The 56,472-nt window shown below is 72.8% G+C and carries 53 protein-coding genes, 2 tRNA genes and 1 pseudogene (2 of these 56 cut by a window edge); 36 read left to right on the top strand and 20 right to left on the bottom strand.

What is annotated here, in order from left to right; genetic code table 11:
* The 4 genes from otsB to J3R08_RS24990 form a co-directional block, all read right to left on the bottom strand.
* Positions 1–2,559: the 5' portion of a trehalose-phosphatase gene (gene otsB, locus J3R08_RS25005; protein ID WP_043328885.1), read on the bottom strand. 42 nt of this gene lie to the left of the window's left edge; the window shows 2,559 of its 2,601 coding nt (coding positions 1–2,559); it begins with the start codon at positions 2,557–2,559; its stop codon lies beyond the left edge, outside the window.
* Positions 2,556–3,956 carry a trehalose-6-phosphate synthase gene (locus J3R08_RS25000; RefSeq protein ID WP_043328887.1) on the bottom strand — a complete coding sequence of 467 codons (1,401 nt, stop codon included), beginning with the start codon at positions 3,954–3,956 and terminating at the stop codon, positions 2,556–2,558. Before J3R08_RS25000 ends, otsB begins: the two co-directional genes overlap by 4 nt.
* A gap of 141 nt (positions 3,957–4,097) precedes the next feature.
* Positions 4,098–4,490: a hypothetical protein gene (locus J3R08_RS24995; RefSeq protein ID WP_051611384.1), complete on the bottom strand. Its 393-nt coding sequence runs from the start codon at positions 4,488–4,490 to the stop codon at positions 4,098–4,100.
* Positions 4,487–4,771 carry a hypothetical protein gene (locus tag J3R08_RS24990; RefSeq protein WP_113974807.1) on the bottom strand — a complete coding sequence of 95 codons (285 nt, stop codon included), beginning with the start codon at positions 4,769–4,771 and terminating at the stop codon, positions 4,487–4,489. The genes J3R08_RS24995 and J3R08_RS24990 overlap by 4 nt, the downstream gene beginning before the upstream one ends.
* Before the next feature lie 213 nt (positions 4,772–4,984).
* Here J3R08_RS24990 and ettA point away from each other — a divergent pair, with 213 nt between their 5' ends.
* From ettA to J3R08_RS24970, 4 genes are all read left to right on the top strand, one after another.
* Entirely contained in the window at positions 4,985–6,661 is a 1,677-nt protein-coding gene (ettA, locus tag J3R08_RS24985; RefSeq protein WP_043328893.1) for an energy-dependent translational throttle protein EttA, read from the top strand.
* Complete coding sequence (locus J3R08_RS24980) at positions 6,654–7,097, top strand: thioesterase family protein (RefSeq protein WP_043328894.1); 444 nt, start codon at positions 6,654–6,656, stop codon at positions 7,095–7,097. Before ettA ends, J3R08_RS24980 begins: the two co-directional genes overlap by 8 nt.
* Positions 7,094–7,759: a hypothetical protein gene (locus J3R08_RS24975; protein WP_043328896.1), complete on the top strand. Its 666-nt coding sequence runs from the start codon at positions 7,094–7,096 to the stop codon at positions 7,757–7,759. The genes J3R08_RS24980 and J3R08_RS24975 overlap by 4 nt, the downstream gene beginning before the upstream one ends.
* Positions 7,760–7,890: 131 nt before the next feature.
* Complete coding sequence (locus J3R08_RS24970) at positions 7,891–8,475, top strand: YbjN domain-containing protein (RefSeq protein WP_043328898.1); 585 nt, start codon at positions 7,891–7,893, stop codon at positions 8,473–8,475.
* Positions 8,476–8,487: 12 nt separating this feature from the next.
* Here the strand turns inward: J3R08_RS24970 and J3R08_RS24965 are convergent, their stop codons facing one another.
* From J3R08_RS24965 to J3R08_RS24955, 3 genes are all read right to left on the bottom strand, one after another.
* Positions 8,488–8,874: a globin gene (locus J3R08_RS24965; protein WP_051611386.1), complete on the bottom strand. Its 387-nt coding sequence runs from the start codon at positions 8,872–8,874 to the stop codon at positions 8,488–8,490.
* A 78-nt stretch (positions 8,875–8,952) separates the two neighbouring features.
* Complete coding sequence (locus J3R08_RS24960; protein WP_064448651.1) at positions 8,953–10,326, bottom strand: MFS transporter; 1,374 nt, start codon at positions 10,324–10,326, stop codon at positions 8,953–8,955.
* Positions 10,327–10,562: 236 nt separating this feature from the next.
* Entirely contained in the window at positions 10,563–11,618 is a 1,056-nt protein-coding gene (locus tag J3R08_RS24955) for a mechanosensitive ion channel family protein (RefSeq protein ID WP_231915658.1), read from the bottom strand.
* 162 nt (positions 11,619–11,780) lie between these two features.
* Between J3R08_RS24955 and J3R08_RS24950 the strand changes: the two genes are divergently transcribed.
* Entirely contained in the window at positions 11,781–13,238 is a 1,458-nt protein-coding gene (locus J3R08_RS24950; protein WP_209962962.1) for a D-glucuronyl C5-epimerase family protein, read from the top strand.
* Between the two features lie 200 nt (positions 13,239–13,438).
* On the top strand, positions 13,439–13,978 hold the full coding sequence (locus tag J3R08_RS24945) for an HNH endonuclease (RefSeq protein WP_030502198.1): 540 nt from the start codon (positions 13,439–13,441) through the stop codon (positions 13,976–13,978).
* 9 nt (positions 13,979–13,987) lie between these two features.
* Here J3R08_RS24945 and J3R08_RS24940 read toward each other — a convergent pair whose 3' ends face one another.
* The 3 genes from J3R08_RS24940 to J3R08_RS24930 form a co-directional block, all read right to left on the bottom strand.
* The gene (locus J3R08_RS24940) at positions 13,988–14,845 is read right to left on the bottom strand and encodes a class F sortase (RefSeq protein WP_043328904.1); all 858 of its coding nucleotides are present in this window, start codon (positions 14,843–14,845) and stop codon (positions 13,988–13,990) included.
* A 12-nt stretch (positions 14,846–14,857) separates the two neighbouring features.
* Entirely contained in the window at positions 14,858–15,367 is a 510-nt protein-coding gene (locus J3R08_RS24935; RefSeq protein WP_209962960.1) for a hypothetical protein, read from the bottom strand.
* A 79-nt stretch (positions 15,368–15,446) separates the two neighbouring features.
* A complete protein-coding gene (locus tag J3R08_RS24930) occupies positions 15,447–15,887 on the bottom strand; it encodes an Lrp/AsnC family transcriptional regulator (protein WP_030502195.1) in 441 nt (146 codons plus the stop codon).
* 148 nt (positions 15,888–16,035) lie between these two features.
* Here J3R08_RS24930 and J3R08_RS24925 point away from each other — a divergent pair, with 148 nt between their 5' ends.
* The 14 genes from J3R08_RS24925 to J3R08_RS24860 all read left to right on the top strand — a co-directional run bounded on the left by J3R08_RS24925 (position 16,036) and on the right by J3R08_RS24860 (position 28,945).
* Positions 16,036–16,914, top strand: a complete 879-nt coding sequence (locus J3R08_RS24925) for a tryptophan 2,3-dioxygenase (RefSeq protein ID WP_043328908.1) — start codon at positions 16,036–16,038, stop codon at positions 16,912–16,914.
* 14 nt (positions 16,915–16,928) lie between these two features.
* Positions 16,929–18,209, top strand: a complete 1,281-nt coding sequence (kynU, locus tag J3R08_RS24920) for a kynureninase (RefSeq protein WP_209962958.1) — start codon at positions 16,929–16,931, stop codon at positions 18,207–18,209.
* Positions 18,206–19,534 carry an NAD(P)/FAD-dependent oxidoreductase gene (locus J3R08_RS24915; protein ID WP_209962956.1) on the top strand — a complete coding sequence of 443 codons (1,329 nt, stop codon included), beginning with the start codon at positions 18,206–18,208 and terminating at the stop codon, positions 19,532–19,534. Before kynU ends, J3R08_RS24915 begins: the two co-directional genes overlap by 4 nt.
* Before the next feature lie 20 nt (positions 19,535–19,554).
* The gene (locus J3R08_RS24910) at positions 19,555–21,036 is read left to right on the top strand and encodes a 2-hydroxymuconic semialdehyde dehydrogenase (RefSeq protein ID WP_209964411.1); all 1,482 of its coding nucleotides are present in this window, start codon (positions 19,555–19,557) and stop codon (positions 21,034–21,036) included.
* Positions 21,037–21,092: 56 nt separating this feature from the next.
* Entirely contained in the window at positions 21,093–21,890 is a 798-nt protein-coding gene (locus J3R08_RS24905; protein WP_043328913.1) for a 2-keto-4-pentenoate hydratase, read from the top strand.
* A complete protein-coding gene (locus J3R08_RS24900; protein ID WP_209962954.1) occupies positions 21,887–22,825 on the top strand; it encodes an acetaldehyde dehydrogenase (acetylating) in 939 nt (312 codons plus the stop codon). The genes J3R08_RS24905 and J3R08_RS24900 overlap by 4 nt, the downstream gene beginning before the upstream one ends.
* Entirely contained in the window at positions 22,822–23,877 is a 1,056-nt protein-coding gene (dmpG, locus tag J3R08_RS24895; protein WP_166457057.1) for a 4-hydroxy-2-oxovalerate aldolase, read from the top strand. The genes J3R08_RS24900 and dmpG overlap by 4 nt, the downstream gene beginning before the upstream one ends.
* Positions 23,874–24,647, top strand: coding sequence for a 2-keto-4-pentenoate hydratase (locus J3R08_RS24890; RefSeq protein ID WP_209962952.1), 774 nt, complete (start codon positions 23,874–23,876; stop codon positions 24,645–24,647). The genes dmpG and J3R08_RS24890 overlap by 4 nt, the downstream gene beginning before the upstream one ends.
* Positions 24,644–25,069, top strand: coding sequence for a RidA family protein (locus J3R08_RS24885; RefSeq protein ID WP_069087300.1), 426 nt, complete (start codon positions 24,644–24,646; stop codon positions 25,067–25,069). The genes J3R08_RS24890 and J3R08_RS24885 overlap by 4 nt, the downstream gene beginning before the upstream one ends.
* Positions 25,062–25,586 carry a 3-hydroxyanthranilate 3,4-dioxygenase gene (locus J3R08_RS24880; protein WP_030502185.1) on the top strand — a complete coding sequence of 175 codons (525 nt, stop codon included), beginning with the start codon at positions 25,062–25,064 and terminating at the stop codon, positions 25,584–25,586. The genes J3R08_RS24885 and J3R08_RS24880 overlap by 8 nt, the downstream gene beginning before the upstream one ends.
* Before the next feature lie 5 nt (positions 25,587–25,591).
* Positions 25,592–26,593: an amidohydrolase family protein gene (locus tag J3R08_RS24875; RefSeq protein ID WP_176722732.1), complete on the top strand. Its 1,002-nt coding sequence runs from the start codon at positions 25,592–25,594 to the stop codon at positions 26,591–26,593.
* Between the two features lie 117 nt (positions 26,594–26,710).
* Positions 26,711–28,183 carry an amidase gene (locus tag J3R08_RS24870; RefSeq protein ID WP_209962950.1) on the top strand — a complete coding sequence of 491 codons (1,473 nt, stop codon included), beginning with the start codon at positions 26,711–26,713 and terminating at the stop codon, positions 28,181–28,183.
* 74 nt (positions 28,184–28,257) lie between these two features.
* Positions 28,258–28,545: a hypothetical protein gene (locus J3R08_RS24865; RefSeq protein ID WP_043328923.1), complete on the top strand. Its 288-nt coding sequence runs from the start codon at positions 28,258–28,260 to the stop codon at positions 28,543–28,545.
* Positions 28,532–28,945: a DUF5130 family protein gene (locus J3R08_RS24860; protein ID WP_030502180.1), complete on the top strand. Its 414-nt coding sequence runs from the start codon at positions 28,532–28,534 to the stop codon at positions 28,943–28,945. Before J3R08_RS24865 ends, J3R08_RS24860 begins: the two co-directional genes overlap by 14 nt.
* Before the next feature lie 61 nt (positions 28,946–29,006).
* Here J3R08_RS24860 and J3R08_RS24855 read toward each other — a convergent pair whose 3' ends face one another.
* Together J3R08_RS24855 and pepN are read right to left on the bottom strand one after the other, a co-directional pair.
* The gene (locus J3R08_RS24855) at positions 29,007–29,570 is read right to left on the bottom strand and encodes a Uma2 family endonuclease (protein ID WP_064448676.1); all 564 of its coding nucleotides are present in this window, start codon (positions 29,568–29,570) and stop codon (positions 29,007–29,009) included.
* An 87-nt stretch (positions 29,571–29,657) separates the two neighbouring features.
* On the bottom strand, positions 29,658–32,204 hold the full coding sequence (gene pepN / locus J3R08_RS24850) for an aminopeptidase N (protein ID WP_209964409.1): 2,547 nt from the start codon (positions 32,202–32,204) through the stop codon (positions 29,658–29,660).
* Between the two features lie 229 nt (positions 32,205–32,433).
* Here pepN and J3R08_RS24845 point away from each other — a divergent pair, with 229 nt between their 5' ends.
* From J3R08_RS24845 to J3R08_RS24830, 4 genes are all read left to right on the top strand, one after another.
* Complete coding sequence (locus J3R08_RS24845) at positions 32,434–33,057, top strand: DSBA oxidoreductase (RefSeq protein WP_043328926.1); 624 nt, start codon at positions 32,434–32,436, stop codon at positions 33,055–33,057.
* Between the two features lie 181 nt (positions 33,058–33,238).
* A complete protein-coding gene (locus tag J3R08_RS24840) occupies positions 33,239–33,568 on the top strand; it encodes a hypothetical protein (RefSeq protein ID WP_069087302.1) in 330 nt (109 codons plus the stop codon).
* 132 nt (positions 33,569–33,700) lie between these two features.
* A complete protein-coding gene (locus J3R08_RS24835; protein ID WP_030502176.1) occupies positions 33,701–34,900 on the top strand; it encodes a DUF1015 family protein in 1,200 nt (399 codons plus the stop codon).
* A gap of 71 nt (positions 34,901–34,971) precedes the next feature.
* Complete coding sequence (locus tag J3R08_RS24830; protein WP_043328932.1) at positions 34,972–35,442, top strand: ribose-5-phosphate isomerase; 471 nt, start codon at positions 34,972–34,974, stop codon at positions 35,440–35,442.
* A 16-nt stretch (positions 35,443–35,458) separates the two neighbouring features.
* Here J3R08_RS24830 and J3R08_RS24825 read toward each other — a convergent pair whose 3' ends face one another.
* Both J3R08_RS24825 and J3R08_RS24820 read right to left on the bottom strand, forming a co-directional pair.
* The gene (locus J3R08_RS24825; protein WP_043328934.1) at positions 35,459–35,833 is read right to left on the bottom strand and encodes a hypothetical protein; all 375 of its coding nucleotides are present in this window, start codon (positions 35,831–35,833) and stop codon (positions 35,459–35,461) included.
* Positions 35,834–35,972: 139 nt separating this feature from the next.
* Positions 35,973–37,193 (bottom strand): GNAT family N-acetyltransferase, encoded by a 1,221-nt coding sequence (locus tag J3R08_RS24820; protein WP_280841906.1) that lies wholly within the window; start codon positions 37,191–37,193, stop codon positions 35,973–35,975.
* A 98-nt stretch (positions 37,194–37,291) separates the two neighbouring features.
* Between J3R08_RS24820 and J3R08_RS24815 the strand changes: the two genes are divergently transcribed.
* Positions 37,292–37,834 carry a hypothetical protein gene (locus J3R08_RS24815; RefSeq protein ID WP_209962947.1) on the top strand — a complete coding sequence of 181 codons (543 nt, stop codon included), beginning with the start codon at positions 37,292–37,294 and terminating at the stop codon, positions 37,832–37,834.
* A 51-nt stretch (positions 37,835–37,885) separates the two neighbouring features.
* Here the strand turns inward: J3R08_RS24815 and J3R08_RS24810 are convergent, their stop codons facing one another.
* Complete coding sequence (locus tag J3R08_RS24810; protein WP_113974819.1) at positions 37,886–38,368, bottom strand: hypothetical protein; 483 nt, start codon at positions 38,366–38,368, stop codon at positions 37,886–37,888.
* Positions 38,369–38,603: 235 nt separating this feature from the next.
* Here J3R08_RS24810 and J3R08_RS24805 point away from each other — a divergent pair.
* A pseudogene (locus J3R08_RS24805) lies at positions 38,604–40,565 on the top strand (propionyl-CoA synthetase); the annotation flags it as partial.
* Positions 40,566–40,608: 43 nt separating this feature from the next.
* On the opposite strand, the gene J3R08_RS24800 reads toward J3R08_RS24805, so the two are convergent.
* Together J3R08_RS24800 and J3R08_RS24795 are read right to left on the bottom strand one after the other, a co-directional pair.
* Entirely contained in the window at positions 40,609–42,729 is a 2,121-nt protein-coding gene (locus tag J3R08_RS24800; RefSeq protein WP_209962945.1) for a M14 family zinc carboxypeptidase, read from the bottom strand.
* 77 nt (positions 42,730–42,806) lie between these two features.
* On the bottom strand, positions 42,807–45,770 hold the full coding sequence (locus J3R08_RS24795) for an Hsp70 family protein (protein ID WP_209962943.1): 2,964 nt from the start codon (positions 45,768–45,770) through the stop codon (positions 42,807–42,809).
* 130 nt (positions 45,771–45,900) lie between these two features.
* Between J3R08_RS24795 and J3R08_RS24790 the strand changes: the two genes are divergently transcribed.
* The gene (locus J3R08_RS24790; RefSeq protein WP_069087309.1) at positions 45,901–46,548 is read left to right on the top strand and encodes an MOSC domain-containing protein; all 648 of its coding nucleotides are present in this window, start codon (positions 45,901–45,903) and stop codon (positions 46,546–46,548) included.
* A gap of 7 nt (positions 46,549–46,555) precedes the next feature.
* Here the strand turns inward: J3R08_RS24790 and J3R08_RS24785 are convergent, their stop codons facing one another.
* Positions 46,556–47,065 (bottom strand): hypothetical protein, encoded by a 510-nt coding sequence (locus J3R08_RS24785; RefSeq protein ID WP_064448634.1) that lies wholly within the window; start codon positions 47,063–47,065, stop codon positions 46,556–46,558.
* 83 nt (positions 47,066–47,148) lie between these two features.
* Between J3R08_RS24785 and J3R08_RS24780 the strand changes: the two genes are divergently transcribed.
* From J3R08_RS24780 to J3R08_RS24770, 3 genes are all read left to right on the top strand, one after another.
* On the top strand, positions 47,149–48,177 hold the full coding sequence (locus J3R08_RS24780; protein ID WP_245255632.1) for a questin oxidase family protein: 1,029 nt from the start codon (positions 47,149–47,151) through the stop codon (positions 48,175–48,177).
* Positions 48,178–48,192: 15 nt separating this feature from the next.
* Entirely contained in the window at positions 48,193–48,618 is a 426-nt protein-coding gene (locus J3R08_RS24775) for a nucleoside deaminase (RefSeq protein ID WP_166457068.1), read from the top strand.
* A 228-nt stretch (positions 48,619–48,846) separates the two neighbouring features.
* A complete protein-coding gene (locus J3R08_RS24770) occupies positions 48,847–49,821 on the top strand; it encodes a S9 family peptidase (RefSeq protein WP_166457069.1) in 975 nt (324 codons plus the stop codon).
* A 383-nt stretch (positions 49,822–50,204) separates the two neighbouring features.
* Here the strand turns inward: J3R08_RS24770 and J3R08_RS24760 are convergent.
* A tRNA-Gly gene (locus tag J3R08_RS24760) sits at positions 50,205–50,278 on the bottom strand.
* 265 nt (positions 50,279–50,543) lie between these two features.
* On the opposite strand from J3R08_RS24760, the gene J3R08_RS24755 reads away from it, so the two are divergent.
* From J3R08_RS24755 to clpX, 5 genes are all read left to right on the top strand, one after another.
* Positions 50,544–50,617 (top strand) — tRNA-Pro (locus J3R08_RS24755).
* A 149-nt stretch (positions 50,618–50,766) separates the two neighbouring features.
* Entirely contained in the window at positions 50,767–52,113 is a 1,347-nt protein-coding gene (gene tig / locus J3R08_RS24750; RefSeq protein WP_043328957.1) for a trigger factor, read from the top strand.
* A gap of 175 nt (positions 52,114–52,288) precedes the next feature.
* Positions 52,289–52,930, top strand: coding sequence for an ATP-dependent Clp protease proteolytic subunit (locus J3R08_RS24745; RefSeq protein ID WP_018786886.1), 642 nt, complete (start codon positions 52,289–52,291; stop codon positions 52,928–52,930).
* Positions 52,931–52,944: 14 nt separating this feature from the next.
* Positions 52,945–53,607, top strand: coding sequence for an ATP-dependent Clp protease proteolytic subunit (locus tag J3R08_RS24740; protein WP_013288034.1), 663 nt, complete (start codon positions 52,945–52,947; stop codon positions 53,605–53,607).
* A gap of 226 nt (positions 53,608–53,833) precedes the next feature.
* Entirely contained in the window at positions 53,834–55,126 is a 1,293-nt protein-coding gene (gene clpX, locus J3R08_RS24735) for an ATP-dependent Clp protease ATP-binding subunit ClpX (protein ID WP_018786885.1), read from the top strand.
* Between the two features lie 22 nt (positions 55,127–55,148).
* Here the strand turns inward: clpX and J3R08_RS24730 are convergent, their stop codons facing one another.
* On the bottom strand, positions 55,149–55,772 hold the full coding sequence (locus tag J3R08_RS24730) for a helix-turn-helix domain-containing protein (protein ID WP_069087324.1): 624 nt from the start codon (positions 55,770–55,772) through the stop codon (positions 55,149–55,151).
* 41 nt (positions 55,773–55,813) lie between these two features.
* Here J3R08_RS24730 and J3R08_RS32760 point away from each other — a divergent pair, with 41 nt between their 5' ends.
* Positions 55,814–56,472, top strand: the 5' portion of a protein-coding gene (locus J3R08_RS32760; protein ID WP_069087313.1) for an EamA family transporter. It continues 175 nt past the right edge of the window; 659 of the gene's 834 nt are visible here — the first part of the coding sequence; it begins with the start codon at positions 55,814–55,816; the stop codon falls past the right edge of the window.

Here is a 56,472-nt window from a genome sequence, read left to right as displayed (position 1 = left end):
CAGGCCCAGGTGGCTGTACGCCTGCGGGTGGTTGCCCAGCCCGCGCTCGGCCAGCGGGTCGTACTGCTCCGGCAGCAGCCCGGTCGGCCCGGCCGTGTCGACCATCTGGGTGAACAGCTCCTCCGCGTCGCTCCGGCGGCCGGTGCGCAGGTACGCCTCGATCAGCCATGACGTGCAGATGTGGAAGCCGCCCTCCCGGCCGGGCAGGCCGTCGTCCCAGTGGTACCGGTAGACGACCGGCCCGCTGCGCAGCTCCGCCTCGATCTTGAGCACGGTGGAGAGGAAGCGCGGGTCGTCACCGGCGAGCAGCCCGGAGATGCCGATCCACAGCGACGAGGCGTCCATCTCCTCGTAGCCGTAGGCGACGCTGTACGCCTCGGCCTCCGGGTGCCAGCCGTGCTCCAGCACGTTCGAGGCGATCCGGTCGCGCAGCTCGACCCACTCGGGCCGGTCCTCGCCGCCGTGCCGCCGTACGACGTGCAGCGCCCGGTCCACGGTCATCCAGAGCATGACCTTGGAGAAGACGTGGTGCCGCGGGGGGAGGCGGGCCTCCCAGATGCCGTGGTCGGGCTCGTGCCAGCGGCGGCGTACCGCCTCGACCATGTTCTCCAGCACCCGCCACTCGTCGTCCCGGATCGAGCCCCGGGCGTCGGCGACTGCCGCGATCAGGTCCGCGACCGGGCCGAACACGTCGAGCTGGAGCTGGTGGTTGGCGAGGTTGCCGACCCGTACCGGCCGGGAGCCGGCGTAGCCGGGCAGCGTGTCGATGACCGCCTCGGCGCCCAGCTCGAAGCCGTCCACCGTGTAGAGCGGGTGCAGCCGCTCCGGGTGCCCGCCGGTGCGCTCGACCACGCCGTCGATCCAGCGCAGCAGACCTTCGGCCTCCTCGGTGGAGCCGAGGTCGACCAGCGCGCGGGCGGTCATCGCGGCGTCCCGGAGCCAGCAGTAGCGGTAGTCCCAGTTGCGGACACCGCCCAGCTCCTCGGGCAGCGACGTGGTGGCCGCGGCGAGGATCGAGCCGGTGGGCTCGTGGCAGAGCCCGCGCAGCGTCAGCGCGCTGCGGGCGACCAGGTCCCGGGCGGTGGCGGGCAGCCGCAGCGAGGCCACCCAGTCCTTCCAGGGCTGCTCGGCGGCGGCCTGCCGTTCGTGCACCGGCAGCCGGTGCGGCTCCAGGCTCTGGGTGCCGAAGCGCAGCTCCAGCACCACCTGGCCGCCGGCCGCCGACAGGTCGACCACCGCCTTCGCGGTCTCGTACCCGGCGTCGTTGGTGACCTCCCACTCGACGCCGGGGGAGTGCAGCGCGACCGGCTCGTTGGAGCCGAGCACCAGCAGGCCGTCGTCGAGCGGCTGGAGCTGCACCGCGACCTGGCCGAACTCGGGCCGTGGCGCGAACTCGACCCGGGCCCGCCCGGTGCCGCTGAGCACCCGGACCAGTGTGGAGTCGCCGCTGACCACGGCCGGGTCGTCCGGCGTGGTCTGCCGTACCGGTAGGTCGAGCCAGTCGGTCACGGTCAGGCCGGACCAGCGGGTCTCGACGGTCATCGTGTTGCTGCGGTAGCGCTGGCCGAGCGGGATGCCGCCGCGCTCCGGGCCGACCGTGAAGTGCCCGGCCGGGCTGCCGCCGACCAGGTCGGCGAAGATCGCCGCCGAGTCCGGCTTCGGGTGACACAGCCAGGTGATCTTCGCTTCCGGCGTGACGAGCGCGACGGTACGGCCGTTGGCGAGCATCGAGTGCCGCTCGATCGGCACCGCCCGCTCGCCGAACAGCCAGTGCCGCCGCGTCTCCAGCAGCAGCCCCAGCGCGCGGGCCGCCTCGATCGGCTCGGACACCCGGTAGTCGGCGCGGGTCTCGCCGGGGCCGATCTTGATGCCGACGTCCGGCCCGGTCAGGTTGCCGAACGCGTTCTCGTCGGTGACGTCGTCGCCGATGAACAGCACCGCGCTGGCGGCGAGCTGGGTCCGGAGCTGGTCGATCGCGGTGCCCTTGTTGGTGACCACCACCGACAGCTCGATGACTTCCTTGCCCTGGGTGACCGTCACGCCGTCCCAGGTCGCCGGCCCGTTGCGGACCGCCTCGACGGCCCGGGCGGCGGTGTGCGGGTCGACGCCGCGGGTGTGCACGGCGACGCTGGCGGGCTTGCGTTCCAGGCGGATGCCCGGATGTTCGGCGGCGATCTCCCGCAGCGCCTCGCGGAGCCGGTGCCGGACCGCGATCAGCTCGGGGGTGAGGCGCTCGACGAAGCCGATGTCGAACTCCGAGCCGTGGCTGCCGACGAGGTGCACCTCGCTGGGCAGCCGGGAGAGCGTGGCCAGGTCGCGCAGCGCGCGGCCGGAGACCACCGCGACGCTGGTCTGCGGCAGCGAGGCCAGAGCGCGTACCGCGGCCACCGACTCCGGCAGCGGAACGGCCTTGCTCGGGTCCTCGACGATCGGCGCGAGCGTGCCGTCGTAGTCGCAGGCGACCAGAAGCTGCGGAACCCGGGCGATGCGGCCGATCGCGGCACGCAGTTCGGGATCCAGCACGCCGCCGTGTGCGGCGGCGAGGGCGGGCGAGGTCACGCAGCCTCCGTATCTCCGACGCCGAGCTCGCTGAGGAACGACTTGGCCCAGTGGCCCACGTCGTGGCTGCGCAGATGGCGTTGCATGACGCGCATCCGGCGGCGGGCTTCGGGCTTTTCGACATGCACGGCCCGCAGCAACGCGTCCTTCACCGCGTCCGGGTCGTGGGGATTACACAGGAACGCCTGGCGCAGCTCGGTGGCAGCGCCGGCGAACTCACTGAGCACGAGCGCGCCGCCCTGGTCGGCGCGCGATGCGACGTACTCCTTGGCCACCAGATTCATTCCGTCTCGCAGCGGGGTCACCATCATGACGTCGGCCGCGACGTACATCGCGGCCAGTTCGGAGCGACTGTACGACTGATGCAGATAATGCACTGCAGGCACGCCGACCCGGCCGAATTCACCATTGATCCGGCCAACCTCGCGTTCCACCTTCACCCGAAGTGCCTGGTAGTGCTCCACACGCTCGCGGCTGGGCGTGGCGACCTGCACCATAACCGCGTCCGGAACTGTCAACTTTCCGTCAGCGAGGAGTTCGCGGAAGGCCTTCAGGCGGAGTTCGATGCCCTTGGTGTAGTCGAGCCGGTCGACGCCCAGGATGATGGTCTTCGGGTTGCCCAGCTCCTCGCGGATCTGCTTGGCCCGGGCCTGGATCGCCGGGTCCTCGGCCAGCCGCTCCATCTCCTTGGTGTCGATCGAGATGGGGAACGCGCCCGCCTTCACCTGCCGGCCGTCGACCTGGATCATCTGGCCCTCGTAGCGCAGGCCGAGCAGGTGCCGGGCCAGCCGGACGAAGTTCTGCGCCGCCAGCCGCTGCTGGAAACCGACAAGGTCCGCGCCGAGCAGGCCGCGCAGGATCTCGGTGCGGAACGGCATCTGCATGAACAGCTCGATCGGCGGGAACGGGATGTGCAGGAAGAAGCCGATCCGCAGGTCCGGCCGCAGCTCGCGGAGCATCGCCGGCACCAGCTGGAGCTGGTAGTCCTGGACCCAGACCGTGGCGCCCTCGGCCGCCACGTCGGCCGCGGCCTCCGCGAACCGGGCGTTCACCAACCGGTACGCCTCGCGCCAGCGGCGCTTGTACGCGGGTGTCTCCACGGCGTCGTGGTAGAGCGGCCAGATCGTCGCGTTCGACTGGCCCTCGTAGTAGCGCTCCAGCTCCTCGGCGCTCAACGGCACCGGGTGCAGGCGGATGCCCTCCAGGTCGAACGGCTCGGGCGCGGCGCCGGTGCCGCCGGCCCACCCCACCCAGGTGCCCTGGTGCTCGGCGAGCACCGGGTGCAGCGCGGTCACCAGCCCGCCCGGGCTGCGCCGCCACTGCCGCCCCTCGGGTGTGCTCACCTCGTCGACCGGCAGGCGGTTGGCCACTACGACAAAGGAGCTACGGACGGTCACGATCGGCCACCTCCGGGTACTGACGGGTCCACCGCGATGAGCGTACTGAGCGTAGCTGCGGCCTCTGTTCCCCCGTGCCGGAGTTACCTACCCGTCCCAGAACCGCCGAACCCACCGCGTGATCTTGTCGACACCGGTGGCTCAGAGGTCGATGATCGGCCACTCCTTCGGCAGCACCTCACCGAGCAGCTCCCGCCGGTCCGTCACGATCGGCACGAGCGGATTGGCGGCGGCCTCCATGGCCAGCTGCGCGAGATCCATCCGCCCGGTCATCCGCCGCGACCAGCCTCCGAGGTAGGCGCACATGTCAGGTTCCACGGGGGTGATCTGCACCTGCGGCAGGGCGGCCAGCAGTTCCAGAAGCTCCCACTGCGGAGCCGTGGCCTGCTGATGGGCATGCGCCAGGCAGAGGGCGGGCACCAGCACGTCACGCGCGTAGTCGGCGGCCTCGGCGATCCTCGCACCGACGTCCTTGGCGCCCGAGGCATAGGCCAGCAGCGCGGCCGTGTCGAGCGCCAGGCCGAACTGCGTCACCGCCGCGCCTTCGCCCTGGCCGCAAGGACCTCCGACTGGAGCCGGGTGGCCCGCTCACGAAGCTCGGGCGTGATACTCGCGGTGAGCTGCTGCATCTCCGCGTGGGCCCGGGCCACGTCCTCGTCGGTGATCGTGACACCGGCGCGAGCGAGCAGCACCCGCGTCTGCTCGCCGGCCATCTGCCGACGCACGGCGCGCGCTACGAAGGCGGACACGTTCGGCTCCTTGGCCAGCCGCTCCGCGACGTCGTCCGGCAGGCTCACGGCGATCTTCTTGGTCATACGCCAAGGCTATTCAGTCATACCCGCGCCGGCAAGGAGGCGCGCCACCGTACCCCTGGGGTGGGGTGATGTGGGCGTGGCGGTCCGTACCTGTCAGGATTGACGGCGGCGTGCGTGCGGCCGGCTCCCGGCCGGCGGCGGCGGGCGGAGATCGACGCCCGCGCCCCGCACCCGACAAGCCCGCGAACGCAACCGACGGAGGTAGCCCGCACCGTGGCCCAGTTCATCTACGTCCTGGACAAGGCGCGCAAGGCGCACGGCGACAAGGTCGTGCTCGACAACGTGACGCTGAACTTCCTGCCGGGTGTCAAGATCGGGGTGGTCGGTCCGAACGGCGCCGGTAAGTCCAGCCTCCTCAAAATCATGGCAGGGCTGGACCGGCCGAGCAACGGCGAGGCCCGGCTCATGCCCGGCTACTCCGTCGGCATGCTCGCGCAGGAGCCGCCGCTCAACGAGGAGAAGACGGTCCTCGGCAACGTCGAGGAGGCGGTCGCCGAGACCAAGGCCAAGCTGGAGCGGTTCAACGCCATCGCCGAGCAGATGGCCACCGACTACTCCGACGAGCTGATGGAGGAGATGGGCAAGCTCCAGGAGGAGCTGGACGCCGCCGACGCGTGGGACATCGACTCCAAGCTCGAACTCGCGATGGACGCGCTGCGCTGCCCGCCGCCGGACGCCGACGTCACCAAGCTCTCCGGTGGAGAGCGCCGCCGGGTCGCGCTGTGCAAGCTGCTGCTGGAGGCGCCGGACCTGCTGCTGCTCGACGAGCCCACCAACCACCTGGACGCGGAGAGCGTGCAGTGGCTGGAGCAGCACCTGGCCAAGTACGCCGGCACCGTCCTGGCGATCACCCACGACCGGTACTTCCTGGACAACGTGGCCAACTGGATCCTGGAGCTGGACCGCGGCCGGGCCTACCCGTACGAGGGCAACTACTCCACCTACCTGGAGAAGAAGGCCGCCCGGCTCTCCGTCGAGGGACGCCGCGACGCCAAGATGAAGAAGCGGCTGTCCGAGGAACTGGAGTGGGTCCGCTCGAACGCCAAGGCTCGGCAGACCAAGTCCAAGGCCCGCCTGGACCGCTACGACGAGATGGCCGCCGAGGCGGAGAAGACCCGGAAGCTGGACTTCGAGGAGATCCAGATCCCGCCGGGCCCGCGACTGGGCAACACGGTCATCGAGGCGCAGAACCTCACAAAGGCGTTCGGCGACCGGGTGCTGATCGACGACCTGTCGTTCTCGCTGCCCCGCAACGGCATCGTCGGCATCATCGGCCCGAACGGCGTCGGCAAGACCACGCTGTTCAAGACCATCGTCGGGCTGGAGCAGCCGACCAGCGGCTCGGTCCGGGTCGGCGAGACGGTCTCGCTGTCGTACGTCGACCAGAACCGGCAGGGCCTGGACGGCGACAAGACGGTCTGGGAGGTCGTCTCCGACGGGCTGGACCACCTCATGGTGGGCAAGGTCGAGATGCCGTCCCGGGCGTACATCGCGGCGTTCGGCTTCAAGGGGCCGGACCAGCAGAAGCCGACGAAGGTGCTCTCCGGCGGCGAGCGCAACCGGCTCAACCTGGCGCTGACGCTGAAGATCGGCGGCAACGTGATCCTGCTCGACGAGCCGACGAACGACCTGGACGTGGAGACGCTGTCCAGCCTGGAGAACGCGCTGCTGGAGTTCCCCGGCTGCGCCGTGGTCATCTCCCACGACCGGATGTTCCTGGACCGGGTCGCCACGCACATCCTGGCCTGGGAGGGCGACGACCAGAACCCGGCAAAGTGGTTCTGGTTCGAGGGCAACTTCGAGGCGTACGAGAAGAACAAGATCGACCGGCTCGGCGCCGAGGCGGCCCGGCCGCACCGGGTGACCTACCGCAAGCTCACCCGTGACTGACCGCTTCGTCTACCACTGCGCGTTGCGCTGGTCCGACCTGGACGCGTACGGCCACGTCAACAACGCCCGCTTCCTCACGCTCTACGAGGAGGCCCGGGTGGCGATGATGTTCGCCGGTGGCCGGGCGTGGGGAGTGGGCTCGTTCGCCGACGGGGTGGTCATCCGCCGGCACGAGGTCGACTACCTGCGCCCGGTCGACTACGCGCTCGGCCGGGCCAGCGCGGAGGCGGCCCCGACCGTGCGGATCGAGCTGTGGGTGGACCAGATCCGCAACGCCTCGTTCTCGGTCGCCTACGAGCTGTACGACGGCGACACGCTGGCCAGCACCGCCCGGTCGGTGCTGGTGCCGTTCGACCTCGCCGCCCAGCGGCCACGCCGGATCTCGCCGGACGAGCGCGCGTTCCTGCTCCGCTACGCGCCGGGGCTGAGCGGATGACGACCGGGCACGGGCTGACCGGGGTGGCCGACGCGGGGGCCTTCCTGGCCCGGCTGGTCCGGTTCGACCCGGCCACGGTGGTCCGCCTGCGGCCGGTGCCCGGCGCCGGGCGTACGGCGCTCTGGGCGCGGCTGCCCTGGGGGGTGCTCGTGGTCCGTACCGTGCCCGGCGCCGCCCCCGGTGACGTCACGGTGGCCGCGGGGGAGCTGCTGGCCGAACTCTCCGCCGGGGGCGCGGCGCTGCCGGTACGGCGGGACGACGGCTGGCGCTGGCAGCTCCCACCGGCTGCCAGCCGCGTGGTGGAGACGCTGCCCGGCGCGGAGTTGCGCCGGATCGCGGAGGCGGCGGCCGGGACGCTGCGCGAGGCGGCCACGCACGGGGTGGCCGGCCGCGCGGTGGGTCAGCGGGTGCTGCGGGACGCGTTGCTGGACCACGTCGCCGTGGTGGTGACGCCGGACGAGGACCCGCGCACGCCGGTGGAGGTGTCGCAGCGGCTGGTGCAGGGTCTGGTCCGGATGGGCTTCGCCGGTAGCGGCGAGGACGACGTTCAGGTGCGGGTCGCCGGCCGGTGGGTCGGGCTCGTCGGTCCGTTCGGGGCGGTGTGGTCGCGTACCGTCGCCGATCTTGCACTCAGGCCGATGCCGGGTCAGCCGAAAGTATGACCCATCATCGGCCTTCCGGTTTGGGGCGGCCGTTGGGGGGATGCCTCATGCCGCCTGTCCGGGTACCGTCCTTCCTCGGATCCAACGCACCGTAGGCGATTGGATCCGCTGGGGAGTGAGGTGCGCGAGCGATGCCGTGGTGGTCATGGCGCCCTGGTCCCGCCGCTGGCGGCGAACCGGAGACTCGAAGCGGAGTCACAGTGGATGACACCATCCGGGTGGGGCCACCTACCCCGCGTCAGCCGGGAGACGACGCGCCGGCACCCGAGCGCCCGGCCCTGGCGGACATGCCGGCCACTGTCGCCCCGGTCACCCTGAGCCGGGTCTGCGACGCGCTCGACCTGCTGGACGTGCGCTACCTGGCCGACGGCGGCGGCAACCTGCTGGCCATGTGGGAGCGGCACGCCGTGCTCGTCGCGCTGGAGGGCCCGGAGGACGAGATCCTGGTGATGCGGGCCCGCCCGCACGCCACCGTCCCGCCGGACTGGGCCGACCGGGCGTACCGGGTGGTCAACGAGTGGAACCACACCCGCCGCTTCTGCAAGGCGTACATCGGCGACCCGACCGAGCGCGGCCAGCTCCCGATCTACGCCGAACTCCAGGTCCCGCTCGGCGCCGGGGCCCACGACGCGCTGCTCGTCGAGATGCTCGACTGCGGCGCCGCGGTCGCCACCACGTTCGTCGACTGGCTGCACGACGAGGGCGCGCTGCTCTGAGAGCCGGGCGGCTCAGCCGGCCGCCGGGTCCTCCATCACGTTCACCATGAAGTAGGCGGCCCGCTCCAGGTAGTCCCAGAGCGCGCCGGCGAGCTGCGGCGGCAGGTCCAGCGCGTCCACCGCCCGGCGCATGTGCAGCAACCAGGCGTCGCGCTCCGCGGCGCCGATCCGGAACGGGGCGTGCCGCATCCGCAGCCGGGGGTGCCCGCGCTGCTCGGAGTAGGTGTGCGGCCCACCCCAGTACTGGATGAGGAAGAGGGTCAGCCGGTCCGCCGCCGGGCCCAGATCCTCCTCCGGGTACATCGGCCGCAGCAGCGGGTCCTCGGCGACGCCGGCGTAGAACTCGTCCACCAGCTTGCGGAAGGCCGGTTCACCGCCGATCGCCTCGAAGAGGGTCATCGACTCGCCTGGGGAAGTCACGCTTCCATCCTGCCAGGTGCGCCCCCGCGGTCGCGCCCGCCCGCGGGGCGGCGCGGATCACGTCACCGCGTGCCGGCGCCGGCCGTGCTCCCGGCCCCGGTCGCCCGCAGCCGGGCCACGCGCGGCGTGCGTGGGCGCGGCGGCGTCCGGGGCCGACTCGGCGCGGGCAGCCGCGATCGCCGCGTCGATGGTGCGCGGCCGAGGCCAGGCGAACGCCGCGACGAGCATCAGCAGCACGCCCGCCGCACTCCACGCGCCGACCACCGACGGGACGGAGAACCGCTCGGCGAGGGCGCCGGTGGCGAGCACCGCGGCGCCCTGGATGACCTGGGTGCCGGTGGCCATCACCCCGAACGCCCGGGCCCGGTAGCCGTCCGGCAGGGCCTGCACGAACAGCCCGTTGGCGACCGGCACCAGCCCGGCGACGGCGAAGCCGCACGCCGCGGCGAGCAACGCCACCACGGACGGGGCCGGGTCGAGGAGCGCGGGCACGAGCACCGCCGGCGCGATCACCATCAGCGGCCGCATCAGCGCCAACCGGCGCGCCGGGGCGATCAGCCGCCCGATGATCACCCCGCCGAGGACGTATCCGACCGGACCGGCGGCCATGATGACCGCCTGGGCGGTGCCGGCGTCCATCGTGCCGTCGGTGCGCTCGGCGGCCCAGCCGGCGGCCAGCCCTTCGGGGACGATCGAGAACAGCATCGCGCTGAACACCAGCATCGCGATGGCCCGCAGCACCGGCCGTTCGAAGACGATGCGGAAGCCCTGGCCGGTCTCCCGCAGCAGGTGGCTGCGGTGCTTCGCGGTCATCGTCGACGGCCGGTCGCGTACGCCGACGCGGACCAGCAGGGCCGACAGGGCGAAGGTCGCCGCGTTGACGAGCAGCGCGGCGTTCGGGTTCAGCGCGGCGATGGTCGCGCCGATCAGGTAGCCGACGACCTGGGCGGCCTGGGACGCGCTGGTGAACGCGGACAGGCCCACCACCAGCCGGTCGCCGGTGAGGATCTGCGGCATCACCGCCGAGCGCGCCGCCTGGCTCGGCGGATTCGCGAGCGTGGCCAGGAAGATCAGCGCGAGGACCGACCAGGCCGGCATGAACGGCATGGCGACGAGCACCATCAGCGCCATCCGGATCAGGTCGCAGATCACCATGACCCGGCGGTAGCGGTGCCGCTCGGCGAGCGCGGAGAGCAACGGGCCACCGAGCAGCCAGGGCAGATAGCTGACCGCGAACGCGGCGGCGGAGAGCGCGACCGATTCGGTCTCGCGCAGCACGAGCACGGTGACCGCGGCCTTGGCGAGATAGTCGCCGACCCAGGAGAGGATGTTGGCGGCGAAGAGCGCCCGGAACTCCGGCTGACCGAACACGTCGCGGAAGGTGGCCGGGCCCTCCTGGGCGGGTCGCTCGTCGGACACCGTCGCCTCCATCGTTCCTGGTCGACCACTTGTGATGGCCCGACCGGGAACCGTCGTCAGATCAACCGATCAGCGAGGACACGAGCACGCTCCCCGGTGGAGCGTGTTCACCGGATTCTGCCCGATCGTCTGACAACTGGCTAGGGTGAACGGATTGATCGTCGCATCTCCGACTGAACCGAACGGACGATACCCGAGGGGCCGCGCGGAGCGCGACCCCCGGAAAATAGTCCGGCTTGTCCGGCGACTCAGGTGGGTCCGCTGGTCCCCGTGCCCTCGGCCGTGGGCGTCGCCGGCGTCTGGGGCGGCAGCCCGGGGAAGAGCCGGGCCGCCGCGATCTGCGCCGTGATCCCGGAGTTCTCCAGCGCCTCGGCGAGGCGGCGGCGCAGCTCCCGGCCCACCGCGAACTGCCCGTCCGCGGTGGTCTTGACGACGGTACGGATCACCGTGCCGTCCACGGTGATCTGCTCGACGCCGAGGACCTCCGGCGCCTCGACGATCTTCGGCGCCAGCTCCGGGTCCAGCGCCACCGACGCCGCCGCGGTACGCAGCACCGCCGTGGCCTCCTCGGTGCCGGCGAAGCCGATCGGCAGGTCGACCACGACCAGGGCCCAACCCTGACTCTTGTTGCCGACGCGGACGATCTCCCCGTTGCGGATGTACCAGAGCACCCCGCGGCCGTCACGGACCGTGGTCACCCGCAGGCCCACCGCCTCCACCACGCCCGTCGCCTCGCCGAGGTCGACCGTGTCACCGACGCCGTACTGGTCCTCGATCAACATGAACAGGCCGGCGATCAGGTCCTTGACCAGGCTCTGCGCGCCGAAACCGAGCGCCACGCCGGCGATGCCCGCGCTGGCCAGCAGCGGGGCCAGGTCGAAGCTGAACTCCTTGAGCACCATCAGCAACGCGATGCCGAACACGAACGCGGTGACCATGCTGCGCAGCACCGACCCGATCGCCTCGGCCCGCTGCCGCCGCCGCTCCGGCACGAACTGGTCCGGGTCGAGCGTGGCGCTGGGAATCCGTTCCCGCAGCGGGCGGAGCATGGTCGGCACCGCGCCGTCGGTGGTGGTCCGCACCAGCCGGTTGATGGTCCGGTGCAGCGCCCAGCGGGCGGCCACCGCGAGCAGCAGGATCAGCGCCACCCGCAGCGGCTTGAACAGGATCCAGTAGCTGCTCTCGGCGAACCAGGCGGAGTCGGTGACCCGGTACACCCACTCGCAGGAGCTGCTGCCCTGGCAGTCCGGCCGCCGGTCGGAGACGGCGGACAGCAGGGCGGAGATCAGGTCGGAGAGATTCACAGTGCTTTCGTACCGCACCCGCGTCGCCCGTCCGGCGCGGACCCACCGCCGGCCGGGCAACCCGCCCTGCTTCCTGCTCCGTTGTACCGGGGGGCGGCAAAAACGGGGGCCCCGCGACTGGCCGTCCAGCGCGCAGATGGGCGGAGCAAGGGGAAAAGCGACATGACGGAGGAACTCTTAGGCGCGCGCCGATCCTGGTCCCGTCGTCAGGTGCTGACGGTGGTGGCGGCGGCGGCCGGCGCCGCGCCGCTGGTGGCGACCGGGGCGGCGAAACTGTCCGCCGAATCGCCGGTCAAGTTCCGCAGCGACCCGTTCGAGATCCGCGATCTGCCGCAGGGGCAGCGGCCCTACTACAGCGGCGTGCGGCTCCCGCTCGTCGACACGGGCACGCACGACGAGCACGGCGTACGCATGGCGCTGCTCACCGGGAAGCTCTACGACCATCCGGTGGCCCAGGCCCAGTACGGCATCAACCTGCTGGAGAGTTACCGGGTCACCGGCGATCAGGTGTACCTCAAGCGGGCGATGGCGCAGGCGCAGCGCCTGATCGACAGGCGGGTCGTGCGGCGGGACGCCTGGTTCTACCCGTACCGGTTCCGGCACGCCATGCACCGCGGCACCGACGTCTACGAGACGCCGTGGTACTCGATGATGGCCCAGGGGCAGGCGATGAGCCTCTTCGTCCGGCTGGCGCAGATCGTCGGCGAGCGCACCCACTGGCGGCAGGCGGCCGACTCGACGTTCGCGTCCTACCTGCTCCCGCCGGTGGGCGGCCTGCCGTGGGGGGTGTACGTCAAGGACGGGCTGCTCTGGCTTGAGGAGTACGCCCACCCGACGCGGGTGCGCGGCGACCAGACCTACAACGGGCACGTCTTCTCGGCCTTCGGGCTCTGGGACTACTGGAGCCTGAGCCGCGACGCCCGGGCCCGCCAGATGCTCCAGGGCGCGATCACCACCGCCCGGGACGCCCACCACCTCGTCCGCACCCGCCAGTGGCGGAGCCGGTACTGCCTCACCCACCGCAAGGACGCGGGCATGTACCACTCGACGCACATCATCCAGCACGCCGTGCTGCACGCGATCACCGGCGACCCGACATTCGCCGGGATCATGGACCTGTTCTACTCCGACCACCCCACCTACGGGGTGTCCGGAACGATCCGGCTCGCCCCGGGGGACCACGTCGGCTACAAGTTCGACGCGGCCGGCACGGTCCTGGACCGCAAGCGGATCTCCCTGACCAGGCCGACCGAGGCGGCCTCCACGGAACGGCACAAGGTGATGCGGCAGACCGGCATCTGGTACGACATCAGCGAGGGGAGCCTGAGCGGCTACCTGGTCCAGGAGATCCCCGGCCGGTCGTACCAGATCGGGAGAGCGGCGCCGATCGGCTACCGCATCCCGCGCTCGGCGGTGGTCGTCGCCGCGCCCGGCAGGGCGTACTCCCTGGACGACGCCGGGAAGGTGACGGCGGTGACCGCCGGCCTCGCCGTCGGTGACACCGTGACAGTGGATCTGCGCGCCGCCATCGACGGCGTCCAGCACTACCGCCTGGCCGCCGGCCCGCACGAGGGCCAGTGGGTCCGGCTGGGCACCCTGCGTAGCGTGGGCACGGCGTAGCGCGAGCGCGCCGGACCGCCCCGGTGCGGGTGATCCGGTGGGCCGCTTGCAGATTCGTGCGTGCAATCGAGGGCGCGATCAGGGACTATTGGCGCAACGGACGTCGGTGATCCGGCCGGCGTCGGAATTCGTTCCGCGCTGTTCGCGGGCGGTTCCGGCGCGCAGACGGCGGGAGCGGCTGGACCGGGAGGGTGAGCGCGATGCCTGACATACGACCCACGGCGGGCTCCGGTGCGCTCGTTCTCAACGCCACCTACGAACCCCTGTGCGTCGTGTCGGTGCGTCGTGCCGCGATCCTCGTGCTCTCCGCCAAGGCGATCTGCGTCGCCGACGGTGAGGGCATCCTGCACAGCGCGCGCAACGCGTTACCGGTGCCCTCAGTGGTACGCCTGACCCGCTACGTCCGGGTGCCCTACCGCACCCACGTCGGGCTGTCCCGGCGGGCCGTGTTCGCCCGCGACGGGTGGCGGTGCGCGTACTGCCGGGGGCCGGCGGAGACCATCGACCACGTGTTCCCGCGCAGCCGGGGTGGCCGGCACGCCTGGGAGAACGTGGTCGCCGCGTGCGCGCGGTGCAACCACACCAAAGGCGACAAGACGCCGGCCGAGCTGGGCTGGCGGCTGCACCACCTGCCGGCCGCCCCGAAAGGGGCGGCCTGGCGGGTTCTCGGGCACCGCGCGCCCGACCCGCGCTGGGCGGACTGGCTCGACCTGCGCGAGCCCGAGTCCGAGGCGGCCTGACCGGAGCGCTCAGCGCGCCTTGACCAGCGAGGCGTAGACGACCAGGTTGTCCGCGTACCCGGTCTCGCCGCCCACCCAGCGCCCACCGCAGGTGATCAGCCGCAGGTTGGGCCGGCTGAAGTCGCCGTAGACGTCCTCCACCGGCAGCTTCTCCTTGCCGTACCGCTCGATCGAGGTCACCTCGAACACCGCCACCGAGCGGTCCTCGCGGGTCACCTCGATCCGGTCGCCGTCGTCGAGGTTCTTCAGCCCGTGGAAGACGGCCGGCCCGGTGGTGGTGTCGACGTGCCCGACGAGCACCGCCGGGCCGTACTGGCCGGGGGTGGGGCCCTGGTCGTACCAGCCGACCTCGCCGGCCCGGTCCACGTCCGGCACGTCGATGCTGCCGTCCGGCGCGATTCCGACGCGGTGCACCGGCGCGCGCAGGTCGAGCTTGCCGATGCTCAGGTCGGTCGGCGGGCTGGCCGGCAGCACCGGGAACTTCTTCGGCGGCGGGCGCAGGCCGGCGACGATCCGGTCCGGCAGCACGCTGACCCCGGTCACCCGTTCCAGCCCGAGCATGGCCACGATCAGCGCCATCACGCTCGCCACCACGAGCACCGGGACACCCGGGTTGCGGCTCGGGGCGTACCGGCGGGTGGTGGCCGGTGCGGCGCGGGCCGGGACCGGCCGCGGGTCGGCGGTGGTGACGCTGGCCGTGAAGGCGTGCCCGGCGACATGGGCGAACCGGCGCGCGGCCCGGGACGTCAGCCGCAGCGCGGCCCGGAGCCGTTTCGCGCGCTCCGGCGGCCGGCGGCCCGCGGCGCGACGGCGGGTGCGGTCCGCCGCCGGGCCGGCGCGGTCCCGGCGGCGCGATTTGCGGGCCATGTCGGCGCCTCGTCAGACGCGGTTACCGGTCTTGCGGCGGGCGCTCACGCCGGCCGCCACTGCCACCGCCACCAGGCCGCCGACCAGCAGCAGCGAGCCGGTGCCCCGGCCGCCCGCGGCGCCCCCACCGCCGGTCGCCGGTCCCTTGCTCGGCTGCGCCATGTTCAACACGGTGAGCATGGTCGAGGCGGTGTTGCCGTTGGAGCAGTCCAGGTTCACCGGGTAGTCGCCGGGCGCCTTGTTGCCGGGCACGGTGACCGAGCCGGTGAGGAAGCCGTTGTCGGGCCGCAGCGTCACCCGCCCGAAGGCGTCCGAGGTGACCTGGGCCTGACGGTTGTTGCTGTTGTCGCAGCCGGCCCGCAGGCTCACCCGGGAACCGGCCTGGACGCTGTTCGGCGTCACCTCGATGAACACGCTCTCGCCGGCCCGCGCCGGTGGCGCGGTCGCCAGGACGAACGTCGCGACCAGGCCGAACAGGCCCAGTACGGACGACAGCACGCGGTGTGACAGGAGCCCTCGCATGGTTCCCCCCTCCCGGCGCGACGGTGCGCCGGACCCACTGACGGGCAGCGGCGGCTGCTTTCCCGGCGGGCAGGGGAAGCTAACGAGGCGCCTTCACCACGGGATGCCAGGCCAGCGGCGTGGAGAGCACCATCGTGCTGGACGGCTGGCCGTACGGGGCGAGCCGGTCGATGACCTCCTCGAACTCGCCCATGTTGGTGGCGGCGACCTTGAGCATGCTGCAGGCGTCCCCGGTGATCCGGTGGATCTCCATGATCTCCGGCCAGCCGGCCACCTCGGGGTCGTTGAGGATGCAGCGCGCGCCGTAGCAGGACATCCGGATCAGGGCGAGCACCGTGCGTCCGGCCCGGGTGAGGTCGACGTGGGCGTGGTAGCCGGTGATCACGCCGGACTCCTCCAGCCGCCGCACCCGTTCGGCCACCGCGGGCGGGGACAGGTGGACCCGGCGGGACAACTCGCTGTACGAGAGCCGGGCGTCGGCCTGGAGCTCACGCAGCAACGCCCAGTCCATGTCGTCCACGCGGGGACCTTCCTTCCGTAAAGGGAGCGACGCGAGATGGTTTCGGTTCGCGAGGTGAGACCACCATACCGCCGTTGAACAGGCATTCCATTCGGCCGCCCACCAGCGGGATCATGACGTCTACCCCGCGCACGGACGGAGAACGACTGTGGAACAGACGACGGCGGTGCGCCCGGTAACCCCCCAGGAACGGGCGGCTCGGGCGGCACGCAACGGCGGCGAGCCGACGCTGGAATTCGCCGAGCGCGTGCCGTACGACGCCTACGTACGGGCCAGCACCCTGCACCGGCTCCAGGAGCCGCTCAGCGACGACCCGGGCGAGATGTCCTTCCTGATGGTCAGCCAGATCATGGAGCTGTACTTCGGGCTGACCTGCCACGAGCTGCGGCACGCCAAGCGTGAGCTGCGCGAGGACCGGATCTGGGAGGCGCTGGCCCCGCTGCGCCGGGCCGCCCTGCACCTGGAGGGCCTCAACGCGGCCTGGCACGGCCTGCGCTGGATGAGCCCGGCCGACTTCAACCGCTTCCGCGACCGGCTCGGCGAGGGCTCCGGCTTCCAGTCCGCGATGTACCGGCAGCTGGAGTTCCTGCTCGGCCTGCGCGACCGGGCGCTGATCCGCCCGTTCCGCCGGCAGACCGACGTGTACGACGAGCTGACCGCCGCGCTGGCCACGCCGAGCCTCTGGGACGAGGTGGTGGCGCTGCTGGCCCGCAAGGGCTTCGACGTGCCGGCCGAGCTGCTGTCCCGGGACGTCAACACCGAGCACGAGGCGCACCCGGCGATCGAGGCGGCCTGGGTCCGGATCTACGGCGACAGCGGCCCGGACAACCACCTGCGCCTGCTCGGCGACGCGCTGACCGAGATCGCCGAGGAGTTCGGCGACTGGCGCTGGAACCACGTCAAGGCCGTGCAGCGCACCATGGGCGCCAAGGTCGGCAGCGGCGGTTCCGCCGGACTGGCATGGTTGCAGCGCAGCATGGCCCGGGTGGTCTTCCCGGAGCTGTGGTCGGCCCGCACCGCGATGTGACGAGAGAGAACAGCATGCACACCCCCGAGAACGAAGCCCTCCGCCGCGACGCCGACGACCCCGGTCACCGGCACCTGTTCCACATCCCGCCGGCTGACGGCGGTCGCTACCCGGACACCGCGTACCTGGCCGGCAACTCGCTCGGCCTGCAGCCCCGCGCCACCCGGGACGAGCTCCTCGCCGACCTGGACGCCTGGCAGCGCCTGGGCGTGGAGGGGCACCTGGAGTCGGAGCGGCCCTGGCTGCCGTACCACGAGCTGCTGACCGCGCCGGCCGCCCGCCTGGTCGGCGCGCTGCCCGCGGAGACGGTGGTGATGAACTCCCTCACCGTCAACCTGCACCTGCTGATGGTGAGCTTCTACCGGCCGGCCGGCGAGCGCACCCGCATCGTGATCGAGGACAGCGCGTTCCCGTCGGACAGCTACGCGGTGCGCAGCCAGGCCCGCTTCCACGGCCTGGACCCGGACACCACCGTCGTCCGCCTCAAGCCGCGCCCCGGCTCCGACACGCTCGGCACGCAGGACGTGCTGGACTTCCTGGCCCGCGAGGGCCACACCGTGGCGCTGCTGATGCTCGGCGGCGTGAACTACCTGACCGGCGAGCTGATGGACATCCCCGCCATCACGGCCGCCGGGCGGGCCGCGGGCGCGGTCGTCGGCTGGGACCTGGCGCACGCCGCCGGCAACGTGCCGCTGGCGCTGCACGACTGGGACGTCGACTTCGCGGCCTGGTGCTCCTACAAGTACCTCAACTCCGGCCCGGGCGCGCTGGGCGGCGTCTTCGTCCACGAACGGCACCTCGGCGACCCGTCGATCCAGCGCTTCGAGGGCTGGTGGAGCACCGAGGCGGCCACCCGGTTCGAGATGACCCCGGTGTCCCGGCCGCCGGCCACCGTCGAGGCGTGGCAGATCTCCAACCCGCCGATCTTCGCGATGGGCCCGGTGCGTACCTCGCTGGAGCTGTTCGACTCCGTCGGCATGCCGGCGCTGCGCGAGCGCAGCCTGCGGCTCACCGCCTGGCTGGAGCAGCTGCTCGACGAGGTCACGCCGGGCCGCCCGCTGAGCGTGGTCACCCCGCGCGACCCGGCCCGGCGCGGCTGCCAGCTCTCGGTGCGGATCGGGGTGGGCAGCGCGAACGAGCTGACCAAGCGGCTGCGGCACGAGCACGGCGTCGTCGCCGACGCCCGGGAGCCGGACATCGTCCGGTTCGCCCCGGTGCCGCTCTACTCGACGTACCACGACTGCTGGCGGGTCGCCGAGGCCCTGGCGGCAACGGTTGAGAAGGAGGGGTCATGACGGAGCGCGACGAGATCGCTGTCGTCGGCGCCGGGCTGGCCGGCTGCCTGCTGGCCTGCTACCTGGCCCGGCGCGGCTACCCGGTGGCCCTCTACGAGCGGCGGCCCGACCCGCGTACCGGCACCGTCGAGCGGGGCCGCTCGATCAACCTGGCGCTGTCCGAGCGCGGCCTGGACGCGCTGCGCCGCATCGGCCTGGAGGACGAGGTGATGGCGGACGCGCTGCCGATGCGCGGCCGCATGATCCACCCGGTCGAGGGTGAGCCGGAGTTCCAGTCCTACAGCGGCACCGGCGACCTGGCGATCAACTCGATCAGCCGGGGCGCGCTGAACAACGCGCTGCTGGACGCCGCCGCCGCGCTGCCGAACGTGCGCGTCGCGTTCGACCACCGGCTGGTCGGCCTCGACCCGCTCGGCGGCGAGATGACGTTCGAGACCCCGCAGGGCAAGGTCACCGCCACCGCCTCGGTCATCCTCGGCGCCGACGGCGCCGGCTCCGCGGTGCGCGGGCAACTGCTCGCGTACGGGGGCCTGACCGAGAGCCTCGACTTCCTCGACTACGGCTACAAGGAGCTGACCATCCCGCCGCTGGGCGGGGAGTTCGCGCTCGACCCGGGCGCGCTGCACATCTGGCCGCGCGGCACCTCGATGATGATCGCGCTGCCGAACCCGGACCGCTCCTTCACCTGCACGCTGTTCTGGCCGACCCACGGCACGCGCAGCTTCGCGTCGCTGAGCAGCCCGGCCGCGATCGAGCGGTTCTTCGCCACCCACTACCCGGACCTGGTCCCGCTGGCCCCGAACCTGGTCGACGACTACCAGCACAACCCGGTCGGCGTGCTCGGCACGGTGCGCTGCACGCCGTGGCAGGTGGCCGGGAAGGTCGGCCTGATCGGCGACGCCGCGCACGCCATCGTGCCGTTCTACGGCCAGGGCGCGAACTGCGCGTTCGAGGACGTGGTCGAGCTGGACCGCTGCCTCGACGAGTGCGACGACGAGTGGGCCGCCGCGCTGCCGCTGTTCCAGCACCGCCGCCAGGACAACGCGGAGGCGATCGCCCGGATGGCGCTGGCGAACTTCGTGGAGATGCGGGACAAGGTCGCCTCGCCGGTGTTCCGGACCCGCAAGCAGGTCGAGCACGCGCTGGAGCGCGCGCTGCCCGGCCGCTACGTCTCCCAGTACGAGCTGGTCTCGTTCTCGACCACCCCGTACGCGCAGGTGCGCCGCCGGGTGCGCGCGCAGTACGCGGTGGTCGGCGCGGTGGCGGCCGGCGCGGTGGCGCTGCTGGCCGGTGGGGTCCGCGCGGCGCTGGGGCGGCGGCGATGACGCTCTGGGATCCCCGGCTGATGGCCGGGCACGCGCCGGACGGCCCCGGCCTGCTGCGCAACTTCGTCGGCGGCGAGTTCGTCGACGCCGGCGCCCGGTTCACCAAGCGCAGCCCGGTCACCGGCGAGCCGGTGTTCGAGGTGGTCGAGGCGTCGCAGTCCACGGTGGACGACGCGGTGGCCGCGGCCCGGGCGGCGCTGCGCGGCCCGTGGGGCCGGATGGGGGAGCGGGAACGCGCCGAGGTGCTGCGCCGGGTCGCCGACGAGCTGGAGCGGCGCTTCGACGACCTGGTTGCCGCCGAGGTGGCGGACACCGGCAAGGCCATCTCGCAGGCCCGGACGCTCGACATCCCGCGCGGCGCGGCCAACTTCCGCGCGTTCGCCGAGATCGTCGCGACCGCGCCCACCGAGTCGTTCACCACTGTCACCCCGACCGGCGGCCGGGCGCTGAACTACGCGGTCCGCAAGCCGGTCGGCGTGGTCGCGGTGATCGTGCCGTGGAACCTGCCGCTGCTGCTGCTCACCTGGAAGGTCGCGCCGGCCCTGGCCTGCGGCAACGCCGTGGTGGTCAAGCCCAGCGAGGAGACCCCGGCCTCCGCCACGCTGCTGGCCGAGGTGATGGCCGCGGCGGGCGTGCCGGACGGCGTGTTCAACCTGGTGCACGGCTTCGGCCCGGGCTCGGCCGGCGAGCACCTGACCCGCCACCCGGGTGTGGACGCGATCACGTTCACCGGCGAGTCGGCCACCGGCAGCGCGATCATGCGCGCCGCCGCCGACGGGGTGAAGGCGGTCAGCTTCGAGCTGGGCGGCAAGAACGCCGGCCTGGTGTTCGCCGACGCCGACCTGGACGCGGCGATCGCCGGTTCGGTGCGGTCCAGCTTCACAAACGGCGGCCAGGTGTGCCTGTGCACCGAGCGCATTTACGTGCAGCGGCCGGTGTTCGAGGAGTTCACCGCGCGGCTGGCCAAGCGCGCCGACGAACTGGCGTACGGCTGGCCGGACGACGAGGCGACGGCGAACATGCCGCTGATCTCGCACGGGCACCGGGACAAGGTGCTCGGCCACTACGCGCTGGCCCGCACCGAGGGTGCCGAGGTCCGCGCGGGCGGCGGCACGCCGCGCTTCGGCGACGGCCGCGACGGCGGGGCGTACGTGCAGCCGACGGTGCTCACCGGCCTCGGCGCGGACGCCCGCACCAACCAGGAGGAGATCTTCGGCCCGGTGGTGCACGTCGCGCCGTTCGACGACGAGGACGAGGCGTTCGCGCTGGCCAACGGCACCGACTACGGCCTGGCCGCGACGGTGTGGACGCGGGACGTGGGCCGGGCGCACCGGGCCGGCGCCCGGCTCGACGCCGGCATCGTCTGGGTGAACACCTGGTTCCTGCGCGACCTGCGCACCCCGTTCGGCGGGGTGAAGGCGTCGGGTGTCGGCCGCGAGGGCGGCGTGCACTCGCTCGACTTCTATTCGGAACTGACAAACGTGTGTGTGGACCTGTCATGAGCGCGCGTGGTGGGCAGAATGGCCGGAATCCCCAGCGACGTAAGCGAGGAACCGCCATGACCGTGGACATCGAGGCCGCCAACCGGGAACTCGCGGTGGCCCGGCAGGAGGGCAAACCCTGCCCGCCGCTGCGCGGCCGGCTGCTGCCCGAGGGCGACGTCGAGGCCGCGTACCAGGTGCAGCAGGTCTACACCCGGCAACGGCTGGGCAAGGGGCACCGCCGCGTCGGCGCGAAGATCGGCCTGACGTCGCGGACCGTGCAGGAGAGCTTCGGCGTCTTCCAGCCCGACTTCGGGGTGCTCTTCGACGACATGGCCGTCGGCGACGGCGTCGAGGTGCCGATCGACCGGCTGCTCCAGCCGCGGGTGGAGGCGGAGATCGCCTTCGTGCTCGGCGCGGACCTGCCGGACGAGCGGGTCACCACTGTCGACCTGATCCGGGCGGTGGACCACGTGCTGCCGGCCATCGAGATCGTCGACTCGCGGGTCGCCGACTGGGACATCTCCATCGTGGACACGGTGGCGGACAACGCCTCCAGCGGGCTGTTCGTGCTCGGCACCGCGCCCCGGCGGCTCGCCGACGTGGACCTGCGGTTGTGCGGCATGGTGCTGGAGCACGCCGGTGAGCCGGTCTCGGTCGGCGCGGGCGCGGCCTGCCTCGGCAACCCGCTGCACGCGCTGCAGTGGCTGGCCGCGACCATGGCCCGGGCGGGCGATCCGCTCAAGGCCGGTGACGTGGTGCTCTCCGGCGCGCTCGGCCCGATGGTGCCGGTCACGCCCGGCGCCGCGTACGAGGCGCGCATCTCCGGGCTCGGCTCGGTGCGTACCTGTTTCTCGACGGAGGGAACGTCATGAGCGGCGTCGGAGTGGCGGTGCTCGGGTCGGGCAACATCGGCACCGACCTGATGATCAAGGTGCTGCGGCTCAGTGAGAGCCTGCGCATGGTGGCGATGGCCGGCATCGACCCGGCCTCGGACGGTCTGGCCCGGGCCCGCCGGCTCGGCGTGACCACCACCGCCGAGGGCGTCGACGGCCTGGTCGCGCTGCCCGAGTTCGCCGACGTCCAGCTCGTCTTCGACGCCACCTCGGCCGGCGCGCACAAGCGGCACGACGAGGTGCTGCGGGCACACGGGCGCACGGTCGTCGACCTGACCCCGGCCGCGATCGGCCCGTACGTGGTGCCGCCGGTGAACCTCGACGAGCACCTGGCCGAGCCGAACGTCAACATGGTGACCTGCGGCGGGCAGGCGACGGTGCCGATCGTGCACGCGGTCGGCCGGGTCACCCCGGTCGCGTACGGCGAGATCGTCGCCTCGATCGCCTCGAAGTCGGCCGGTCCGGGCACCCGGGCCAACATCGACGAGTTCACCGAGACCACCGCCCGGGCGATCGAGGTGGTCGGCGGCGCCGAGCGCGGCAAGGCCATCATCGTGCTGAACCCGGCCGACCCGCCGCTGCTGATGCGCGACACGGTCTACTGCCTGTGCCCGGACGCCGGCGCCGACCGGGTGAAGATCGCCGCCTCGGTGGCCGACATGGTCAAGGCCGTGCAGGAGTACGTGCCCGGCTACCGGCTCAAGCAGGACGTGCAGTTCGACGCCGTCGACACGTACGCGCCGGTGCTCGGCCGGCACTTCACCGGCCTGCAGGTGTCGGTGTTCCTGGAGGTCTCCGGCGCCGGGCACTACCTGCCCGCGTACGCCGGGAACCTCGACATCATGACGTCGGCCGCGCTGCGCACCGCGGAGCGGCTGGTGGCGCTGCGTTCCCCGGAGGGGGCACCCCGATGACCGACCTCTACATCCAGGACGTGACGCTGCGCGACGGCATGCACGCCATCGGGCACCGCTACACGGTCGACCAGGTGCGTACCATCGCGGCCGCGCTCGACGCGGCCGGTGTGGCCGCTGTCGAGGTGGCGCACGGCGACGGCCTGGCCGGCTCCAGCGTCAACTACGGGCACGGCGCCGCCGCCGACGCGGACTGGATCGCCGCCGCGGCCGAGGTGCTGACCACCGCGCGGCTGACCACGCTGCTGCTGCCGGGCATCGGCACCATCGCCGACCTGAAGGCGGCGAAGGCGCTCGGCGTGACGAGCGTCCGGATCGCCACGCACTGCACCGAGGCGGACATCTCCGCCCAGCACATCGCCTGGGCCCGCGAGAACGACATGGACGTCTCCGGGTTCCTGATGATGTCGCACCTCAACGACCCGGCCGGGCTGGCCGCGCAGGCCAAGCTGATGGAGTCGTACGGCGCGCACTGCGTCTATGTCACCGACTCCGGCGGGCGGCTGCTGATGTCGGACGTGGCGCAGCGCGTCGACGCGTACCGGCAGGTGCTGGAGCCGGAGACGCAGATCGGCATCCACGCGCACCACAACCTGTCCCTGGGTGTGGCGAACAGCGTGCTGGCGGTCGAGCACGGCCGGATCCTCGGCGACGGCCCGCTCGGTTCGCCGTCCGGGCGGACCGTCCGGGTGGACGCGTCGCTGGCCGGCATGGGCGCGGGCGCGGGCAACGCGCCGCTGGAGGTCTTCGTCGCGGTCGCCGAGCTGCACGGCTGGAAGCACGGCTGCGACGTGTTCGCGCTGATGGACGCCGCCGACGACCTCGTCCGCCCGTTGCAGGACCGGCCGGTCCAGGTGGACCGGGAGACGCTCTCCCTCGGGTACGCGGGCGTCTACTCCAGCTTCCTGCGGCACGCCGAGCGGGCCTCGGCCAAGTACGGCGTGGACGTCCGCTCGATCCTGGTCGAGCTGGGCCGCCGCCGGATGGTCGGCGGCCAGGAGGACATGATCGTGGACGTGGCACTGGACCTGGCGAGCAAGGAGACCTCATGATCGGGCCGGACATCGCCGGCATCGCGGAGAAGCTGGGCGCGGCGGCCGACACCGCCACCGCGATCCCGCAGCTCGCCGCCGAGACCGGCCTCGACGTCGACGCCGCGTACGCGGTGCAGACCGCGCTGGTGAAGCGCCGCCTCGACCGGGGCGAGCGGCTGGTCGGCCTGAAGATGGGCCTCACCAGCAAGGCGAAGATGGCGCAGGTCGGCGTGGACGAGGTGATCTGGGGCCGGCTGACCGACGTGATGCGGGTGCCCGACGGCGGCGCCGTCGACGTCGGTGACTTCATCCACCCGCGCGTCGAGCCGGAGGTGGCGTTCCTGCTGGACCGGCTGCCCGACCCGGGCGAACCGGTCGGCTCGTTCACCCGGGCGGTACGCGCTGTCGCCCCGGCGATCGAGCTGATCGACTCCCGGTACGCGAACTTCACCTTCTCCCTGCCGGACGTGGTCGCCGACAACACCTCGGCCGCCGCGTTCGTGGTCGGGCCGTGGTCGCCGGTGCCGGACGGGCTGGACAACCTCGGCGTGCTGCTGGAGATCGACGGGCGGGTGGCGCAGGTCGGCTCGACCGCCGCCATCCTCGGCGACCCGCGCCGCGCGCTCGACGAGGGCCTGCGGCTGGCCGGCCGGCACGGCGTCCGGCTGCGCAAGGGCTGGGTGTTCCTGGCCGGCGCGGCCACCGCCGCGGTGCCGCTGCGCCCCGGGGCGCACGTCCGCGCCACAGTGGAGAAGCTCGGTTCCGCCTCCCTGAAGGCTCTCCCATGACCGCCCGCGTGGTGGCCGGGAAGGCCGTGCCGCGGGGCGCGTTCCCGCACGTCAAGGTGGCCGGCGGATTCGTCTACGTGTCCGGTACGTCGTCGCGCCGACCGGACAACACGTTCGCCGGGGTGTCGGTGGACGAGCTCGGCACCACCGACCTGGACATCCGGGAGCAGACCCGGGCCGTGATCGAGAACATCCGGGACCTGCTGCGCTCGGTCGGCGCCGACCTCGGCGACCTGGTGCAGGTCACCAGCTACCTGGTCAACATGAACGACTTCGGTGGCTACAACCAGGTGTGGGCCGAGTTCTTCGACGCCACCGGCCCGACCCGGACCACTGTGGCCGTGCACCAGCTTCCGCACCCGCATCTGCTGATCGAGATGCAGGCCGTCGCCCTTCTTCCGTCGGGAGGTTCCCATGAGTGAGATCGCCGAGCCGTTCAGCTTCTCCGGCTGGATCGGCGACAACCAGCACCTGCTCAAGCCCCCGGTGGGCAACAAGGAGATGCTGCCCGGCAGCGACGACTTCATCGTCATGGTGGTGGGCGGCCCGAACCAGCGCACGGACTTCCACGTCGACCCGTACGAGGAGTTCTTCTACCAGGTCAAGGGCAACATGCACGTCAACCTGATGCTGCCCGAGGGGCCGCGTACGGTGCACGTGCGCGAGGGCCAGATGTGGATGCTGCCGCGCAACACCCCGCACTCGCCGCAGCGTCCCGAGGCCGGCTCGATCGGCATGGTGATCGAGCGGGTCCGCGAGGAGGGCACGCTGGAGAAGTTCCAGTGGTACTGCGCCGAGTGCCACCACAAGGTGCACGAGGTGGAGTTGCAGGTCCGCGACATCGCCGCCGACCTGCCCCCGGTCTTCGCCGCGTTCTACGCCGACGAGAAGGCCCGCACCTGCGACAACTGCGGCGCGCTGCACCCGGGCAAGGGCTGACGCCGGTGTCGATGCCGGTCGTGGACGTGCACACGCACGTCGTACCGAAGGGGTGGCCGGACCTCGCCGCGGCGTGCGGCGGGTCCGGCTGGCCCTGGCTGCGGGTGGACTCCGAGCGCGCCGCCATGATCATGGTGGGGGAGACGGAGTTCCGCCCGATCGGCGCGCAGTGCTGGGACGCGCCGACCCGGCTCGCCGACATGGCCGCCGACGGCGTGGACGTGCAGGTCGTCTCGCCCACCCCGGTCTTCTTCAGCTACGACCGCCCGGCCGACCAGGCGGTCAAGGTGGCCCGGATCTTCAACGACCTCACGCTGGAGGTCACCGCGGCCGGCGGCGACCGGCTGGTGCCGTTCTGCCAGGTGCCGTTGCAGGACGCGGACGCGGCCTGCGCCGAGCTGGACCGCTGCCTGGCGGCCGGGCACGCCGGGGTGGAGATCGGCAACCACGTCGGCGACCGGGACCTGGACGACGCGGGCATCGTGCAGTTCCTCACCCACTGCGCCGAGGTCGGCGCGCCGGTCTTCGTGCATCCGTGGGACATGCCCGGCGGCCCCCGCCTGGACCGGTGGATGGCCCGGTGGCTGACCGGGATGCCGGCCGAGACGCACCTGTCGGTGCTGGCGCTGATCCTCGGCGGCGTGTTCGACCGGGTGCCGGAGACGCTGCGGATCTGCTTCGCGCACGGTGGCGGCAGCTTCCCGTTCTGGCTGGGCCGCGCCGACAACGCCTGGCACCGCCGCGGCGACCTGGTACGCGGCGCGTCGAGCGCGCCGCCCAGCTCGTACGTGGACCGGTTCCACGTCGACTCGGTGGTCTTCGAGCCGGCCGCGCTGCGGCTGCTCGTGGACACCATGGGCGCCGAGCGGGTGCTGCTCGGCAGCGACTACCCGTACCCGCTGGGGGAGCGGCCGGTGGGCCAGGTGGTGCACCGGGCGGACTTCCTCACCGACGATCAGCGGGCCGCGCTGCTCGGCGGCAACGCGCTGCGGTTCCTCGGCCGCTGAGACCGGCGCGGGTGCGTCCGTCGTCGCCCTAGAGTCGACGGACGCACCCGGCGCTGCGCAGGACCCGCCGGACGTGTCGCCCGGCCTCCCGGCCGCCGGACCGGCAGGATGGACGGCATGGCCGAGCCGCACGACCTGACCGCGCTGGAACAGGCCGCCGCGATCCGCCGGGGCGAGCTGTCCAGCCTGGAACTGGTCGAGCACCACCTGCGCCGGGTCGAGGCGCTCGGCGACACCGTCGGCGCGTTCGTCACCGTCACCGCCGAACACGGGCGGGCGGCCGCCCGCGCGGCCGACGCGGTCCCGGCGGCGGACCGGCATCCCCTGCACGGCGTGCCGACCGCGATCAAGGACCTGACCCTCACCGCCGGGGTACGCACCACCTTCGGCTCGGCCGCCTTCGCCGACTTCGTCCCGCCGGTCGACGCCGACGTGGTCCGCCTCATGACCGACGCCGGCCTGGTCAGCGTCGGCAAGACCACCACCTCCGAGCTGGGCTGCTCGCTGTACTCCGAGGGGCTGGTGGCGCCGCCGGCCCGCAACCCGTGGGACCTCGCGGGCACAGCGGGCGGGTCCAGCGGCGGGGCGGCCGCAGCGGTAGCCGCCGGACTGGTGCCGGTGGCCCAGGGCTCCGACGGCGGCGGCTCGCTGCGCATCCCGGCCGCGCTCTGCGGTCTGATCGGCTACAAACCCAGCCGGGGCATGGTCTCCGGCGGGCCACTCGGCTTCGGTGGCTTCGGGCTGCCGGTGAACGGGCCGATCGGCCGCACCGTCGCCGACGTGGCCGCGCTGCTCGACGTGCTGGCGCGACCCGTGCCCGGCGAGCCGTACCTGCCGCCGGCCGCGCCCGCCGGCGGCTACCTCGGCGTCGCCCGCTCCGCCCGCGCCACCGGCCCCGGCCGGCTGCGCGTCGGCCGCTTCACCACGCCGATGCTCGCCGACGAGCCGGTCCACCCCGACTGCGTCGACGCCGTCGACCGGGCCGCCGCGCTGCTCACTGACGCCGGGCACGAGGTGGTCGACGTCCCCGCGCCGCTCGGCCCCGAGGCGTGGCCGCTGTTCGAGACCCTCTGGTACGCGCTGGCGGTCACACCGGTCCCGCCCGACCGGGAAGGCGAGCTGCTGCCGCTGACCCGGTACCTGCGGGAGCGCGGCGCGGCCCTCGGCGTCCCCACGCTGATGGCCGCGCTCGGCGAGCTGCAGGCGCAGGTACGCCTCGGCGTACGCCGTACCGCCGGTTGTGACCTGCTGCTCTGCCCGACGCTCGCGGCCCCGCGGATGCCGGTCGGCGAGCTCGCCGCCCTCGAACCGGCAGAGGATTTCGACAGGCAGCGGCGCTTCTCGCCGTACTGCGCGGTCTTCAACGTCACCGGCGATCCGTCCGTTTCCCTGCCGGTCGGACGCACCCCCGACGGCCTGCCGGTCGGGGTGCTGCTCACCGGCCGGTACGGCGACGACGCGACATTGGTCGCCACTGCCGCGCAGCTTGAGCACTCGAGTGGCGGATGGGATCAGCACCCCGCAATCTGGCTGGCCACCGACTCCGCTAACGTGAACATCACAAGTGAGGTGCGGCGCGGCCGGTCCTGACCGGTCACCCGACCCGAATCATTCCTGGTCTCTCTTTCCGCCTGGGGGCGTTGGGATTGTCTGTTACCGAGACGTTGGTGGTCTTCGTCGGCATCCCGGCCGCCGCGGTGCTGCTGATCGCCGGCCTGGCGGCCGTCGGGGGCAGCCGTGGCAACGGTGGCGGCGCCAAGCGCTACCGGCCGGGCCGGCCCTTCGACTTCACTCCGGTCTGGTTCCTGAGCCGTCCGGAGCAGCTGGCCGACTCGGCCGGCACGGCGCTGTCCGCCGGAGCGCAGGCGCCGGCGTTGACCAGCCGCAAGCAGGAGCAGGCCGGCCGGGAGGCGCCGGCCGGTGGAACCGGAGGCGCAAGTGACCGTTGGTGAAGCGCGGCCCACGACGGGGACGGACACTCCGCCCGACGTGCTGGACGGACCGTTCTCGACCCGTCAGCTGCTCCGCATCGACGAGGCGCTGCGCCTCGCCGACCAGGGCACCGGCCTGGTCTTCTCGGTCTACGTCGGCGGGCTGGACGAGCCGATCCGGGAGCACGCCGAGCGGCTGCACCGCCAGCTCGCCGAGCCCGACCGCTCGGTGCTGATCGCGGTGTCGCCCAACCAGCGGCAGCTGGAGGTCGTCACCGGCCGGTACGCGCGCAAGCGCATCCCGGACACGTACGCGAAGCTGGCCGCGCTCTCCATGGTGGCCGCCTTCGGCGGCGGCGACCTGGCCGGCGGCATCATCCAGGGCCTCGACCAGCTCGCCAGCCACGCCGGCAAGGGCTGACCCGCCCCGCACACGACGAAGCCCGGCCCGCGCACCGCGCGGGCCGGGCTTTCTCGTCGTCTCAGCGGGGCCAGGCAGAAGGATCCAGGCGCATGGGCCACGGCTCGTCGAGCTGGGCGGCGTCATCCGGCCCGACCGTACCCATCAGGTTGTAGTGGACACCCTTGACCAGTTGGTAGCGGTAGATCACCGGGCCGAAGTCGCCTCGCTCCACCCGCCAGTAGTGCGGGATGCCGGCCTCGGCATAGAGCGGAGGCTTGATCAGCCGGTCATACCGGCGGCTGCTGGGTGACTCGATCTCGACGACGAGCGCGACATCCGAGGGGTGCGTCCACAAGCCGTCCGGGGGAGCGCTCGGCTTCAGCACGGAGATGTCCGGAATGAGATTGGCGACAGGTGCCCGGAGTCCGGCCTCCCGAATGACCCACCAACCGGTCGGCGCAGTGGCCTGGAGCGCCGATCGGATCTCGTCGGCCAGAAGTTGGTGCCCGTACCCGGGGGGTGGGGTCACGTGCAGGCTCCCGTCGATGATCTCGTAGCGGCTTCCGTCCTCGGGGAGGTCGGACAGGTCCTGCTCCTGCCACGGCCGCTCCGGCGGGCGCCACTCGTGGGTCGGTTGTGCCATCACGTCCACCTCCTCCGCACACGATAACGGCCGGGGGTCGGCGCGGGCTCCCACCCACGCCGGCCCCCGGCCGCCGCGCCCCTGCTTTCAGGCGCTGCGGGCGTCCCGCTCGCGGGCCCTCAGCGCGCGGACCACACCGTCGCGACCCTCCGCCACCAGCCGCCGCAGCGACGCCGGCCGCCCGTCCTGGGCCAGCCACGCGTCGGTGGCCGCGACCGTGTCCTCCTCGACCAGGTGCGCCGGGTAGGCGAGCTGGACGAACTCCTGCGCCGGCTCGCTGTCACGCTGCGCCCACACCTGGTCCACCGTGGCGAAGTACCGCTCCCGGTACGGCGCGGTCAGCTCGACCTGCGCCGCGTGGGTGAAGCCCTGCAGCAGCGCCCGGTTGCGCCAGTTGGGCAGCGCGTCCGGGCCGGTGAGCAGCGCCCACACCGCCGCCTTGTTCTCCTCGGTCGGCACCAGCGCGTGCGCGTACGCGGCCTCCCGCTCGCCGCTGGCGGTACGGTCGGCGGCCAGTTCCGCGTCCACGTCGGCGGCACCGGCGGCGCCGTTGGCCACGAGCGACTGCAGCACGGTCCAGCGCAGCTCGGTGTCGACGGTCAGCCCCTCCGGCACCCCGTTGCCGTCCAGCCAGCCGCGCAGCGTCGCCAGGTCCTCGCCGGAACGGGCCGACGAGGCGTACGCGCGGGCCCAGGCGAGCTGGAAACCGCTGCCCGGCTCGGCGGCGGCCAGCGCGGTCCGGGCGGTACGGGCCAGGTCCGCCCAGCCGGTCGGCGCCCACTCCGGGTCGGCGTAGAAGGTGAGCGCGGTGTTCGCCTGCCGCAGCGTGGCCGTGACCAGGTTGATGTCCGTCTCGGCGGTCAGCCCGGCCAGCACCAGCGCCACGTAGTCGCGGGCCGACAGCTCGGCGTCACGGGTCATGTCCCAGGCGGCCGTCCAGCACAGCGCCCGGGCCAGCGACGAGTCGAAGCCGGCGATGTGCTGCACCACGGTGGCCATCGACCGCTCGTCCAGCCGCAGCTTGGCGTACGTGAGGTCCTCGTCGTTGAGCAGCAGCACGTCCGCGGCGGGCTTGCCGTGCAGCTCGGACAGCTCGGTCAGCTCGCCGGTCACGTCCGTCTCGATCAGCTCCCGGCGCACCAGCCGGCCGTCGGTCAGGTCGTACAGGCCCACGCCGATGCGGTGGGTACGCAGCGTCGGGTAGCCCGACGGCGCCTCCTGCCGGACCACCACCCGCTCGTACGTGCCGTCGGCGCCGATGGTCACCTCCGGGCGCAACGTGTTGACCTGCGCGGTCTCCAGCCACTGGGCGGCGAACTTGCGCAGCTCCCGGCCCGAGGCCGTCTCCAGCTCGGACAGCAGGTCGTCGAAGGTGGCGTTGCCCCACGCGTACTTGCCGAAGTAGGCGCGCAGGCCGGCCAGGAACGGCTCCTCGCCCACGTACGCGACGAGCTGCTTGAGCACGCTCGCGCCCTTGGCGTACGTGATGCCGTCGAAGTTGACCTCGACCGCCTCCAGGTCCGGCATCTCGCAGTAGACCGGGTGGGTGGAGGAGAGCTGGTCCTGCCGGTAACCCCAGTTCTTGCGGATCGACAGGAACGTGGTCCAGGCGTCGGTGAACCGGGTGGCGTGCGTGTTGCACCAGTGGCTGGCCCACTCGGCGAACGACTCGTTCAGCCACAGGTCGTTCCACCAGCGCATGGTGACCAGGTCACCGAACCACATGTGCGCCAGCTCGTGCAGGATCGTGTTGGCGCGCTGCTCGTACTCGAAGTCGGTGACCTGCGAGCGGAAGATGTAGTGCGACTCGGCGTGCGTGACGCAGCCGAAGTTCTCCATCGCGCCGGCGTTGAAGTCCGGCACCCAGAGCTGGTCGTACTTGGGCAGCGGGTAACGCACGCCGAACTTCTCCTGGAAGAAGTCGAAGCCCTGCGTAGTGATCAGGTGCAGGTCGTCGGCGTCCATGTGCGGGGCCATGCTGGCCCGGCAGAAGTAGCCCATGTCGATGCCGTCGTGGCTGCGGCGCACCTCGTGGTACGGCCCGGCGCAGAGCGCGGTGATGTAGGTGCTCATCCGCTCCGAGAGCGCGAAGTGCACGGTCTTCAGCCCCTCACCGGCCGCCTCCTCGCGGGCCACCGGCATGTTCGACACGACCCGCCAGTGGTCCGGCACCGTGGCGTGCCAGGTGTAGACGCTCTTCAGGTCGGGCTGGTCGAAGCAGGCGTAGACCTTCTGCGCGTCGGCGGTCTCGAACTGGCTGTACAGGTAGGTCTCGCCGTCCACCGGGTCGACGGTGCGGTGCAGGCCCTGCCCGCTGTTCGAGTAGCCGAAGTCGGCGTCGACCACGAGCACGTTCTCGGCGGCCAGGCCGGTCAGCGTGAGGCCCTTCTCGGCGGACCAGCCGGACAGGTCGACCGGCTCGCCGTTGAGCGTGGCGGAACGCACCGACTCGGCGGCCGCCTCGATGAAGGTGGTGGCCCCCGGCTCGGCGCAGCGGAACCGGACCTCGGTCACCGAGCGGAACGTGCGACCGGTGGGCTGCACCGCGGTCGACAGGTCAAGGCTGATGTCGTACCCGGTCACCTCGAGCAGGCGGGCCCGCTCGGTCGCCTCGACCTGGGTCAGGTTGCGCACTCCCGGCACTGTTCGTCTCCATCCCACTCGTCTCGCCGCGCCCCGCGGCACCGGTCTTTCCCGGCCCGCTCGTGACGGCCCGCTGAGAACCGAGTCTTCCATGCACGGACCGCTCCCGGTGGTCGAGGTCACGCTCTCATTCCGGTACCGGTCGATACGGCCGTGGGTGGAGGATCGGGAGTGACCGCGCCGGATCCCCGGCGCGACATTGTCGTGAAGGGATGACACCGTGACCGAACGTGTCACCGCGGACATGTGGTTCGACCCGCTGTGCCCGTGGGCCTGGATCACCTCCCGCTGGCTGCTCGAGGTCGAGCAGGTCCGGGACGTGGACATCCGGTTCCATGTGATGAGCCTGTCCGTGCTCAACGAGGGCCGGGACCTGCCGGAGGAGTACCAGGACCTGATGGTCAAGGGCTGGGGTCCGGTGCGGGTGTGCATCGCCGTCGAGCAGGCGCACGGCGCCGAGACGCTGGCGAAGCTCTACACCGCGATGGGCACCCGGATCCACCTCGGCAAGGAGGAACTGGGCCGCGACATGCTGGTCGGCGCGCTCACCGACGTCGGTCTGGACCCGGCGCTCGCCGACGCCGCCGAGTCCACCCAGTACGACGACGCGCTGCGGGCCAGCCACGAGGCGGGCATGCGGCCGGTCGGCACCGAGGTGGGCACGCCCGTGATCCACGCGCCGGGCCCGGACGGCGGGCAGGTCGCCTTCTTCGGCCCGGTGATCACCCCGGCGCCCAAGGGCGAGGCGGCCGGCCGGCTCTGGGACGGTGTGCTGCTGGTCTCCGCCACCCCCGGGTTCTACGAGCTCAAGCGCACCCGCGAGCAGGGCCCCATCTTCGACTGAGGGGTAAGGAAGGGCCCCTTCTTAACGCCTCCGGCAGCGGAAGGGCCCCTTGTTAACACCCGCAGCGCGCCCCGAGCCCCGCACCCGCCCGTCACCGGGCCGGTGCGGGGCTCGTTTCACCGGATGTCCCAGCCGACGGCCCACGCGGGGCCGCACCACGGCAGCTCCTGGAGGCGTTCCCATGGCTAAGCACCGCCGCATGTCCGACGACGCGCCGCAGCCGGCGACCGAGGACTCCGGTGCGACGTACTGGTCGGTGACCGAGAGCGACTGGCCGGCCGGCCCGGCCGAGGTGGCCGACCTGCTGGCCCCGCCGATCGTGGTCGGCGTGGCCCGGGTGGTGGCCACGTCGCGGATGACGCCGCCGGCCGAGACCGTCCGGCCCGGGCGGGCGCCGTCTCGTACCGGCGCCGCCGCGGGCGCGACGACGGTACGCCTCAACGCCGGCTCCCGCCCCGCCGCCCCGGCTCGCCGTCCGGTTCCGGGCCGGCACCGTAACCCCACCGCCTGAGCCGCCCTCCCGGTGTTAAGAAGGGGCCCTTCCTCTACCGGAGGCGTTAACAGGGGGCCCTTCCTTTCACCTGGTGGTAAGGGGGTGAGTCCGGCGGCGGGGGCGATCGGGGCCCGGGTAGCGTCAGCGGACATGACGGTCGTGCATCCGATCAACCGGGCCTGGATCACCACTGGCGGCACCGGCGCGCAGAACTACGACGAGTTCGCCGACGACGCGGAGATCACCTCCATCGTCGAGGCGAATCCGCACAGCGCGCTGGGCATCGAGATGCCCCACCGGGCGCCGGGCAGCCTCGGGAAGTCCTTCCTCGACGCGCTGCCGGACGCGGTGGCGCGCCTGGCCGAGGCGAAGGCGGACGGCAGCTACACGCCGGCCGAGCAGGTGGTGGTGCTCTACCGGATCAGCGCGCCGGGCGAGGAGAGCGCGTACGGGCTGTGGGCCATGGTCGACACCGACCAGATCTCCACCCGCGCCGACGAGCCAGGCCTGGTGATCCGCAACGAGGACGTGTTCATCGCCAAGGTGCGCGAGCGCGTCGCGCTGGCCGAGGCGCTCGGTCACCTGCTGTCGCCCGTACTGCTGCTCCAGACCGGCAAGGGCGACGAGCTGCACGCCGCGCTCGCGGCGGCGACCGACGCGGCCGGCGCGCCCGCCGCGACGGACGTCGACCAGTCCGGTCGCACGCACGCGATCTGGCTGCTCGGCCCGGGTGCCACGCAGGACGAGCTGACCGCGCTCGCCGGCGGCGGGGAGCTGGTGGTCGCGGACGGCAACCACCGCAGCCTGGCCGCGCAGACCGGCGGGTTCCCGCGCTTCCTGGCGGTGGTCACCACGCCCGCGTCGGTCGCGATCCAGCCCTACAACCGGCTGGTCAGCGAGCTGACCACCACGCCGGAGGAGCTGCTCGACCGGCTGCGCGCGGCGGGCGCGGAGATCACCCCGGTGGACGGGCCGGTCGACGTGCCGGCCACCGGCGGCGTCGTGCGCCTCTACCTCGGCGGCCGGGGGTACGCGGTGACGCTGCCGCACGTCGGCGCGGGCCGGCTGGAGAACCTCGACCACGCGCTCGTCGAGCGCCTGCTGCTGCGCGACGCGCTGGGCCTCGACCCGGGCGACAAGCGGATCACGTACGTGGGCGGCGACTATCCGGCGAGCTGGCTCGTCGGTGAGGTCGACGCCGGCCGGGCCGAGCTGGCGGTGCTCGTCGCGCCGGTGACCGTGGACGACTTCGTCGCGGTGAACCTGGCCCGGGAGAAGATGCCCCGCAAGAGCACCTGGTTCACCCCGAAGGCGCGGGCCGGCCTGGTCGTGGCCGAGCTGCCGCACTGACCGTGTGACGTACCGCCTCCGGGTCGCCGCCGGTTCGCCGGCCCGGAGGCGGGCCTGTCAGACTGCGCGGTATGCGCGTCTACCTGGGATCCGACCACGCCGGTTTCGAGTTGAAGGTGCACCTCGCCAACCACCTGGCCAAGCAGGGCTACGAGGTGGTGGACGTGGGTCCGCACGCCTTCGACCCGGACGACGACTACCCGGCGTTCTGCCTGCACACCGGCGACCGGGTGGTCGGTGACCCGGGCAGCCTCGGCGTGGTCATCGGCGGCTCCGGCAACGGCGAGCAGATCGCCGCGAACAAGGTCGCCGGCGTCCGGGCGGCGCTGGCCTGGAACGTGGAGACCGCCCAGCTGGCCCGCGAGCACAACGACGCCAACGTCGTCGCGATCGGCGCCCGGCAGCACACGCTGGACGAGGCGACCGCGCTGGTCGAGGCGTTCCTGACCACGCCGTTCTCCGGCAACCCCCGGCACAGCCGGCGCATCGAGCAGGTGGCCGCCTACGAGCAGAGCCGCAAGCTGCCCGAGCTGCCCGCCTGACCGGACGCCGCCGGGCTCACCGCCCGTTGCGGGGCAGCTCCTCGCGGGGCACCCAGTTGCGCCGGATCAGCACCACCCGCTCCTCCGCCGCGGCGAGATCGTCGTCGGTGGGGCGGGCGGCGTCCCGTGCCCGCAGCGCGGCGGTGACGCTCACCTGCGACGAGCCGGAGCCGACCAGCCCGCGCAGCCCGCGCTCGCCCTCCTCGGCGGTCGGGGCGGCGCGGCGTCCGCGGGGCTCCGGCTCGCCCGGCCGGCCGCCGCGCGGGGCCCGGGGCGTCACGTCGTCGTGTACGGGGGCGGTGCTGGCCGTGGTGCCGTCGGCGCTGTCGGCCGGGGCGCCGGCCTCGCCGTGATGCCGTAGCCGTCGTCGCCGTCGCTCCGCCTCACCCATCCCCCGACCGTACCGCCCCCGACCCACCCGCGCCCGGGGTCGCGCCCGCGCCCGCGCGATCATGAAGTTGGCCGGGACGAACCGGACGGTTCACGCCGCCAACTTCATGATCGACGGGGAAAACGGGCGGGGCGGGCGGTCAGAAGACCTCCATGGGGGAGGGGGCGCGGTACCAGGTGAAGGCGGGCGTCAGCGCGGTCAGCGTGTCCGGGAGCAGCTCCCGGACACGGCCGGCGGCGGCCAGCGCGTACGGGTTCGCGCCGCCGAGGTACAGCTCACCGAGCGCGCGTACGTCACACGCCAGCCCGGCCGGTGCGGTGGTGGGCGTGCACTCCGCCCCGTCCGGGCCGCCGACCAGCCGCCAGCGGCCGGTGTTCTCCTTCAGCAGCTCGTCGGTGACCTCGATCACCACGTCCACGTCAGCGGCGTAGCGCCGGGCGGCGAGCGCGGCCGGCACGTCCACCACCCGCACCCAGAGCGCGTCGGCGAGGTGCGGGGAGAGCTGGCGGGGTTCGTCCACCAGCCGCAGCAGCGGCTCGTCCAGGGCCGCGATCGGGAACGACAGCCGCCGGGTCAGGTCGACCGAGAGCAGCAGGCGCCACAGCGCCGTGTACGCCTCCGGCGTCAGCGCCACCACCTCGCCGACCTGCGTCTCGGCCTGCGGGCCGGTGGCCGTCGAGCTGTCCTTCGTCCGGTAGAGCGCATATCCGTCGACCCCGCCGGGGCCCTCGTGCAGCAGCACCCGGCGTTCGGTGGCGCCGCCCCGGTGCGCCTTCAGGTCCGCCAGCAGGTACGACCACCAGCGCTCGTCGCGGCGGGACCAGCCGGGGCGGTCGGCGCGCGCCTGCTCGTACAGCCGGGCCAGCTCGTCCCGGCGCGCCTCCGGACGGTCCAGACGCAGCCTGCCCTCGGCGGGCGCCGGGGCGGGCAGGCGCAGCCCCGTGGTGTCCACGGACAGCATGTACCGCGGTGCCGCCGACCCGTAGCCGAAGCGGGGATAGATGCGGCCCTCGCTGGCCCAGAGCACCGCGATCGGTTCCCGGCCGGCGTCGCGGACGTCCCGCAGCTGGCGGTGCATCAGCGCGGTGAGCAGGCCGCGCCGCCGGTGCGTCGGCGCGACAGCGACCATCGTCACGTGCGCGGCCGGCACGTTCGCGCCGGGTACGGCCAGTTCGCGGCTGAACGCGGCGGCGTTTGCCACGACCGTCCCGCCGTCGCGGACCAGTAACGACCGGTCCGGCTCGAAGATCGGGCGTTCGAGCGCCTGCACGTCGGGGTCCAGATCGCCGTGGAAGGCCAGCGCCAGCAGCGCCGCGATGTCGTCGAAGTCCTCAGCTCGGGATACCAGCACGTCAGTCACGGCACGTGTGTATCGCACCGCGATGGGGGTCGGCACCCTATTTGCGGGCTGGCTACCCTCGGAAGCGAGGCCGGGATCGGCCGAGGGGGAGGACGAGGATGGCGGACCAGACACAGCCGTGGGCCGAGCGCACCGTGGAGGTGCCGCCCCAGCCGGGGGTGGTGCCCCCGCAGCGGGACGCGTTCCAGCGCGGGGTGGCGGCGGTCGGTCAGCCGCGCACGCGGCGTACGCCCCGCACCGAGCAGTTCCCCACCGTCGAGCAGCACGGCGACTGGGCCGGTGAGCCGGCGCCGCGCCGGCCGATGAGCTGGCATCTCGCCCAGGCCCGCAAGGGCGGGGAGCTGAGCGCCGCCGGGGCCCTGTTCGCGTTCGTCTGCTGGGGCATCTGGGCGATCTCCGGGCGGGGCAACCTGATGGCGCCGCTGCTCACGTTCGTGCTCAGCCTGCTCACTGCGGTCGGCCTGTTCGCGCTGGCCCGGCTGCTGGGCCGGCTGATCCTGGAACGGCAGTTCGGCCGGGTGCGCCGCAGCGCCAAGGGTGCTCACCTGGTCACCGCGTTGTTCCTGGTCGGCGTGGGGGTGGCGTACCTGCAGCAGACCGAGTGGGTGGTCTCCGCCTGGAACTGGGTGACCGGCGTCTAGGTGACTGTCGTCCGTCCGGCGCGCGCCGGACGGACGACAGGGGCGTCGGCGTCAGAAGGTGGTCGGTGCGCCGGCCGTCTTGCAGGCGGCGTTGATGTCCTTGCTGGCCTTCTCCATGGCGGGGTTGTCGGCGGCGGTGCCCGGGTCGGCGGCTGAGCCCGCCTTGGCGGCCTCCGCGGCGAACTCCTTCAGGGCGGTGGCCGCCTTGCCGTCGCCGGCGGTCCCGGCGAGCTGGGTCACCCGGTCACCGAGCTCGGTCAGGATCGCGCCGGTCTGCTTCGTCAGGTCGCCGCCCGACTGCACGGCGGTCATGAGCTTCGCCCGCATGTCCTTGTTGATCTTCTCTGCGGCGGTGCAGAGTTCCTTGTCGCTCACGGCGGCGGCCGCCGACGGCGAGGGGGCAGCCGACGAGGGGGTGGCGGAGGCCGAGGTGGCCGCCGGCCCGGCCGTGGTCGAGGGCTTCTCGTCGCCGCACGCGGCGAGCCCCAGCACGGCACAGGTCAGGAGGATCGGCAAGATCCGATTGGTTTTCACGCCTGCGCACGCTAGTCGACAGCCGTCGTCGATCAAACTCGGTTTGCCCCGGGATGCGCGGGCGGGCGGCATTCGCGCCGCCCGCCCGCGTGCCCGGCCGCGGTACGCCGCGACACCGGTCGTCTCTCCACCAGGACCGTGCTGGGTTACCCCGCCCCACGGGCTTCATCCGTCGCCCGTTGGGCTGAGCGGCCACCGCCCACCGCCGTGAGCGGCCGTTCAGCGAGCCGGGCCGTGCTTCCGGCGCACCGGACCCGTCCGGCCGTCGTGCCGGCGGTGCGCCGCGGCGCAGCATGACGGCATGGGCGCGTATCGATCAGCGTACGAGCGGAGCATCGCCGACCCGGCCGGTTTCTGGCGGGACGCGTCGGCCGACATCGACTGGGTCATCCCGCCGGAGCACATCCTCGACGAGGAGGCGGCGCCGCTGTACCGCTGGTTCCCCGACGGGGTGCTGAACACCTGTCACAACGCGCTGGACCGGCACGTCGCCGCCGGGCGTGGCGACCAGCCCGCGTTGATCCACGACAGCCCGGTGACCGGCACGGTCCGCACGCTCACCTACGCCGAACTGCTCGCCGAGACCGCCCGGTTCGCCGGTGCGCTGCGCCGGCTCGGCGTCGGCCGGGGCGACCGGGTGCTGCTCTACCTGGCGATGGTCCCGGAGGCGGTGATCGCCATGCTGGCCTGCGCCCGGATCGGCGCGGTGCACTCGGTGGTATTCGGCGGCTTCGCCGCGCACGAGCTGGCCGTCCGGATCGACGACGCGCGGCCGAAGGTGGTGGTGGCGACCTCCTGCGGCATCGAGGCCGACCGGGTGGTGCCGTACCACCCGATCCTGGCCGCCGCGCTGGACGAGGCCGGGCACGCGCCGGAGCGGTGCGTGGTGGTGCAGCGCCCGCAGGAACCGGCGCCGCTGGTGCCGGGCCGCGACCTGACCTGGGCCGAGGTGATGGCGGACGCGGAACCGGCGTCGTGCGAGCCGGTGGCCGCCACGGACCCGCTCTACGTCCTCTACACCTCCGGCACCACCGGCCGGCCCAAGGGCGTGGTGCGGGACAACGGCGGGCACGCGGTGGCGTTGCGCTGGTCGATGCGCAACGTCTACGGCATCGAGCCGGGCGAGGTCTTCTGGGCCGCCTCCGACGTGGGCTGGGTGGTCGGCCACTCCTACATCGTGTACGCGCCGCTGCTCACCGGCGCGACCACCGTGCTCTACGAGGGCAAGCCGGTCGGCACCCCCGACGCCGGGGCGTTCTGGCGGGTCGCCGCCGAGCACCGGGTGGCGGCCCTGTTCACCGCGCCCACCGCGATCCGGGCGATCCGCCGCCAGGACCCGGACGGCGCGCACATCGACCGGTACGACCTGAGCGCGCTGCGTACCCTCTTCCTCGCCGGTGAGCGGCTGGACCCGGACACCTGGGCCTGGGCGGGGCAGCGGCTCGGCGTACCCGTGGTCGACAACTGGTGGCAGACGGAGACCGGCTGGCCGGTGGCGGCCAACCCGCGCGGCCTGGAGCCGCTGCCGATCAAGCCGGGGTCGCCGACGGTGCCGGTGCCCGGCTACGACGTGCGCGTGGTCGACGGCGCGGGCCGGGACGTGCCGCCCGGCACGGACGGCTCGATCGTGATCCGGCTGCCGCTGCCGCCCGGCTGCCTGCCCACGCTCTGGGGTGACGACGAGCGGTTCGTCCGCTCCTACCTGTCGACGTTTCCCGGCCACTACCTGACCGGCGACGGCGGCCGGTTCGACGAGGACGGCTACCTGTACGTGATGGGCCGCACCGACGACGTCATAAACGTGGCCGGGCATCGCCTGTCCACCGGCGCGATGGAGGAGGTCCTGGCGACGCACCCGGCGGTGGCCGAGTGCGCGGTGATCGGCGTGGCCGACGCGCTGAAGGGGCAGGTGCCCAGCGGGTACGTGGTGCTCAAGGCCGGCGCCGACGTGGACTCGGACGCGCTCGCCGCCGAACTGGTCGCGCTGGTCCGGCAGCGGATCGGCCCGGTGGCCGCGTTCCGCCGGGTGACAGTGGTGCCGGCGCTGCCCAAGACCCGTTCCGGGAAGATCCTGCGGCGCACCATGCGGGGCCTGGTCGAGGGGCGCGACGAGCCGGTCCCGGCGACCATCGACGACGCGGGCGCGCTCACCGTCTTCCGCGACCTCGGCGCCGCGGACCGGGACGGGCAGGGCTGACGCGGTCCCCGGCCGGGCTCCACCGGCCGGGGACCGCCTGCCCTCAGCGCCGGACCGGGTTGCTCGCCGCGTAGTCGCGGGCGACGCGGACCAGCTCCACCAGGCCGCCGGCGTACTCCTGCGCCTCGCCGTGCGCCTCGTCGAACGGCGGCTGGAAACCGACGCCCTCCCACTGGCCGGTGGCCTCGTTCCACCTGTCGTTGCCGACCTCGAAGTCCCAGGCGAAGATGCCCAGCTCGTAGTAGAGCTGGTCGGCCGAGTTGCCGGCCGCCGAGTAGAGCACGTCGGCGACCGGGCCGGTCTGCGACGGCCAGGTGACGGTGCCGCGCTCGGCCGCGATGGCCCCGACGATGCGCCGGGCGCTGGCCAGGAACAGCGTCGACTCGTCGATCGACGGGCGCGGCAGCGTCACCCGCCCGTCGGCCTTGTACGCCCCGGGCGGCCACATGAAGTAGCCGCCGTACGAGTGCACGTTCATCGCGAACTTGATGTTCGGGTGCGCCTTGGCCAGGTCGATCACGTTGCGGCTCTCCGGCTCGGACAGCTCCGCCGTGCCCGCGTAGTTGCCGGCCAGGCAGTTCGTGCTCGCGCCCACGTACCCGTCGAACAGGGATCCGACCGTGTAGTTCCGGTTGACGTCGACGCCCCACATGTTCCGGTACTTCGGGTCCCGCGCTTCACCGGCGCAGTGGTTGACCAGGTTCTTGCGCTGGAAGTTGTAGTCGTGGAACGAGTAGTTCGCGCCGTCCGGGTTCACCGTCGGGATGACGAACACGTCCACCTGCTCCAGCAGCTTGCGGGTCGCCGCGTCGGTGCGGGCGTTGGCCAGCAGCCGCTCGGCGAACTCCAGCGTGACGAGCGGGGTGGCCCACTCGCGGGCGTGCTCCTGCGAGTACGCCAGCACGCCGATCCGGGAGCCGTCACGGTGCTTGCCGATGCGCAGTGCCTGCACCGTCCACGGCCGGGCCGGCACCTCGGTGCCCTGCAACCCGTCGTCGAGGCGTACCGGCCCGGTGACCGGCATCGGCAGCCCGGCCGAGCCCTCCTCCACAGTGGCCCGGAAGCGGGCGCCGCGCGGCGCGTTGATCAGGGCGGCGACGTCGTCGGTGGTGCTCGTCACCTTGCCCGCCCGGTCGGTGGCCAGCGAAATCGTGAGCACCCGGTCCCGGTAGCGCATGCTCAGCGGCCGGCTCGGCCGGCCCGGGTCGACGGTGCGTACCTGCACGCCGTTCATGCCCTGGTCGCCGAAGCGGACCGACTCCACCACCACGGCGGCGGCCGCCGGGTCACCCAGGTAGGCGGCGGCGTTGCGGCGGTAGCCCTGCGTCTTGTTCGGCAGGTCGATCACGTCGACCAGGTCGCGGTACTGGCGGCCGAGCCGGGCGATGCGCGCCTTGATGTCGACCGGCGTCAGGTACGCGTCGATGAAGTCCTTCTGGTAGCCGGCCGGCTGCGGCGGCGGGGAGGCGTTCGGCCAGAGCGACGGCGTGACCGGCCGGCTCGTCCCGCCCAGGCTGGACGTGGCGGTGAACTGCACGGGCCGGCCGGGCGCCGGCTGCGGCAGCGCGTAGTGGTACTGGTATTCGCCCGAGTCCTCGAAGCGGTACAGCGGGAACGAGCCGGTGGCGCCGTCGGCGGTACGCCAGGTGACGGTGATCTCCACGTCGGGGTCGTCGCTGGCGGTGGTGGCGACCTGCGCCTGGACGAACGTCCGCCCGCCGGTGGTCCACCAGTACGCCTGGAGGAACTGGAGCGTGTCGACAGCGGCGGCGCCGCTCGCGCGCAGCCCGGTGCGGGTGCGCTCCTGGGCGGCGCGGCGGCTCTCGGCGATCCGCCGGGTGCCGTCGTCGGCCCGCTGTACGACCTGCAGGGCGGTCGCGCCCTGCCGGGTGAGGTCGGCGAGCTGCCGGCCGGTGAGGACCAGGTCGGCGATCAGCTTGCCGTCCCGCGAGCGGGGACGGTTGGCCAGGTCCGCGCCGCCGGCGACCAGGCGGTCGAGCTGCGCCCGGTCGGCGAGCTGCACGCGGACCAGCGCGGTCTCGGTGGGGGCGAGGGTGAGCGCGGGGGCGGCCGGCGCGGCGGCGCCGGGGCCGGGATGGGACAGGACAGCGGCGATCAGGATGCTGGTGGTGGCGAGCGCGGTCCACCGTCGTCGGACGAACACGGGGCCTCCTGACGAACGTCGATCTCTCTGCCGTTCACACCAGCCGAGGCATCGATCGCTGTCAAGCTCACTTCCGGTCAGCCGGCGAACCGGTACAACCGGAACTCCTTCTCCGCGCCGCAAACAAGCATCTCGGTGTTCCACGAGCAGGACTCGCTGCGGATCTGCTTGAGCTGCCCCATCTCGACCGGCTTGCCGTCCACCGCCGTGCCGGCGAGGACCCGGTCGTCCTCGTACGCGCTCGGCGCCTCGGAGAAGATCAGCAGGTTGCCGGCGTCCAGCCGGACCGCGAACCCGTCCCGGTCCCGCAGCACCTTCGCCGTGCCGTCCGGCGCGAACAGCGTCACCGCGTCCGGCGAGCCCTGCACGGCCAGCACGTGCTCACCGACCGGCACCAGCGACTCGGCGCCCGGCGCCGCCCACTGCCGGTTGCCCTCACCCTCGGTCGCCGCCACCACCCGGGTGCCGTCGGCGCCGCCGGCGGGCGTCTCCAGCAGACACACGCGACGTTCCCCGCAGGTGACCAGGTCCTTCACCCGGCCGCCCTGCTCCGGCGCCTCGTACAGCACGCCGGGCGTGCCGAGGCTGCCCAGGTCGTAGGAGAGCAGCCGCAGGCCACGGTCGTCCTCCGCCACGTACAGCCGGTCGTCGCGGGCGGCCATCGGGTCGTCGAGGCCGGCCACGTTGCCCCGGTCCTTGAGGATCTTTCCGCTGCGCAGGTCCAGGACCCGGACCGAGCGGTCCGCGCCGACCTGCACCAGCCGGTCCGCCTTCCCCGCCCACGGGGCGAGCGGCGAGCCCTCGGCGTCACCGGGCCCGTCCAGCGCCGCGCCGGTGCCGACCGGCAGCACCTTCGTACGGGCGTCGCCGTACTCGGTGCGCGGGTTGCGCCGCTCCCACCGCTGCCGGCCGTCGTCCAACCGCAGCCCGACCAGGCGCTCGCCGGCCCGGTCCACCCGGACCAGCGTGTCGGCCCCGAAGAACAGCGCGTCGTCGCGGCCCACGTCCGTCTGCCAGCGCTGCTCGCCGGAATCGCCGTCGAGCACCGCGAGCACGCGCGGAGTGCCGCTGCCGGTGGCGTCGCCGAGGACGAGCAGCCCGTCGGGCAGCGCCCGGATCCCCGCCCACCGCTGCGTGGCCGCGTCGGTCCGCTTCTCCCAGACCGTCCTGCCGGTGGCCGCCTCGACGGCCGTCACGTGGAGGTGGTCGTCGGGCAGCGAACGGGCCAGGTAGGCGCGCTCCCCGAGCGTCGCGGTGAACATCTGGTCCGGCCGCGTGTCACCGGCGGCTACCGTCCTCACCAGCTCGGCGGTGTGGAAGTCCAGCGCCGGGTGCCGGTCCCGGAACACCCAGAGCAGCACCGACGCCGCCACGGCGACGACCACGAGACCCGCGCCGAGCGCGATCCACCGGCCGCGCCGGGGCCGGCCGCCGCCGGGCCGGACACCGCCCGGAGCGGGGGAGAAAGGCGCCCCGGGTACGCCGGGACCGGGCCCCGCCGGCGGCCATCCACCGCCGGGCGGCGGCATCCCGGGTACGCCGGGTCCGGCGTGGTGCGCGGCGGGCGCTGCCCCCGGCGGCACGAAACCGGGGACGCCCGGAGTGCGGTCGTACCTCGGGTGCGGGACCGGACCTCCGGCGAGCAGCGTGCCGTCGTACCTGGTGGCGGGGGTCTGCGGGACGGGCCCGTCGGCGACCAGCGTGCCGTGCGGTCCGGCGGAGGCCGCGTCCGTACCGCCGAGCGGCGCGGTCGGGTTCGTCCCGGTCGCACCGGCGGGGACCGTGGCGGCGCTCGCCGTGCCGGCGTCGGTCCCGCCCGGCGCGGGCCCTGTCGGTTCGGGCTGCGTGGGCGCGGGCTGGGCGGACGCCAGCTGGACCGGCGCGGCCGGGCGCCCGGACCGGCGGGGCAGCGGCAGGTCGGTGAGCGCGCCCTCGGCGACCGGCATCTCCGGCTGCTCCAGCACCGTCGGCGCGATGCCCAGCTCGGCGTGCAGCAGCCGGGCCACCAGCGGCACCCGGGTCGACCCGCCGACCAGGAACAGGCCGCTGAGCTGCTCCGGTCGCAGCCCGGCGGCGGCGGTCACCTCCCGGGTCTCCGTCACCGCCCGGGCCAGCAGCGGCGCGGCGAGGCGTTCGAAGTCCTCCCGGGGCAGCGGCACCGCCGCCTCCACCCCCGGTACGGCCACCGGCGCCACCATGGCCCGGGACAGCATCTCCTTCGCGCCGCGCACGTTGTCCCAGAGCTGCTGGCGGTCCCTCCGCTCGGCGGTCGTCGTCGCCTCGGTCAGCCGGGCCCACTCACGCGGGTGGGCCGGGCCGACCAGCTCGCCGAGCCGCCCGAGCAGGGCCGCGTCCAGGTCCAGGCCGCCGAGGTCGGGAATGCCGCCGGTGGCGACCAGCTGGAAGCCGGAGTCGCCCCACGGGTCGGCGCCCTCGTTGCGCAGCACCGCCACGTCGAGCGTGCCGCCGCCGAAGTCGAACACCGCCACCGAACCGCCCACCGGCACCGGCCGGCGCAGCACCTGCGTGAAGTAGCGCGCCGCGGCCACCGGCTCGCGCAGCAGGCGGGTGCCGGGCGCGATCGGCCCGGCCAGCGTGTGCTCGGCCGCAGCCGGCCAGCCGGCGAGTTCCAGCGCGTCGTGCAGCACCTGACGGCGGGCCGGCGTCCAGGCCGCCGGGTGGGTGACCACCGCCGGGGGCAGCATCCCGACCGCCGCCACCGCCGCGTCCGCGACCGCGCGCAGCGTCGCGGCCAGCAGCTCCGCCGGCCGGTACGCCCGCCCACCCAGCTCGACGGTCTCCTCGTCGACCCGGCGCTTCGGGTTCGGCTCGTAGCCGGCCGGGTCGGCCTGCGCCAGGCGCTGCGCGTCCCGCCCGACGTGCAGGTGACCGTCCGCGTCGGCGTACACGCCGGACGGCAGGATCGGATGGCCGTCGACGAGCACCGGCCGGGTCCGCCCGTCCGGCCAGCGCAGCACCGCCACGGTGTTCGAGGTGCCGAGGTCCACGCCGAGGGCGAAACCGTCCTGCTGGCCTGCCATCCGCGGCTACCTCCACCACCCGACGAGGATGTCCGGCCCGCATCGTACGCAGGCCACGCCGCCTCGCCGTTCACCCGGCCCGGGGGAATGGACTGGCCCGTCCGGCCCTGCGCCGCATACCGTCGCCGTCATGAGGGTGATCTCCGTAAACGTGGGCCGACCGCAACCGAACCCGTGGAAGGGCATCGGGGCCACCGGCATCGACAAGCGGCCCGTGGACGGCCGGGTCGCCGTCACCGCCCCCGGACCGAAGGGCACCGGCGATGTCGGGCTGGCCGGCGACCGGGTCTACGACGTGGCCCACCACGGCGGCACCGACCAGGCGGTCTACGCGTACGCGCGGGAGGACCTCGACCACTGGGAGGCCGAGCTGGGCCGCCCGCTCGCCGACGGCAGCTTCGGCGAGAACCTGACCACCAGCGGGCTGGACGTCAACGGCGCGCTGATCGGCGAGCGGTGGCGGATCGGCCCGGACCTGGTGCTGGAGGTCACCTGCCCGCGCATCCCCTGCGGGACGTTCCAGGGGTGGCTGGGCGAACGCGGCTGGATCAAGCGGTTCACCGAGGAGGTACGGCCCGGGGCGTACCTGCGGGTGATCACGCCGGGCAGCGTCGGGACCGGAGACCCGGTCGAGGTCGTGCACCGGCCCGGCCACGACGTGACGGTGGCGCTGGTGTTCCGGGCCACGACGCTGGAGACGGAGCTGCTGCCCCGGCTGCTGGTGGCCGACGCGCTGCCCGAGGAGGACATGGCACGGATCCGCCGCCGCCTGTCCTGACCGGCCGTCAGGGCTGTCCGCGTCCGGTCCGCCGCCTGGCCGCCACCACCAGCCCGGCGGCGGCGAGCGCCGCCACCGTCACGCCGCCGACGATCCACCAGGCAGGCGGTCCCGCGGCCCGCGTCCGCTCAGCCGTCGCGACGGACGGCGTGGTGGCCGCCGCCGGGCTCGACAGCTCGCGGATTCCGGCGCACACGCCGGTGGCGCCACCATACGAGTTCACCCGGTACCGGGTGCCGAGGCGGAAGGCGTAGCCGCAGGCGGCCTCGCCGGGCGAGACGCGCAGCGTGAGGCTGTTCCCGACCTGGGCGCCGCCCTTCTCGACGGACTCGACGGTGAGCCGGATCGCCCTGTCGGTCACCTGCGAGACGGTGCCGACGACGGTGCTGTCGGCGTTGGCGTCCTGTTCGGTGGTGGACCCGACGCACGAGCACGCCCACGCGGGTTTCGGGGGTGACATGACGACGACGAGGCCGAGAGCTGCCAGGGCGACGACAAGCAGAGCACGAAGTCTCATGGCCGCTTCGACGTCGTCCGATCCCCGCCGGTTCCGCGCCGCTTGACGTCAACCGGACTTCAGGTCGGACGCTTGCCGACGTGCTGAACTCCGTACTCGACGAGGCGTACGAGCGCGTACGCCACACCGGTCCCGAGCGCGACGGGTGGCTGTCCAACCACGTGCCGATGGCGGCGGAGGCGCTGGTGCGCCACGGCCACGGGCGGGCGGTGCACCGCTGGATCGACGCGTACGCCGACCGGCTGGAGGAACGCCCGCGCGGCATCCGGCGTATCGCACCCGCGGAGTGGCGCGACCCGCTCGGCGACCCGGTGCGTACCGGCGACTGGCTCGACCTCTTCGACCGCGAGCTGGCCGGCGAGCCGTGGCGCGACGTGCTGGCCCGGTGGTGGCCGCGACTGTTGCCGGGCATCGCCGCCGGGGCCACGCACGGTGTCATCCGGGTCGGGCACGCCGTACGCGCCCTGCTCGACGCCGAGACCGGACCGCGGGTCACCGAACTCGGCCACGGGCTCGCCTACTGGGCCGCCCGCTGGCAGCCGCTCGCGCCGCCAGGCGCCGGGCCGTACCCGGTGACAGACGCGCGGTCCGCGCTCGACGCGGTGCCCCGCGTACCCGACCAGCGGTTCGGCATCCGGTCCCGCCTGGCGCAACTGGCCGACCTGACCCGGTGGCCGGCGGTGGCGGCGGCGGTGCCCGGCGACGCGGCCGACGACGCGCCCACCCGGCTCGCGGCGGTCGTTGACGCCGCCGTGCTCCGGCACGGCACCCACGGGTACGCCGCCCCGGTCATGCTCGTACACGCGGCGACCGCGCCGAACGCCGTGCTGCGGACGCTGCCGGCCCTGCCGCCGGCGCTCTGGCGGCCGAGCCTGGCCGCCGCCTGGGCGGCGACCGCCGCCGTCACCGCCGCCTACGCCCCGGTCGAGGCGCGTGCCCTCCCACCGGCCGCCGGGCCGGAACTCGGCGAGGCCATGGCGCGTGCGCTGGACACCGGGGACGCGCACGCGATCAAATTCATCGACACCCTGAGCGATGCGTACGCCCGCAGCGGTGACCCGGTCCTGCGCGCCGTCGCCGCCCGATCCGTCGAGCAGATCGCCGCCGACTGACCACCAGGAGAGCCGATGACCCCCGACGACGAAGCGTTCCTGCGCCGCGCCGTGGAACTCGCCGACCGGGCCGGCGCGTCCGGCGAGCGGCCGTTCGCGTCGCTGCTGGTCGGCGCGGACGGTGCCGTCCTGATCGAGGACCACAACACGGTGGTCTCCGAACGGGACGTCACCGCGCACCCGGAGCTGAAGCTGGCCCGCTGGGCCGCCCGGCAGCTCGCCCCCGACGCGGCGGTCGCCACCACCATGTACACCAGCTGCCAGCCCTGCCCGATGTGCACCGTGGCGATCAACGCATCAGGCCTCGGCCGGGTCGTGTACGCCCTGTCCACCGAGCAGTTCGAGCAGGTCAAGCCGGCCACCCCGGCACCGCGCCCGGTGCGGTACGACGGACCGGCGCTGTTCGACGAGGCGCGCCGGCCGATCGAGGACCACTACTAGGCCATCGGCGCCGATCGGGTGGAGATGGCGGCTCGCCGAGCCGGTGTGGCCCATCTGACCGGGGGCTCGCTCCGGCGCTGCTGACCAAGGTCGATGCGACTGAGCTGCTTCACAGCCAGGCGTTCGGAACGGGCACGAGATGGCGGGAGACCCGCCGGCCGTACGGCTGGCCCGTCACCGTCGCCTGAGGACGCGGGCGGGTGGCAGGCACCCCGTACGGTCGGCGGGGTGTTGTTCGAGCCGGTGACCGCGGAGTTCTCGTTCCTCGACGACGGGAACGAGCTGGTCGGCGACTTCGTCCGGCCGCCCTGGCCGGGGCCGTACCCGGCGGTGGTCTTCGTCGAGGGTTCCGGTCCCGGTGGCCGCGACCAGGGGTCGTGGCAGACGAGGCTGGCCGCAGCCGGCTTCGCGAGCCTCGCCTACGACAAGCCCGGTTCCGGAGCGTCAACGGGTGACTGGACCCGTCAGACCATGACCGACCGCGCCGACGAGACCGTGGCAGCGGTCCGGGCCGTGCGGAGCCGCGCGGACGTGCTGTCCGGCGCGGTCGCGCTGATCGGCGGCAGCCAGGGCGGCTGGGTGGCTCACCTCGCGGCGGCCGCTGACGACGGGATCGCGGCGGTGGTGACGGTGTCGGGTCCGGGCGTGAGCGTACGGGTCCAGGAGGAGTACCGGCTCCGCCACCAACTCGCGGCGGAGGGCTTCAGCGACACGGACATCCAGCAGGCGCTTCTCCTGCTACGCGACCAGATCCGGCGGGTCCGGTCGGGCGACGACCCGGCACGCGTGCACGCCGCGCAGGCGCACTGGCACGGCGCTTCCTGGTATCCGATGCTCGCCGGGACGACACCCGAGTCCATCGCGTTCATCGCGGGCATCGCGGACTACGACCCCGCCCCGGCACTGGCGGCCCTGCGCTGCCCGCTGCTGGCGATCTTCGGCGCGGACGACCTGCTCGTGCCGGTGGAGGCGAGCGTGCGCGCGATCAGCAGCGCCCTCGACGACGCGGGCCACGCCGACCACACGACTGTGGTCTTCCCCGGCGCCGACCACAGCATCCGCGTCTACACGGGCGACGGACCCGCGCAGGTGAAGGAGGGTCGCTACACCCCTGCCGAGCGGGCGCCGGGCTTCGACGAACTCGTCGTCACCTGGCTGCGGCGCCGCCTGCCGGCGACCGACCTGGGGTACGCGGCGCGCTGATCGCGGCATGGGCGGGTGCTCACGCGGGGAACCACCTCCACTGCCCCTCGGAGACGACCTCGACGGCGCTCAGCCCGACCCAGACGGTGTCCCGCAGCGACGGCATGAGGTCCGCCAGCCCGGACTGCCGCATCCGGTGGACCCAGTGCTCCTCGCCGATGCTCGGTAGTGCTGACAGTTTCGAGTACGCCCAGCGGCCTCCTGCGCGTAGCGGTCATGACGCTCTGCCCGGTGTCCGGAGATCGGTGCGCAGGAATGCTGACCGGACGCGGTAACGAAACCCGTCGCTGTCGACCGGGGGCTGCGGATGGTCGCAAGATCCGCCCCACGGAAGCGAAAGGCCCAGGTGCCGCAATCATGCGGTCTGCCTGGGCCTTCGTGGGTGGAGCGGGCGACGGGAATCGAACCCGCACCGTCAGTTTGGAAGACTGAAGCTCTGCCATTGAGCTACGCCCGCGAGCGCCCCACTACAGCAGGGCGCGCCGACAGCGTACCCAATCCGGGTTGGCGCCGCGAAGCGCATACCCCGCGCTCGCCCCGGACCGTCAAGATCCACACCACCTCGGCGAGGTGGCGCCTTCCCGGGCCCTCGGACCCAGCCACTTCCCCGAACTGGCGGCCCAGCGGCGGCGCGGCGGCGGCCCGGCGGCGGCCCGCCGACCGCCGCGCCGCGCCCCGGTCACCCGCGCGGGGGACCGGACGGCATACACTCTTCGTCGCCACGGGGTGTGGCGCAGCTTGGTAGCGCACTCGCTTTGGGAGCGAGGGGCCGTGGGTTCAAATCCCGCCACCCCGACTGTCGTTCGCGACCGGATCGTCCCGGGAACCGCCGGTTTTTTCCGCGCGGTGCCCGGGCCCTGCCGATGCCGTCGGCCGGCTCGCCTACACTCGATGCGCGCAATCACGCCCCAGAATCAACACCCAGATCCGTCAAGGAGTACGCCTGTGAAGAGCACCGTCGAGACTCTGAGCCCGACGCGCGTGCGGCTCGCCATCGAGGTGCCGTTCGTCGAGCTCGAGCCGAGCCTCAAGAAGGCGTACCGGGAGATCGGCCAGCAGGTCCAGGTTCCCGGCTTCCGCCGGGGCAAGGTTCCCAGCGCGGTGATCGACCAGCGGGTGGGCCGGGGGACCGTCCTCAACGAGGCGATCCAGGAGGCCATCCCGCAGAACATCCTCGCCGCGGTCCGGGAGCACGACCTGAAGACGCTGGGCCGTCCCGAGGTCGACATCACGGAGTTCAACGACGGCGACTCGCTCAACTTCACCGCCGAGGTGGACGTCCGGCCGGAGATCACCCTGCCGGACCCGGCCACCATCGAGGTGACCGTCGACGAGATCGAGATCGCCGACAGCGAGATCGACGAGCAGATCAACAGCCTGCGCGAGCGCTTCGCCACGCTGAAGACCGTCGAGCGGGCCGCCCAGGAGGGCGACTTCGTGCAGATCGACCTGAACGCCACGGTCGACGGCGAGGAGGTCCCGGGCGGTTCGGCGAGCAACATCTCGCACGAGGTGGGCAGCAAGCAGCTCCTGCCGGGTCTGGACGAGGCGCTGGTCGGCCTGGCCGCCGGCGACAGCACCACCTTCACCACGCAGCTCGTCGGTGGCGACTACGCCGGCCGCGACGCCGACGTGGCGGTGACCGTCCGCACGGTCAAGGAGAAGGAGCTCCCCGAGCTCAACGACGACTTCGCGCAGATGGCCAGCGAGTTCGACACCATCGACGAGCTGCGCGGCGACCTGCGGGAGCGGATCACCCGGGGCAAGCAGGTCGAGCAGATCTACGCCGCCCGCGACAAGGCCCTGGAGCAGATGGTGGCCGCCGCCGAGGTGCCGGCGCCCGAGGGCGTCGTCAAGGAGGAGGTCGAGAGCCGCAAGGCCGCGATGGTCGACCAGCTCGAGCGCATCGGCGCCTCCCTGGAGGAGTACCTCGCGGCGGAGGAGAAGACCGAGGAGCAGATCGACGCCGAGCTGACCGAGGCGGCGACCGACGGCGTCAAGATCCAGCTCCTGCTGGACACGCTGGCCGACGCCGAGGACGTGCAGGTCTCCGACGACGAGTTCGGTCACGAGATCGTGCACCGGGCGCAGCGCGCCGGCATGGCCCCGCAGCAGTACTACGACCAGCTGGTCCGCTCCGGCGCCGCCGCGGCCGTCTTCGGCGACGTCCGCCGGGGCAAGGCGCTCGCCGCGGTGATGGAGAAGATCAAGATCAAGGACTCGGCGGGCAACGAGGTCTCCCTCGACGCGCTGCGGGCCCAGAACGAGGCCGAGCACGACCACCAGCACTGACCGTCGGGGGTGTCGGCCGCCGTCCCGCGCTGTGCGCCGGGAGGCGGCCGAAACCCTTTCCGGGGTACGCCGTGCGGGTGACTGCGCTGAGAGCGAACAGTGCCCCGACCGGGAGTACGCCTCCCGGCTGAGCGGTTAGTGTCGGGTAGGACGGTACGGAGAGCGAAGGGCTGCCATGACCGACATGCACATCCCCAAGAAGTCGCTCCGGGTGAACGAGGCCCGCGGTGGCGACTCCATTGGCAACCTCGACGACTCGGTCTACAACCGGTTGCTCAAGGAACGGATCATCTTCCTGGGCAGCGAGGTGAACGACCAGGTGGCCAACCGCATCTGCGCGCAGCTCCTGCTGCTCGCCGCGGAGGACCCGGACCGCGACATCTTCCTCTGGATCAACTCGCCGGGTGGCTCGGTCTACTCCGGCATGGCGATCTACGACACCATGCAGTACATCGACAACGACGTCTCGACAGTGGCGATGGGCATGGCGGCCTCGATGGGCCAGCTGCTGCTCTGCGCCGGCACCAAGGGCAAGCGCTACGCCCTGCCGCACGCGCGGATCATGATGCACCAGCCGTCGGGTGGCCTCGGCGGCACCGCGTCGGACATCGCGATCCAGGCCGAGCAGATGCTCTACACCAAGCGGATGTTCCAGGAGCGGGTCGCGTTCCACACCGGCCAGTCCCAGGAGCAGATCGAGGCCGACTCGGACCGCGACCGTTGGTTCACCGCCCAGGAGGCCATGGACTACGGCTTCATCGACAAGGTGATCATCGGAGCCGCGCAGGTTCCGGATGGCGCCGGGACCCTGAGCTGAGCGAGGAGCTGACGATGACCGACCTGAGCCTGCCGCCCCAGTTCGCGGCCGTGCACAACCGCTACGTCCTGCCGTCGTTCGTCGAGCGCACGTCGTACGGGATGAAGGAGTCCAACCCGTACAACAAGCTCTTCGAGGACCGGATCATCTTCCTCGGCGTGCAGGTGGACGACGCGTCGGCCAACGACGTGATGGCCCAGCTGCTGACGCTGGAGGGCACCGACCCGGACCGCGACATCATCATGTACATCAACTCGCCCGGTGGCTCCTTCACCGCCATGACGGCGATCTACGACACCATGCAGTACGTCCGCCCGGACATCCAGACCGTCTGCCTCGGGCAGGCGGCGAGCGCGGCGGCGGTGCTGCTCTCCGCGGGCACCCCGGGTAAGCGGATGGCGCTGCCCAACTCCCGGATCATCATCCACCAGCCGGCCACCGAGGGCGGCTACGGCCAGGGCTCGGACATCGAGATCCAGGCGCGGGAGATCCTGCGGATGCGGACGCAGCTGGAGGACATGCTGTCCCGGCACTGCAACCGCCCGATCGAGCAGGTCCGCAAGGACATCGACCGTGACAAGATCATGACGGCCGAGGAGTCCAAGGAGTACGGGCTGGTCGACACGATCCTGACCAGCCGCAAGAAGGGTCTGCTGGCTTCGCACGCCGCGGGCTGAGCCACGTGTGGTCGGAGGTCGGCCGGGGTATCGTTCCCGGTCGACCTCTGACACACCGGTTTTGGGGGTCGGAGAAAACCCGGCCACCGGGTAACGTCGGGTCTGTACCGCTCCGCCGGTCGGATCGGTGGAGCCGACAGCATGGTGGAACGACAGGACGGACGGGCGCTCCGGCGCTCGCAGGTCAGGGCCGGCGTTCCGGCCGATGAGTGCAGGGAGAACGTAGGTGGCACGGATCGGTGACGGCGGCGACCTACTGAAATGCTCGTTCTGCGGCAAGTCGCAGAAGCAGGTCAAGAAGCTCATCGCGGGCCCTGGCGTCTACATCTGCGACGAGTGCATCGATCTCTGCAACGAGATCATCGAAGAGGAGCTGGCCGAGTCCGGCGAGGTGAAGTGGGAAGAGCTTCCCAAGCCGATGGAGATCTGCCAGTTCCTCGACAACTACGTGGTGGGTCAGGAGCAGGCCAAGAAGGCGCTCGCCGTCGCGGTCTACAACCACTACAAGCGGATCCAGGCCGAGGCCGCCGGCGCCCCGGGGTCCGGCACCGACGGCGTGGAGCTGGCCAAGTCCAACATCCTGCTGCTCGGCCCGACCGGCTGCGGCAAGACCCACCTGGCGCAGACGCTCGCCCGGATGCTCAACGTCCCGTTCGCCATCGCGGACGCCACAGCGCTCACCGAGGCGGGCTACGTCGGCGAGGACGTCGAGAACATCCTGCTGAAGCTGATCCAGGCCGCCGACTACGACATCAAGCGCGCCGAGACGGGCATCATCTACATCGACGAGGTCGACAAGATCGCCCGCAAGTCGGAGAACCCCTCGATCACCCGTGACGTCTCCGGCGAGGGCGTGCAGCAGGCGCTGCTGAAGATGCTCGAAGGCACTGTCGCCAACGTGCCGCCGCAGGGCGGGCGCAAGCACCCGCACCAGGAGTTCATCCAGATCGACACCACCAACGTGCTGTTCATCTGCGGTGGCGCGTTCGCCGGGCTCGACCAGATCATCGAGGCCCGCACCGGCTCCGGCGGCACCGGCTTCGGCGCCCGGCTCCGGTCGGTGTCCGAGCGGTCGACCGACGACATCTTCAGCCAGGTCATGCCGGAGGACATGCTGAAGTTCGGGCTGATCCCCGAGTTCATCGGCCGGCTTCCGGTGATCACCAACGTGCGCAGCCTCGACCGCACCGCGCTGGTGCGGATCCTGACCGAGCCGCGCAACGCGCTGGTCCGGCAGTACCAGCGCCTGTTCGAGCTGGACGGCGTCGAGCTGGAGTTCGAGCAGCCCGCGCTGGAGGCCATCGCCGATCAGGCCATGCTCCGCGGCACCGGCGCCCGCGGCCTGCGGGCGATCATGGAAGAGGTGCTCCTCTCCGTGATGTACGAGGTGCCGAGCAACCCCGACGCGGCCCGGGTGCTGATCACCCGCGAGGTCGTGCTGGAGAACGTCAACCCGACGATCGTGCCCCGCGAGTTCACCGGCCGGCGCCGGCGGGACCGCGAGGAGAAGTCGGCCTGACGCCGTCGCGACCGCGCCCGGGTCAGCTCGGGCGCGGTCCGCGTGAACGGGTCCGCCGGTCCCACTCGCCCGACGGGGTGACCACCACCATCATCAGGCGCACCGGCTCGTCGCCGGCCGTCCGGTAGCCGTGCTCCCGGTCGGCGTGGAACTCGACCGTCTCGCCGGCGCGTACCTCGTGGTCGACGCCGTCGACGGTGACCGTCGCGGCGCCGTCGAGCACGTGCAGGATCTCCCGGGTGCCGTGGGCGTGGTCGGGGGAGCGCAACGTCTCTCCGGGTTCCATCCGCCAGTCCCACAGCTCGACCAGGTCGGGCTCGCCGAGCCCACTGAGCAGACGCGCCAGGCCGCCGTGCGGGCCGCGCCACAGCACCGGCGCGTCATCGGCAGCGCTGACCCGTACCGTGCTCTCCTCGGCCGGCTCCAGCAGCCGGGCGATGCTGACGCCGAACGCGTCGGCGACCCGGCAGAGCGTGCCGATGCTCGGGTTGGTGCGGGCACCCTCGATCTGCACGAGCATGCCCTTGCTGACGCCGGACCGGCCGGCCAGTTCCTCGAAGGACCAGCCGCGGGCGGCTCGCAACTCATGTACCTGCCGGGCGACCGCTGAGGTCACCGCGCCGACCCGTCCGCTTGCGTCGGTCATCACACTGTCCTTCACGGTCACTATTATGGTACGACTGCGGGGTGCTCCCCATTGTCCTCGCCGCCGTCTCGGCGCTCGCCTTCGGCACGGCCGACTTCTCCGGCGGCAAGGCGTCCCGATGGGCCGACCCCATCGCTGTCACCGTCGTGTCGCAGATGCTCAGCCTTCCGCTGCTGGTCGTGCTCGTACTCGTCGTGCCCGGCACCCCGAGCGCCCTCGACCTGGGCTGGGGACTGCTGGCCGGGGTGGCGGGCGCGGGCGGCGTCATGCTGCTCTACCGCGCGCTGGCCACCGGCGTCATGGCCGTCGTCGCGCCGGTCACCGCGATCACGGCGGCGATCGTGCCGATCGTCGCCGGCCTGGTCCTCGCCGATTCCCCGGGTGCGGTGGCGCTGGGCGGCGCCGGGCTCGCCGTGGTCGCGATCGCGCTGGTCAGCCTGGGGGAGCGCGGCGCCGCACGCCGCGTCTCCGGCCGCGTCCTGGCCATGGCACTCGCCGCGGGACTGCTCTTCGGCGTCTTCTTCGCGCTGCTCGGCCAGGCCGACGAGAGCGCTGGCATGTGGCCGGTTCTGGCGGTACGCGTCAGCTCCGTCGCGTTCGGCCTCGCGCTCGCCGCGCGTACCGGCACTCGCCTGCGCCTCGGGCGGCGGGTGCTCGGCTGGGCCGCGGCCGCCGGCCTGCTCGACTCGGCAGCGAACGC

It is taken from the genome of Micromonospora sp. HB375, assembly GCF_017872985.1.
GTDB classification, from domain to species: Bacteria; Actinomycetota; Actinomycetes; order Mycobacteriales; family Micromonosporaceae; genus Micromonospora; species Micromonospora chalcea.
Note: the sequence above shows the minus strand (reverse complement) of the source record. Positions and strands in the feature narration are given on the sequence as shown.

What these genes read in the sequence shown, in the direction of transcription:
- J3R08_RS24825 (WP_043328934.1), bottom strand. Translation starts at nt 35,833, where the DNA reads ATGGGTGAGGCGGAGCGACGGCGACGACGGCTACGGCATCACGGCGAG.
- J3R08_RS24935 (WP_209962960.1), bottom strand. Translation starts at nt 15,367, where the DNA reads ATGCGAGGGCTCCTGTCACACCGCGTGCTGTCGTCCGTACTGGGCCTG.
- J3R08_RS24830 (WP_043328932.1), top strand. Translation starts at nt 34,972, where the DNA reads ATGCGCGTCTACCTGGGATCCGACCACGCCGGTTTCGAGTTGAAGGTG.
- J3R08_RS24870 (WP_209962950.1), top strand. Translation starts at nt 26,711, where the DNA reads ATGGCCGAGCCGCACGACCTGACCGCGCTGGAACAGGCCGCCGCGATC.
- J3R08_RS24885 (WP_069087300.1), top strand. Translation starts at nt 24,644, where the DNA reads ATGACCGCCCGCGTGGTGGCCGGGAAGGCCGTGCCGCGGGGCGCGTTC.
- J3R08_RS24990 (WP_113974807.1), bottom strand. Translation starts at nt 4,771, where the DNA reads ATGACCAAGAAGATCGCCGTGAGCCTGCCGGACGACGTCGCGGAGCGG.
- J3R08_RS24795 (WP_209962943.1), bottom strand. Translation starts at nt 45,770, where the DNA reads ATGGCAGGCCAGCAGGACGGTTTCGCCCTCGGCGTGGACCTCGGCACC.
- J3R08_RS24790 (WP_069087309.1), top strand. Translation starts at nt 45,901, where the DNA reads ATGAGGGTGATCTCCGTAAACGTGGGCCGACCGCAACCGAACCCGTGG.
- J3R08_RS24855 (WP_064448676.1), bottom strand. Translation starts at nt 29,570, where the DNA reads ATGGCACAACCGACCCACGAGTGGCGCCCGCCGGAGCGGCCGTGGCAG.
- J3R08_RS24740 (WP_013288034.1), top strand. Translation starts at nt 52,945, where the DNA reads ATGACCGACCTGAGCCTGCCGCCCCAGTTCGCGGCCGTGCACAACCGC.
- J3R08_RS24915 (WP_209962956.1), top strand. Translation starts at nt 18,206, where the DNA reads ATGACGGAGCGCGACGAGATCGCTGTCGTCGGCGCCGGGCTGGCCGGC.
- kynU (WP_209962958.1), top strand. Translation starts at nt 16,929, where the DNA reads ATGCACACCCCCGAGAACGAAGCCCTCCGCCGCGACGCCGACGACCCC.
- J3R08_RS24910 (WP_209964411.1), top strand. Translation starts at nt 19,555, where the DNA reads ATGGCCGGGCACGCGCCGGACGGCCCCGGCCTGCTGCGCAACTTCGTC.
- J3R08_RS24940 (WP_043328904.1), bottom strand. Translation starts at nt 14,845, where the DNA reads ATGGCCCGCAAATCGCGCCGCCGGGACCGCGCCGGCCCGGCGGCGGAC.
- J3R08_RS24965 (WP_051611386.1), bottom strand. Translation starts at nt 8,874, where the DNA reads ATGACCCTCTTCGAGGCGATCGGCGGTGAACCGGCCTTCCGCAAGCTG.
- J3R08_RS24775 (WP_166457068.1), top strand. Translation starts at nt 48,193, where the DNA reads ATGACCCCCGACGACGAAGCGTTCCTGCGCCGCGCCGTGGAACTCGCC.
- J3R08_RS24745 (WP_018786886.1), top strand. Translation starts at nt 52,289, where the DNA reads ATGACCGACATGCACATCCCCAAGAAGTCGCTCCGGGTGAACGAGGCC.
- J3R08_RS24785 (WP_064448634.1), bottom strand. Translation starts at nt 47,065, where the DNA reads ATGAGACTTCGTGCTCTGCTTGTCGTCGCCCTGGCAGCTCTCGGCCTC.
- J3R08_RS24890 (WP_209962952.1), top strand. Translation starts at nt 23,874, where the DNA reads ATGATCGGGCCGGACATCGCCGGCATCGCGGAGAAGCTGGGCGCGGCG.
- J3R08_RS24840 (WP_069087302.1), top strand. Translation starts at nt 33,239, where the DNA reads ATGGCTAAGCACCGCCGCATGTCCGACGACGCGCCGCAGCCGGCGACC.
- dmpG (WP_166457057.1), top strand. Translation starts at nt 22,822, where the DNA reads ATGACCGACCTCTACATCCAGGACGTGACGCTGCGCGACGGCATGCAC.
- J3R08_RS24960 (WP_064448651.1), bottom strand. Translation starts at nt 10,326, where the DNA reads ATGGAGGCGACGGTGTCCGACGAGCGACCCGCCCAGGAGGGCCCGGCC.
- J3R08_RS24950 (WP_209962962.1), top strand. Translation starts at nt 11,781, where the DNA reads ATGACGGAGGAACTCTTAGGCGCGCGCCGATCCTGGTCCCGTCGTCAG.
- J3R08_RS24900 (WP_209962954.1), top strand. Translation starts at nt 21,887, where the DNA reads ATGAGCGGCGTCGGAGTGGCGGTGCTCGGGTCGGGCAACATCGGCACC.
- J3R08_RS24905 (WP_043328913.1), top strand. Translation starts at nt 21,093, where the DNA reads ATGACCGTGGACATCGAGGCCGCCAACCGGGAACTCGCGGTGGCCCGG.
- J3R08_RS24815 (WP_209962947.1), top strand. Translation starts at nt 37,292, where the DNA reads ATGGCGGACCAGACACAGCCGTGGGCCGAGCGCACCGTGGAGGTGCCG.
- J3R08_RS24835 (WP_030502176.1), top strand. Translation starts at nt 33,701, where the DNA reads ATGACGGTCGTGCATCCGATCAACCGGGCCTGGATCACCACTGGCGGC.
- J3R08_RS24970 (WP_043328898.1), top strand. Translation starts at nt 7,891, where the DNA reads ATGCCGTGGTGGTCATGGCGCCCTGGTCCCGCCGCTGGCGGCGAACCG.
- J3R08_RS24730 (WP_069087324.1), bottom strand. Translation starts at nt 55,772, where the DNA reads ATGACCGACGCAAGCGGACGGGTCGGCGCGGTGACCTCAGCGGTCGCC.
- J3R08_RS24975 (WP_043328896.1), top strand. Translation starts at nt 7,094, where the DNA reads ATGACGACCGGGCACGGGCTGACCGGGGTGGCCGACGCGGGGGCCTTC.
- J3R08_RS24945 (WP_030502198.1), top strand. Translation starts at nt 13,439, where the DNA reads ATGCCTGACATACGACCCACGGCGGGCTCCGGTGCGCTCGTTCTCAAC.
- J3R08_RS24880 (WP_030502185.1), top strand. Translation starts at nt 25,062, where the DNA reads ATGAGTGAGATCGCCGAGCCGTTCAGCTTCTCCGGCTGGATCGGCGAC.